We start from the raw sequence: 56,553 nt of genomic DNA on the forward strand, positions 1-56,553 counted from the left end.
GCCGCTCGCAGCAAATTCGAGGAACTGGTCCGTGCCGGCAAGCCGCGCAAGCTCGCCGTGACCGCCGTGATGAGAAAGCTCGTCGTCTTGGCGAACGCTTTGATCAGAGACGGCAGGAAATGGGCTCCAGAACCCGCTTGATCATCACGGATACTCGGGACATTGCTGCGCAATGCACTGCCGGGCAATGGACAAGCGTCGCTACCGCCGACGGAACCGCCCCTCTCGTGACATTGCTGCACAATGCACTGCCGGGCAGTGATGCGAGATCCTGTTCGGCCGACTGAAGGACTGGCGGCGGGTCGCAACACGCTACGACAGAAACCCGGTCATCGTCCTCTCGGCCATCGTCTTGGCTGCCATCGCCATCTTCTGGCTATAGGAGTCCTGAGCCAAGCTTGGCCTCGGGCACCGCGATCCTTGCGTGGCAGGCCATCGCCAGCTCCAACCCGCCGCCAAGCGTCAGCCCGCCCAAAGCCGCGACCCATGGTGCCGGGGAGTCGGCAATCGCCGCCAGCCCATCGGGCAGGAACGGCGCGACGGGCGTCTGGCCCAACTCGCGAATGTCCGCACCGGCAACGAAGGCCCGGCCAGCGCCGGTCAGCACCACAGCCCGCACGTCACTGCCTCGAAGCTGCGCCACCGGATCCAGCACTCCCTGCCGGACCGCGCGCCCGATGGCATTCACCGGAGGATTGTCGATGGTGACCCAGCCCAGCCCGTCCTTGATCTCGACAGGTACGATTGCCAGGCGTGCCCCCTTCTTTGCAAATACCGCCACGCGGCGTTTTTCGGATGTATACTGTGCAGCGGGTTTGCCGTGACCAAACCATTGGTTGGGTTCAGGCCAGCCCCGGATTAAGTATGCTGTCAGCATGTAACCGCTTCGGAACTGGCCGCTGGACGGATACTGGCCATACAAAAGGACACAGCACCATGAGTGGCTCAGACCAACCGCCAACCGGCAACCCGACCATTCGCACCATAGCCATGCCAGCCGACACGAACCCGGCAGGCGATATATTCGGCGGCTGGTTGATGAGCCAGATGGACCTGGCTGCGAGAACAGTTGCTGCGTTTACCTCGGCTGGACGCAGTGCCACGATCGCGGTCGATGGCATGATCTTTCACAGGCCGGTCAAGGTCGGCGACGAAGTCTCGCTTTACGCGTCCTTGATCAAGGTCGGAAAGACCTCCATGACGATCCATGTGGATGCCTGGCGGCGCCCCCGCGAGGCGCGTTTCAGCGAAAAGGTGACAGAGGCGAACTTTGTCTTCGTAGCCCTCGGCCCTGCTGGCCAACCCATTCCGGTCCAGAGCCTGCCGAACACGGCATAGCCCTCCGCGATCCTGCCAACCAGTCCGGGCCGCCGTGTTCTGATGGCCCGCTCCGCTCACGCCCGTATCAACCACCCCCGGAACTCCAAGAACTTTCCCGTGTCGCCGCGCATCAAGATCCTGCTTTCCCTCTCGGCCCTGTACCTTGCGACCGCATGCGCCGGTTGGACCTTTGCCTGGCTCGGCATCCCGTTGCCCTGGATGATCGGGCCCCTGGTCCTGTCGGCGGCGCTGTCGATCTCGGGGCTGCTCAGGATCACGGTCCCGGTCATCCTTGCCCAGACCACGCGCATCGCGGCTGTGGTGATCCTGGTGCCGATCGCGGTGTTCGCGCTGGATGGCTGGCCGGATCGGTCCGGCATGATCCGTGGCGGCGGTTTCGACCCGGTGGCAACGGCTTCCTCGCGCTGCTTGCCATCACTGGAGCGCTGTTGTTCAAACGTGTCGGGCTGTCCAACCCGTATTTCCTGGGGCCACTGACCTTTTCGGCGGCGGCCAGCGCCATCGGCCTGCACCCGTCGGCCTTTCCGTCGGAAGTCCTGTCCTTTGCGCAGATCGTGCTCGGAACATGGCTGGGCAGCACCTTCCGGCACGACCTGTTCGTGAACCAGAAACGCCAACTGGTTGCGATCATTGTCAGCACGCTGGTGCTGCTGGGCCTCGTGTCCGGCATCGCGGTGTCGATTGCCTGAGTCGCGGGTCAGCCGTCGGAGGTTCTGGTTCTGGGGGCCGCGCCGGGCGGTGTCACGGAAATGGCGTTGACGGCCAAGTTCCTGGGGATCGACCTCGCGCTGGTGACCGCCTTTCAGCTGACGCGGATCTTCCTGTTCATGCCGAACATCCCTTGGATCATCCGCATGATCGACGCCTATGAACAGCGCAAGGCGGCGCGCCGGTAGTCCGGCATGCCCGATCCCGTTTGCGCGTCCATCAGATGCCTGATACCAGCACCAGCGCCGAGGGTCGGCCCATCACCACCAACGTGCCTTGGGCGATGGAAGCCGAGGCGAGGCTCCTGTCCCAACGATAAGATGCATCGCTCTCTATGGCGTCATGCACCGGCCTCAACTCGGCGGGCATTCGTCAGGCAGGCGATTTCCAACGGGCGTTTACGGCGGACTTGACGCTGAGACTGCAGTCCGCGAGGTAACTGTCGCATTCATCGCGCGCCAAACGGCCGCTGAGATAGTTGCAGGTTTCGCCGATGTGCGAGATCGGGCTTGTGAGTTGCAGGTGTGACCGCCCGCTTTTCTGGCTCTACTCAACACGTCAGGGTCCATCACAAGACTTCCCAACGATCAATTCCGACACCGCGTTCAGCGAAAAATGCCTTCGAAGTACGCCGAGGTCATCCGTCTGCAGCGTTGAATGCGCTCCATTTTTCTGGCCCGGGGAGCGCGCACCCTCCAGAAAAAAGAGCGGTATCCCGTCAGTCCCGCTTTGGAGCAATGAAGGCTGTTGCCTCGATTTCAACCAGGGCATCATCCTCGATCAACTCCTTGATCACGAGCATCGACATGGCTGGGAAATGGCGGTCAAAAATACGGCGATACGCCTGTCCCACTTCTTTTTGGTGGGCAATGTATTCCTCTTTGCTTTTGACAAACCAGGTCAGCCGCCCAATATCCGCGACCTGCCCACCCGCGGCTTCGACAATCTCGCGAATATTGGACAAAGCCTGTTCCATCTGGGGGATAAACCCTCCGGGCCGCATGACCTTGTCCTTGTCCCAGCCGATCTGCCCGCCGATGTGCAAAGTGCCGTCGGCCATCAGCATCCCGTTTGCATAGCCCAGTGCCGGAGCCCAGCCTTCCGGGTGGATCGTTTTTCCACTCATCCTTGTTCTCCGAACAGTTTTTCAGTGCGCGCGCGCACCGTGTCTGGCCACGGTGTCGGACGCCCGTCAGATGCGATACAGACGAGTGTCTGTACGGTTTCAAATCTTGGATCTTCGTCGACTTTGCCTGTCGTCTTGAGTGTCAGGCTTGTCCGCCCGATCGCGGTTGGTTCGATCCACAGCACCAGCTGTTCGCCGAGGCGACATGGCGCATTGAAACGGGTTGAAATTTCAACGGTCGGAACAGCCCTGTCCGGGTGAATGTCATGGAAAGGCCAGCCCAATTCGCGCTCGAAAAAGTTCTCGACAGCGTCGTTGACCAATTCCAGCATACGCGGGAAAAACATGATCCGTGCGGGATCACAATGGCGAAAAAGGACGGTTTGCGGGTAGCGGAAGACGGCCATCTCAAACCGACCTTACGTGACACGTGATTTGTGTTGATACTTGGGGTCGCGCCAAATCTCTTCGTTCACTATCTTTGCCATGATTTGGGCCGCCCGGGAGATATCACCAGCATCCAGATAGAGCGGCGTGAACCCGAACCGCATGACATTTGGTGCCCTGAAATCCCCAATGACACCGTGATCAATCAGCGCCTGCATCGCCGCATATCCGTGTTCGAATGCAAAGGACACCTGACTGCCACGCTCAGCGCTGTCGCGCGGAGAGATGAGATCCAGCGTTGGGCAAGCGGCGGATACGTCCTTGATGAACTGCTCCGACAGCGCGACAGACGCCGCCCGCAATGCGTTCATATCGACATCGTCCCACGAATCCAACGCCGCATCGAGCGTTGCCAGTTGCAAGATCGGCGGCGTGCCGACGCGCATGCGTTCCGTGGACATGGCGGGGCGATAGTTCAGATCGAAATCGAAGGGCGCATCATGGCCCAACCACCCCGAGAGCGCCGGACGTGTCTCTTCAACCAGATCAGGCCGGATATAGATGAACGCCGGCGCACCGGGGCCGCCGTTGAGGTATTTATAGGTGCAACCCACCGCAAACTCGGCCTGCGATGCAGCCATGTCAACAGGCACAGCGCCCGCGCTATGGGCCAGATCCCACAGCATGATCGCGCCCGCATCCTGTGCAGCCTTGGTGACTTTGGCCATGTCGTGCATCCGGCCCGTGCGGTAATCGACCTGGGTCAACATGACGACGGCGACATCTTCGTTGATGTGATCCAGCACATTTTCCGGTGCGGGCGTTCGCAGTTCGTGGTGCTTGTCGATCGTCCCGATAAGACCTTCGGCGATATAAAGATCCGATGGAAAATTACCGTTATCAGACAGGATCACCTTGCGATCGGGGCGCATTTTCAATGCCGCCGCCAGTGCCTGAAACACTTTGATCGACAATGTATCGCCCATGGCGACCGATCCTTGGGGCGCACCGATGAGCCGTGCAACACGGTCACCAACCTTGCGCGGCAAGTCCATCCATCCGGCCGTGTTCCATGCCCGAATGAGCGCAATGCCCCATTCTTCCTCAATCACCTTTTGCGCGCGGGCGGACGCCCCCTTGGGCAATGGGCCCAGGGAGTTTCCATCCAGATAGATCACCCCTTCGGGCAACAGAAATTGATCTTTCTTCGGCAGCATCACAAAGCCCCCCTGACATTCCAAAGTTCCGGGAACAGCTCGACGCTGAGCATCCTGCGCAAATATGCGACCCCGGAAGTGCCGCCCGTTCCGCGTTTAAAGCCGATCACCCGTTCCACGGTCGTGACGTGATTGAAACGCCAGCGACGAAAGTAATCTTCGATATCCATCAGCTTCTCGGCAAGTTCGTAGAGCGCCCAGTGGGTATCGATATCCTCATAGACAATCTGCCACCTGTTCTGAATTTCATCGCGCGCCTCGTGGGGTGTCGCAAGCTGCGGGTCGGGCATCGCATCGGTATTCCCATCAAGCGTTTGGAAAAGATGCCGCACCACTTCGTCGTAGAAGCTTGGGATGTTCATTTCCTTTTCAAGTTCCGCCTTCACTGCGGGAACATGCTCATGTGGTTTGAGCATGTTCGCATTGCGGTTCCCCAGAACGAATTCGATCATGCGGTATTGATGGGACTGGAAACCGGATGACGGCCCAAGCGCATCGCGAAATTGGGTGTAGTCAGCCGGGGTCATCGTCCGCAGTACGTCCCACTGGTTGTTCAGCTGTTCGAAAATGCGGCTGACGCGCGCCAACATCTTGGACATGCCCGACAGGTTGCCGGATTTCAAGGCGACGCGCGCCGAAGAGAGTTCATGCAACACCAACTTCATCCACAACTCGGATGTCTGGTGCTGGATGATGAACAGTAATTCGTCATGCGCATCCGAACGCAGCTTCTGAATCGAAAGCAACTGATCCGCGCACAGGTAGTCTCCGTAGGACATCGCATCTTGGAAATCCATCTTGGCGCCGTCGCTCTTTGGATCATACGGGCAGGACATCATGACGTCTCCTTGAGGCGGAATCTTTGGATCTTGCCTGTTGTGGTCTTTGGAAGCTCGGATTGAAAAACGATGCTGCGCGGGTATTTGTACGGCGCAATTTTCGCCTTTACGTGATCCTGCAACGCCTTGGTTGTCGCGTCATTTCTGGCCGCGTCCGCCTGCAGCACCACATGCGCCTGCACGATATGGCCACGCTCGGGATCCGGCACACCGATCACCGCACATTCGACAACATCCGGATGGCTCAGAAGCGCGGCTTCGACCTCTGGGCCGGCGATATTGTACCCGGAGGAGATGATCATGTCGTCATTGCGAGCGGCAAAATGAAAATAGCCGTCCTCATCTTTGACAAAGCTATCACCCGTGATGTTCCAACCACCATCGACATAGCTGTCCTGGCGGTCCCCTTTCAAATAGCGGCAGCCGGTTGGTCCGCGCACCGCAAGGCGGCCGACCTCGCCCGCATCGGCCTCTGATCCATCCTCGCGCAGCACCTTTGCCTCGTAGCCAGTCACCGGTTTCCCCGTGCAAGCAGGTCGGTGGTCATCAAAACGGTTCGAGATGAAGATATGCAGCATCTCTGTCGCGCCGATCCCGTCCAGCATAGGCTTGCCGGTCTTGTCGATCCATTCCTGATAGACCGGTTCCGGCAGTGTCTCGCCCGCGGAAACCGCCGCCCGCAGGCTGGACAGATCGGCCCCGTCATCCATGGCGCGCAACATGACCCGATACGCGGTCGGTGCCGTAAAGCACACGGTCGCTTTGTATTTCTGGATGATCTCGATCATGTTGGGTGGCGTCGCCTGCTCAAGCAGCGTAGCCGTCGCGCCAAATCGCAGCGGAAAAACCGCCAAGCCGCCAAGGCCGAACGTGAATGCCAAGGGCGGAGAGCCGACAAACACATCATCCGATGTAACGCCCAGAACCTCTTTGGCATATCCATCGGCGATGATCATAATATCCCGATGGTAGTGCATCGTGGCCTTGGGCGTGCCTGTCGACCCGGACGTGAAACCCAACAAGGCCACCTCATCGGATCGCGTGCGCGTGCCCTTGAACCGGACCGGCTTTTCCAAGGCCATGCGGTCCAATTCAGCGTCATGATTGGATGTGCCATCAAAACCTACGATGGTTTTCAGGAACTTGCTGGTCTTCGCACAAATCTCAAGCTCCTCCATCAGGCGCGTGTCACACAACGCGAATTCGACCTCGGCAAGATCAACATATTTTTCGAGCTCGGCGGCCCGCATCATTGGCATCGTGTTCACCACAACCGCGCCCACCTTGGTCGCGGCCAGCCAACAGGCAAGCATCGCAGGATTATTGGCCGATCTGATCAAGACGCGATTGCCCGGTTTGACGCCAAGGTCCTCGACCAACGCATTGGCCAACCGGTTAGTCCAGTCCGTCAGCTCTTTGTACGTGCGCAGACGCCCGTTCCCGATGAGGGCCGTGTGATCGCCGAACCCTTTTTCGACCATTGCGTCGGTCAACTCGTAACCAGCGTTCAGAAATTCGGGATAATCAAACCCATCCAAAAGGAAGTCCGGCATTTGGTCTTCCGGCGGCAGATTGTCCCGCGCAAAGCTGTCGTGTTGAGCCGTGGTCTGCATCAGGTATCTCCTTTTGCGCGGTCAAGCGCTTGGCGGGCGATGATGATCTTTTGCACGTCCGATGCGCCCTCATAGATGCGCAATGCCCGGATTTCGCGGTAGAGCGATTCGACGACAGTGCCCGAACGCACGCCATCACCGCCAAAAAGCTGCACCGCCTTGTCGATCACAAGCTGCGCATGATCCGTCGCAAAAAGTTTGGCCATTGCGGCCTCGCGCGTGACGCGCGCAGCTCCGCTGTCCTTGGCCCAGGCCGCGCGGTAGACCAACAGCGCACTCGCATCCACATCCAGCGCCATATCGGCGATATGGCCCTGGACCATTTGCAGATCGAACAGGGCAGCGCCCTGTATTTGCCGCGTCGTTACGCGGGCGATGGCCTCCTCCAGGGCCCGTCGCGCAAACCCAAGCGCTGCGGCCGCCACGGTTGTGCGGAACACATCAAGCACCGACATCGCGATCTTGAACCCTTGTCCCGGCGTGCCAAGCATTGCCGAGGCGGGCACACGGCACTCTGTGAATTCCAGCGTGGCCAAAGGGTGCGGCGCGATCGTCTCAAGCCGCTCCTTGATGGCAAAACCCGGCAGGTCCGGCGTCACGATAAAGGCAGAAAGCCCCTTCGCGCCGGGCGCTTCTTCGCTGCGGGCAAACAGGGTATAAACATCCGCAATACCCCCATTTGAAATCCACGTCTTTTCGCCGTTCAGAACATAATGATCACCGTCTTTCGTGGCGGTCATCGTCGAGTTCGCGACGTCAGAGCCCGATGCGGGTTCCGTGAGCGCAAATGCAGAAATCGCGCGGCCAGATCGTGTCAGGGGCAACCACTGCTCCTTCTGGTCCTGCGTGCCAAAAAGCGAAATGGCACCCGTGCCCAGCCCCTGCATCGCGAATGAAAAATCCGCCAATCCATCGTGCCGCGCCAGTGTTTCGCGCAGGATGCACAGGCTGCGCACGTCCAGGACGCCGTCCGCACTTGCCGAATGCTGAAGAAAGCCGGCCTGCCCCAGGATCCGCACCAAATGGCGACATGTCTCGTCCGTATCCGCATGGTCCAGATCTTTGAGGTTGGCTTCGCACCACGCCTCCAATGCCTCCGACAATGCGCGATGGCGAACCTCAAGGAAGGGCCAGTTCAGAAAGCTCTTATCCGCCATCAGTCGCCCTCGAACACGGGTTTTTCTTTGGCGACAAACGCATGGTACGCCCGGTGAAAGTCCTGTCCCTGCATACAGATCGCCTGTGCCTGCGCTTCTGCTTCGATGGCTTGGTCAATCGACATCGACCATTCCTGGGCGAGCATGGTTTTGGTCATCATGTTCGCAAAATTAGGCCCATCAGCAATGCGTTTGGCCATTGCGATGGCTGCATCAAGCAGCGCGTCATGGTCCACGACCTGATTGTAAAAACCCCAGGCATGGCCTTCCGCCGCGCTCATGGAACGACCCAGATACAACAGCTCTGCCGCGCGGCCCTGTCCGATGATCCGTGGCAGGATCGCGCAGGCCCCCATATCGCATCCGCCCAATCCGACGCGGTTGAACAGGAACGCCGTCTTCGCCCGGTCCGATGCAATCCGCAGGTCGGATGCCATGGCGATGATTGCACCGGCACCGGCGCACACGCCGTCGATCGCGGCGATGATCGGCGTGCCGCAATGCACCATCGCCTTGACCAGATCGCCGGTCATGCGTGTGAAGGTCAGCAGCTCTTTCATGGTCATCTTGGTCAATGGACCGATGATGTCATGAACATCGCCGCCGGAACTGAAATTGCCGCCGTTCGATGCAAAAACAACGGCCTTGATCGTGTCATCGCTGCTCAGGTCGCGAAACCAGTCTCGTAGCTCGCCATAGCTGTCAAAGGTCAGCGGGTTCTTGCGATCCGGACGGTTCAGCCGGATGATTGCGACATTGTCTTCAATCTCGCACAGGAAATGAACGGGTGTGGGCATCTATTTGTCCTCAAGTGAGGTTGTCAGGTGGTCCAAACGCCGGATCATGCCTTCGACATCATCCAGATCCAGACCTCCCAGAATATCGTCAATCCAGCTTTCGTGGGCCGTTGCCAGTTCCGCGAACGCGGCTTTGCCCCTCTCGGTCAAACAGACCTGATGTGCGCGCCGGTCACCGGGAACGGACACGCGCAGCGCAAAGCCGTCTTCGGTCAGTTTGTCGACGATCCCGGTGATATTGCCGTTGGACACGCGCAAGAGCTTCGAAATCTCGCTCATTTTGAGGCCCTCGGGCGCACGCGACAGCGCAGACATGACATCAAATCGCGGCAGCGTAGACGCATGTTGCGCACGCAGTCGGCGGCGAAGCTCTTCTTCGACAAGCTTGCTGGCCTTCAACAGCTTCAACCAAAGGCGAAGCCGTTCTTTGGACAGGGGATCCTCTGAGCCTTCCGTGGCAGGGTTGATGTTCATATCTCTCCTCCGGAAATCGAGATGGCTTGCCCGTTCACCGAACGCGCGGCGTCCGTTAAGAGCCATTCAACCGCTCCTGCGATTTCGTCGGTTTGAATAAAGCGCTTTTGCGGGTTGCCAGCGCAAAGTGACGTTCGCGCGTCTTCCTCGCTCATCCCGGTCTTTTCGACGATCGTCGCGACCGAGCGGTCCAGCATCGGCGTGTCGATAAAGCCGGGACAAATCGCGTTTACGGTGATCCCCGTCGACGCCAGTTCCAATGCCAATGCACGGGTCAGGCCCACAACGCCATGTTTGGCCGCACAATAGGCCGCGACATACGGAAACCCTTTCAGGCCCGCAGTCGAGGCAATCGCGATCATCCGCCCGCCGCCCGCGGCCTTCATGTCCGGCAGGGCGGCCTGCCAAACCGTGCTGACCCCCACAAGGTTCACCGCAAGCATCGCATTCAGCATCTCGGCCGACATTTTGGCAAAAGGCACGCTTTCGGCCGCTCCCGCGTTGGCAATCACACCCGCAATCGGCCCGTAAGTGCCTCGCGCCTGCGCAAACGCCTCCTCTACGCTGTCGGGTCTCGTCACATCACATAGCCCATAAGAAAGGCCCTGCTCTGCAAGCGTTTCTTTCGTGCGACCCAGGATCGTTACGTCGTATTCTTTGGCGGCCAGCGTATGCGCGATCTTCGCCCCGACGCCGGTCCCGCCACCCGTCACGATGATGTGTTTTCCTGTCATGGTCATACGCGAATTGCCTCTGCTTCGCGTTCCGCCAAACGCCAGGCCTGATCCCGGCCCGCCAGATAGGGCAGCGGCCAGGTGGCCTGCCTGTCGGCAATCCTGGCGCCCTCATGCAGCGTCCAGTAGGGGTCAGCCAGATGGGGCCGCCCGACGGCCACCAGGTCAGCCCGCCCCGCCATAAGGATCGAGTTCGCATGATCCGCTTCATAGATGTTTCCGACAGCCATCGTCTTGATGCCGGCCTCGTTGCGAATGCGATCGCTGAACGGCGTCTGGAACATACGCCCATAGACGGGTTTTGCCTCCGTGGTGGTTTGCCCGGCGGAAACGTCGATCAGATCAGCACCGACAGCCGTGAACGCCTTGGCGATCTCAACAGCGTCTCCCGGCGTGATGCCTGCGTCCCCGATCCAATCATTGGCCGAGATACGGACCGACATCGGCTTTTCCGAGGGCCAGACCGCACGCATCGCGGCAAAGACTTCCAGCGGATAGCGCAGCCGGTTTTCCAGACTGCCGCCATAGTCATCCATGCGCGCATTTGAAACGGGAGAGATAAACGAAGACAGGAAATAGCCGTGTGCCGCGTGCAGTTCGATCATGTCGAAACCGGCCGCATCCGCCATTTTGGCCGACGCGACAAACTGGGCTTTGATCGCGTCCATGTCCGCCTGAGTCGCGGCGCGGGGGGTGGCATTGGTGTTCGACCACGCGATGGCGGACGCGGACACCAACTCCCAATTGCCCGACACCAATGGCCTGTCCATGCCTTCCCAGCCGATCCGCGTTGATCCTTTGCGCCCCGAGTGGCCGATCTGACAGCAGATCCTGGCATCCGTTTCCTTATGCACGAAATCCGTCAAACGCCGCCATGCCGCCTCGTGTTCGGGCGCGTAAAGCCCCGGACATCCCGGCGTGATCCGCCCGGTGTCGCTGACGCAGGTCATTTCCGTAATGACCAGCCCCGCCCCGCCCTTGGCCCGTTCACCATAGTGGATCAGATGCCAATCCGTGGGGCAGCCATCCTGTGCCTTGTACTGCGCCATTGGCGAAACGACGATCCGGTTCTTCAGACGCATGTCGCGCAAGGCAAATGGTGCAAACATCGGCGCGCGCAGCGGCTCGGACGCCGGGACACCCGATTGGCTCAGGAACCAGCGCTCTGCACTCTCCAACCAGGTCTTGTCCCGCACCCGTAGGTTTTCATGGCTGATGCGCTGGCTGCGCGTCAGCATGGAATAGTTCAACTGGACCGGATCAAGGCCAAGATAGCGTTCGACGTCCTCGAACCATTCGAGCGAATTGCGCGCAGCCGATTGCAGGCGCAACACCTCAAGACGTCGTTCATCCTGATAGCGTTTGAATGCCTCCTCATAGCTGTCCTCGCTATGAATAAACTCCGCCAGCGCAATCGCGCTTTCCAGCGCAAGCTTGGTGCCCGATCCGATGGAAAAATGCGCCGAGGCCGAGGCATCTCCCAAGAGCACGACATTCTCATGATGCCATGTTTCACACAGGACACGCGGGAAACGGATCCACGCCGAGCCGCGAATATGGTTGGCATTGGTGATCAGTGCGTGACCATCCAGATGATCTTTGAAGATCTCTTCGCAAACCGCGATGCTCTCCTTTTGCGACATGTCAGCAAAGCCAAATTTGTCAAACGTCTCCTGAGAACATTCGACGATGAACGTCGCGGTTTCGTCGTCGAATTGGTAGGCATGCGCCCAGACCCAGCCGTGTTTGGTCTCTTCAAAAATAAACGTGAAGGCATCGGAGAACCGTTGTTTCGTTCCAAGCCAAACGAACTGGCAAAGACGTTCATCAATTTCCGGCTTGAACCTGTCGGCATAGAGTGTGCGGGTCCGCGAGTTCAGACCGTCCGCCGCCACCACGATGTCAAAGTCTTCGCGGTAGTCCTGCGCGCTTTTCGCTTCGGTTTCGAAGTGGATTTCCACGCCAAGTTCCCGAGCGCGCTCTTGCAGCAGGAGCAGCAGCTTTTTGCGACCGATGCCGCAGAACCCATGGCCGGAGGAAACGTGCGTCTCGCCCCTGTAATGCAGCGCGATATCATCCCAATAGGCAAAGTTATCCCCGATTGCCTTGGCGCTCTTGGGGTCATTCGCCATAAGATTGCCGAGTGTCTCATCCGACAGCACGACACCCCACCCAAAGGTGTCATCAAAACGGTTCCGCTCGAAGACGACGACGTCAGTCGACGGATCGCGCAGCTTCATAGAAATCCCGAAGTACAGCCCGGCAGGACCGCCACCCAGACACGCAATACGCATTCCATTTCTCCAGCAGAGCCATCGTCATGAAGCACGGTAGCTGCACTGCAATTTTATTTCAAGTATGAAGTTTTATGTTTGAAATACCTGCCGTGGGTGAAACTGAACAGGGTAAGGCCGGGATGCATCGACCCGGCGGAACGCGGTGGTCGCGCCAGACGTGCGCCCGGCTTGCGGAAGGCCGCACTGATAAGATTGCCCGAGTTCCCTGCCCCGAGCTGCCCGCAAATCAGCGCAACAAAGCTCAAATTGGGACTGATGTTCGGTCAGAGCGATCAAGCATCATCACCGCTTCGTCTCAACCCCCGCAATCCGCGCGGTATTCTTAATGTGCGCACGCATGGCCTGTGCGGCAGCGGCGCCATCACGACGACGCAGGGCTGACAGGATTGCGCGATGCTCTTCCATCGAGGCCTGCATCCGCGAGACGTGCGTGCGGGGAATCGGTGCGCGCTGGCTTTCTGTCAGGATCTCATTGATCGACTGGTAGAAGCCGTGCAGCATACGGTTGGGACAGGCATCGGCGATCTGGGCATGAAAGGCCAGATCCGCTTCAACATGCGCGACAAGATCGCCCCTGTGCCACGTCGTCTCGAACGTCTGGCAGGCCGCGTCGAGGACCGAAAGGTCTGCGTCGGTCATGACCGGAGCCGCCATCCGACAGAGTTCCGCTTCGACCAGAATGCGCGTCTCGAACACGTCCTGAAGCGAGAAACTTCCGCCAAACCGCCATGCAACCGGTTGCTTTGAATCCGTCTTGGCGGCGTCCACAACAAATGTTCCACGCGCGGGCAGCGTGCGCAGCAGGCCCAACGTTTCAAGCGTCATCAAGGCTTCCCGCAGCGAGGCGCGGGATACACCGAGCTGCTCGGCGAGGATCCGTTGAGAAGGCAGTTTCGTATCGGGAGGGAAGTCACCTTTGCGGATCATGTCCTGAATCTGGCGCGTGACGACTTCGGTCACGGGCAATTTTCCAAAATCTTTCTGCATGCAAAATGACCAATCCAACGATGCCTGTCTCCGATCCGACGGCATTTCCGAAATTAGTCATTGCATACGATGCCGACTCGTACCAGCTTGATCCTACCGGTCTGACTGGTCTGACCAATTTCGACCGACCATAACAGGGGCTCAGCCCCACAGCGCAAACCTGCGCGGCATCACAGGGAGATACTCAATGAAGACCACCATACGCCTCGCCGTTCTTGCGACCGCCTTTGCCGCGGTCTCTGCACAGGCTCAGGAGGTGCTGGAAGTTGGCGCCAATATCGGCAACGTTCCTTGGGAGTTTCAGGATGAAAGCGGCGCTTTCGTCGGATTCGAAGTGGATCTGGCAAATGCAGTCGCGGAAAAGCTCGGCCGCGACGTCGAGATCGTGAACATCCCGTTCAATGGCCTGTTTTCGGCCGTCCAATCGGGGCGGATCGACATGGCGATGTCGTCGATCACGATCACCGATGAGCGCCTGAAGTCCGTCAGTTTCGCCCAGCCGTACTACGACAGCGATCAGTCTCTCACGGTCGCCGCAGGTGGCCCCGCGTCGCTCGATGAGATGAACGGCAAGGTGGTCGGCGTGGACACCGGATCGACCGGTGACATGTGGGCGACGGATCACGCAGCCGAATACGGCTTTGCGGATATTCGCCGCTACGAAGGTCTGGCTCCTGCCATGCTTGATCTGCAGGCGGGCCGCATCGACGGGTATATCTCCGATATTCCGGCGCTGCAGTATTACGTCAAGGACAAGCCCGCCCTGCAGGTTGTGCAGCGCATCACCACCGGCGAAAAATACTCTTTCATGTTTGCCAAGGATGCAGAGCTTGCAAGCGACGTGAACGAGATTCTCTCCGGTCTGAAGCAGGACGGCACCGTCCCGGCCCTGCATGAAAAATGGTTCGGCGCCGCGCCTGAAGCCGAGACATCCACGGCCACCGTTCTCGACATGCCCGCCGCGAAATAACGCTAAAGCAATGATCGGACCCGGGCCTTGCGCCGGGGTCCGGCAAGGGGATGTACATGGATCTGATCGACACATTCTTCAATATCGAAGTGCTGCAACGCAGCTGGCCGATGCTGCTCAAAGGACTGTGGCTTACGCTCAAACTGGGTGTGGCGAGCATCGTGGCCGGGCTGGTGCTTGGGCTGTTCCTCTGCTTGCTGCGCCTTTACAGCGTTGCACCGGTGCGCGTTCTGACCCGGCTCTATATCGATGTCTTTCGCTCGCTGCCGCTCCTGGTGCTGCTGATCATCGTGTACTATGCGCTGCCCTTCGTTGGCATTCGCCTGTCTCCTTTTGCATCGGCGATGACGGCGCTGACGATGGTATCCGGTGCCTACACCGCCGAGATCTTCCGCGCAGGGATCGAAGCCGTGCCAAAAGGACAGTTCGAGGCTTCCGCCGCGCTTGGTCTGAACCAGCGTCAGACCATGACGGATATCATCCTGCCGCAATCGATCCGGATGGTTATTCCACCACTGACGAACAATTCGATCAACGTGATCAAGGATACTGCGCTGGCCTCTGTTGTTGCCATGCCGGACCTGCTGAAACAGGCCACGCAGGCGCAGGCCTTGTCCGCCAATCCCAGTCCGCTCATCGGCGCGGCGCTGATCTATCTGGCATTCCTGCTGCCAGCTGTGCTGCTGGTGTCACGGCTTGAGACGCATCTGAACAGGGGGCGCACATGACCGGAGATTACATCAGCATTCGCAATCTGCATAAGCACTACGGCACCTTTCATGCACTGACCGGTATTGATCTGGATATCGCGCGCGGAGAAGTCGTCTGCGTGATCGGTCCCTCCGGATCGGGCAAATCCACCCTGATCCGCTGTATCAACCGGCTGGAGCCATTCTCGAAAGACAGCGCCATCCACGTCGACGGCGTCCCCGTCTTGCCGGGAGCCAATCTGGCCAAGGTGCGCGCCGAAGTCGGCATGGTCTTTCAGAGCTTCAACCTCTTTCCCCACCTGACCGTGCGCGAGAATGTCATGCTTGCGCCACGCCGGGTGCGCCGAACCTCGCGGGGTGACGCCGCAGTTCAGGCAGATCGGCTTCTGGCGCGCGTCGGCCTGCAGGACCACGCCGACAAATACCCAAGCGGCCTGTCCGGCGGCCAGCAGCAACGCGTGGCCATTGCCCGCGCCCTCGCCATGGAGCCCCAGGTCTTGCTTTTCGATGAGCCGACCTCAGCGCTCGATCCTGAAATGGTCGGCGAAGTGCTGGACGTGATGCGCGATCTTGCCCGGACCGGGGTTACGATGATCGTGGTGACCCATGAAATGGGGTTCGCCCGGCAGGTGGCGGATCGGGTCATCTTCATGGACGGCGGCGCGGTCGTCGAAAGCGGAAAGCCCGAGGATATATTCAACGCGCCGACAGAGGCGCGCACCCGAAACTTCCTGCACGCCGTGCTGGACCACTGAACGACAAGAAGGACAACCAGATGTCTCGGTATCTCGATCAACTCGACATGGCGCAGGTGCGCGGGCATTTTCCCGCGCTGGCCAAGGAATGGGCCTTTTTCGACAATGCGGGCGGCTCGCAAACGGTACAGGGCGCGATTGATCGCATCGTCGAATTCCTGACCCACCGCGACGTACAGATCGGCGGCAGCTACGAAATCTCGCTTGCCGCTGCAGAGGCGTTGATGAAGGGGCGCAAGGCCGCGCAGGTCTTGACCAACGCCGCCCGGCCGGAGGAGATCGTCTTTGGTCCCTCGACCACGGTGCTTGCACAGACACTCGCCGCCGCGATGCGCAGCCAGTTCAGCCCCGGCGACGAAATCATCGTCACCCATGCAGACCATGAATCCAATATCGGCCCATGGGAGCGGTTGCGCGAATTTGGTGTGGTGATCAAGGTCTGGCCGTTCGATCCGGCGACGGGTCAACTTTCACTGGACACGCTTGGCCCGCTTATGACCACGCGGACAAAACTGGTCTGTGTGCACCATGTCTCCAACATCCTCGGCCAGATCAATCCCATCCCGGAAATCACCGAGTATGTCCACGCGCGCGGAGCAAAAATCTGTGTCGACGGCGTGGCTTACGCTCCGCACCGCGCCATTGATGTGACGGCGTGGGACGTCGATTACTATATCTTCAGCCTGTACAAATGTTATGGTCCGCATACCGCGATCATGTATGGAAAATACGATCTTCTTGCGGAACTGGACGGTCTTTACCACTATTTCTACGGCAAGGACAAAGTCCCCGGCAAGCTGGAGCCGGGAAATCCGAACTATGAACTCGCTTACTCGACAACAGCCATTGTCGCCTACCTGCAGGAGTTGGGCGGCGGGGATGACCGTGCCGCCCTGGAGGCGGGTTTCAGCGCCATCGCAAGGCAAGAACAAACACTGACCGACAAGCTGCTGGCGTGGCTGAATGCGCGCAATGACTGCCGAGTGATCGGCCCGTCGACGAACGTGGACAATACCCGCGTGCCGACCATTGCCTTTCGCTTCGATGGCGTAAATTCCGGCGATGTGGCCCGCGCGATGGATGCATACAAGGTCGCGATCCGGTTTGGCGATTTCCATTCGCGGCGCCTGGCCGAAGGTCTGGGCGAAACGCATGACGGCGGTGTGTTGCGTGTGTCCATGGTGCATTACAACACCGTGGCAGAGATTGATCGCCTGACCACCGGTTTGGACCACGTTTTGCGGGAGCTGCGTGCCGAGGTAACAGCATGAGCGCGCCCGATCTTGTTATCCGCGGCGGCACGATTTGCACCGCCTCTGACCGTTTCGTCGCGGATCTGGCCGTCAAGGATGGCAAGATTACACAGATCGCAGCCCACATCGACGGCGCGCGTGATGTCATCGACGCCGCGGGCCTGCTTGTCCTGCCCGGTGGCATCGACGCCCATGTGCACATCGCTCAGGAACAGGGCGACGGCACAGTGATGGCCGATGATTTCGCCTCGGGAACCCGGTCGGCCGTGGCCGGGGGTAACACGACCGTTATGCCCTTTGCATTGCAAAAACGGGGCGAATCCCTTCGCGAGGCTGTGCGCAACTATCATACGCTGGCAGAGGGTCAGAGCTGGTGCGATGTGTCGTTTCACATGATCATCACCGATCCCACACCGCAGGTTCTGGGGCAGGAATTGCCCGCTTTGGTCCAGGACGGCTATACCTCGTTCAAGGTGTTCATGACCTACGACGACATGGTGCTGAACGACGCCGAACTGCTGGATGTCTTTGACGTGGCGCGGCGCGAGAAGGCCCTGGTTATGGTCCATGCCGAAGGCCATGACGCGATCAAATACATGACCCGCAAACTGGAGGAGCAGGGCAAGACCGCCCCCTACTATCACGCAGAGGCCCATGCCCAGATTGCCGAACGCGAGGCCACGCACCGTGCCATTGCCCATGCGCAGCTTGTCGATGTGCCCATCGTGATCGTTCATGTGTCGGGCCGCGACCCGATGGAGCAGATCCAGTGGGCGCGGTCGCGTGGACTGAAGGTCTTTGCCGAAACCTGCCCGCAATACATCGCCATGACCGCCGAGGACCTGAAGGGTCTGAACATGGATTTCGAGGGGGCGAAATATGTTTGCTCCCCGCCACCACGCGACTTCGACAGCCAAAAGGCCATTTGGCAGGGGCTGCGGGATGGCACGTTCGACATCTTTTCATCCGATCATTGCCCGTTCTATTTCGAAGGGGAGAATGATACCGGCAAGAACAACCCGCGCGCCCGGACCTCGTTCAAATGGGTGCCAAATGGCATTCCCGGGGTCGAAACGCGCCTGCCGATCCTGTTTTCCGAAGGTGTCAGCAAAGGGCGCATCACCTTGGAACGGTTCGTGGCGCTGACGTCGACCAATCCGGCAAAACTCTATGGCATGTATCCACAAAAAGGCACGCTGGCCATTGGCGCGGACGCGGATATTACCCTTTGGGATGCCAACCGCCGTGCTCCGATCCGGCAGGCCGATCTGCATCACGGCCCCGATTACACGCCCTACGAGGGGATGGAAATCACTGGCTGGCCGGTGCGCACGATCCTTGGGGGCAAAACCGTGTTCGCCGATGGTGCAATGACTGCAGAAGCGCCACAGGGGCGCTACCTCTCCCGGGGGTTCTCTCCGGATCAGATCTGACGATGAACAGTCCGGCCGGGCGCCATGCGCGCGGCCGGACCATGATCAGACGACCTCCGCCACCAGATGCCCCTGCCCCGCATCGCGCAGCGGGGTGCGCTCAGGCGGATCGCCAATCACGCGGATCGGCGAGGGCATATCGCCCACCGGGCGGGCGTGCGGGCGGCCCTTGCGCGCGGGATCCGGGATCGGAACCGCATCCAGCAGCCGCTGGGTGTAGGGATGCAGCGGATTGCCGAACACCTGATCACGCGTACCCATCTCCACGATCTGGCCCAGATACATCACCGCCAGGCGATCGACCACGTTCTCGACAACCGCCATGTCATGGCTGATAAACAGGTAGGACACATCGGTTTCGCGCTGCAATTCTTCCAGCAACTCAAGCACCTGCGCCTGAACGGAGACATCGAGCGCTGAAACGCTTTCATCGCAGATGATCAGCTTCGGCCGGAGCGCAAGCGCACGCGCCACGCAGATCCGCTGTCGCTGACCGCCGGAAAACTCATGCGGATAACGCGTCATCTGCTCAGGTGTCAGACCAACCCGGAGAAACAACTCCGCCGCGCGGGCGCGCCGCTCTTGGGCGCTGCCAATACCATGGATCAGCAAGGGTTCGGCCACGGCGTCCCCGACGGGCATGCGCGGATCAAGCGCGGCCATCGGGTCCTGAAACACCATCTGAACATCCCGGCACATATCGCGCCGTCCCTGTGCCGTCAGGCTGGACAGCGCCTTTCCGGCCACCTCGATGTGGCCCTGATGCGGAACCAGACCGGCCAGCGCCTTGGCAATCGTCGATTTTCCACAGCCGCTTTCCCCGACAAGGCCGAATGTCTCTCCCGGACGGATGTCAAACGTCACGCCCTCGACAGCATGGACACGGTGCGTGGGCCGGCCAAAGAAGTTCGCGCCAATATCGAAATGCACCTGCGTATCGACCAGCCGGGCCACCGGGACCGGGACCGCCGGCGGCAAGGGCTTGGCCCGCGCGGCGCCAGTGCCAAGCCGCGGCACTGCCTTCAGCAACGCACGGGTATAGGGCGCGCCCGGTGCCGCGAAAATATCCTCGACCGTACCGCTTTCGACCATGCGTCCCGCCTTCATCACAACCACGCGGTCGGCGCATTCGGCCACAACGCCCATGTCATGGGTAATCAGAATGATCGCGGTGCCGGTTGTTTCCTGCAACTCGCGCAACAGCTCCAGCACCTCGCGCTGCACCGTGACATCAAGCGCTGTGGTCGGCTCATCCGCGATCAGCAGCGCCGGGTTCATGGCCAGCGCCATGGCAATCATCACGCGCTGTCGCATCCCACCGGAAAGCTCGTGCGGGTATTGTGTCATCCGGCGCGCGGGCTCGGAGATGCGGACCTTGCGCAGTGCCTCGATGGCCGCCGCATTGGCGGCCCCCTGAGACAGCGCCTCATGTGCGCGGATTGCTTCGGTCATCTGGCTGCCGATGGTGTGCACCGGGTTGAGCGAAGTCATCGGCTCCTGGAAGATCATCGCGACTCGTGCGCCGCGCACCGACCGCATCTGCGGCTCCGGCAGGGATGGCAGATCTGTGCCGTCCAGCAGCGCCTGACCGGAGGAAACGGTCACATTGTTGGGCAAGAGACCCATGAGCGCCAGAGAGGTGATCGACTTGCCCGATCCGCTTTCGCCCGCAATGGCCAGGGTTTCACCGGCACGCAGATCAAAGCTGAGACCCGCCACCAGCGGACGCACGACGCCGCGATCCCGGACCGACACGGTCAGATCGCGCACCGAAAGCAACGGCTGTTTGACCGCCCCGGCATCGGGGGCGGTCAAAGTTTGTGCGGCGGCACTCATTCGAGCACCATCCGGGGGAAGTAGAAGGACACCACCCAGTTCGGCATGTCGACGATTTCCGAAATCCGCAAATCGCCGCATGTCGATACCAGCATATAGGCATCCACCGCCGACATGCCGTAACGCGCCGTCAGCAGGTCCACCATTCCGGCGACAGCGTCCTTTGCTCCGCTCATCAGGTCGGGACCGATGCCGGTGGTCACCTCATACCCCTTTGCATCCAGATGTCGCGTCACCGGGCCCGGCGTGGTGAAGCGCGGCATCCTGAGATCGGCCCCTTTCACCAGATCAAGCGTCAGCGTAACATCCATCGGGCTCTCGATGGCGGTGCCACACACCTCGCCGTCACCCTGTGCCGCATGGGTATCCCCTACGGAGAACAAAGCCCCCGCGACCTCGACCGGCAGGTAGATTTCCGTTCCGGTCGAGAGATCGCGGATGTCAAGGTTGCCGCCTGTCCGCCGGGGCGGCACGATCGAATGCAACCCCGGTTCCGCCAGCGCGACGCCAATAGTGCCAGTGAAGGGCTTCAGCGGAACACGGCCATGATCGCCCCACAGTGCCGGCTCCATGGTCGTCGCGTCATATTTCCAGATGGTCAGCGCCGGATCGGTGAATTGATCCGCCAGCAGGCCAAAACCCGGAATATTCGCGGTCCAGCCCCAGGCAGAGCCTTCGCGTTCGCGCGGGGCAAAGCCTTCGATGGTGACTTTCAGCGCATCGCCGGGTTCTGCCCCGTCGATGTAGACCGGACCGGAAACCGGATTGATCTTGCCGAAGTCCAGCGCCACCACATCGGCAACGGTGCTCGACGGGCCAAGCTGGCCCGCCGAAGAATCCATGCAATTGAACAGGATGGTCGATCCGGGCGCGACCGTCTCGACCGGGGCAATGGAATTGTCCCAGCCGAAATGATGCTGCGCGCCATGGATCGTATAGTCACACGCTTTGCACATGGGCTTACTCGGTCACAAAGACATAGTCATAGTTCACCGGGATCGACACCGGATCGACATACAGCGCATCCGCACCGCCCATGCGCGGCGATTTCATGGTGTAGCGCTGTTCGTTGAACACCGGCACCCACGGCGCCTGCTCCATCACCTTCATGTAGACGTCGGACCACATCTCCATGCGCTCGGGGGCGGACGGATCGGTCATGCTGTCGGCGGCGGTTGCCATGGCGTCGATCTCTTCGTTGCAGAACTTGGACCAGTTCCAGCCGCCATCCCCTGCACCGGCACAGCCAAGGATCGGGCCATAGAAGTTGGAGGGATCCGGGAAATCCGCAATCCACGCCATGCCGCCGGACCAGATCATCGGGGCTTCACCGGCCCCGCCGGCTTCGATCACGTTGGCCTGCGCCAGCGAGCGGATTTCCACGTCGACGCCGATGGCTTTCAGATCCTGCTGGATCGCCTGGGCGATGCGCGGGTTCGGGTCCGTGTTCATCACGAACAGTTCGGTCGAGAAACCATCTGCCAGACCCGCTTCGGCCAGCTTGGCCTTGGCAGCCTCGATGTCGAAGGCATAGCCGTCGTAACCCTCGGTATACCCCGGCATGGTCGGCGGCAGCGGCTGGGTCGCTGGGACGGCGCGGCCATTGATGATCTGCGTGATGCGCTCCTTGTTGATCGCCATATTGATGGCTTCCCGCACAGGCAGCTTGTCCAGCGGCGGAGTGCCGACATTCAGCGTGATATAGCCGGTGTGCAACTGACCGCCTTCGACAACGCGGGCCGCCTGCTGGGGATCCCCCATGACTTCCTGGAACTTGGCGGGTGGAATGCCGTCACCGGGCACATCCACTTCCCCTTGCTGCAGCCGCAGCAACGCAACGATGGGCTCCTGACCGACTTCGAAGGTCACGCCGTCGAGATAGGGCACGCCCGCGCGCCAGTAATCTGCGTTTTTCTCGAACACCAGACGCTGACCAATGGTCCATTCGCCCAGTTTGAAAGCGCCCGTTCCGACAGGATGCTTGCCGAAATCGGTGCCATATTCGTCCACCGCTTCCTTCGGCACGATCGACGCAAAATTCAGCGCCATGACATGCAGGAAGGTGGCGTCGGGGCGCGACAGGGTGATCTTGACCGTCTTGGGGTCGAGCACCTCGACACCGGACAGCGTGTCCGCCTCGCCCGAGGTGATCGCGTCAAAACCCGCGATGGAGGCAAAGAAGCCCGCGCCCGGAGATTGCGTTTCCGGCGTGGTCACGCGGTCGAGCGAGTATTTCACGTCCTCCGCGGTCATCTCACGGCCGTTGTGGAAGGTCACCCCATCGCGCAGCGTGAAGGTAAAGACAGTGCCGTCTTCGCTGATCTCATAGCTTTCGGCCAGACCGGGGCGCAGCTCGGTCGTGCCGGGGACGTAATCCATCAGCCCGTCGAACAGCGATTTGATCATCGACCAGTTCTGCCAGTCATACCCGATTGCGGGATCGAGCGTGGCCACGTCGTCCTTGTAGGTGATGGTGATCATGCCGCCCGGCTTGGCATTCGGATCGGGCGTGTACTCCTGGGCCTGGCCCGGCAGGGCCGAAGCAATCAGGATCGCGGTGGATGCAAGCAGTCTCTTCATAGTACTCTCCTTGTCGGTTTGGTTTTTGTTGTGATCCCGCGAACGCGCCGCGAGACCGGTTGGCATGAAGGATCAGCGCAGCTTGATGCGCGGATCTATCAGGGGGGTCACGAGGTCGGCCAGCAGGTTGCCGATCACGATGGCCGCGGCGGACACCATGGTGACGCCCATGATGATGGGGATGTCGACGCGCTGGATCGCCTGCCAGGCCAGTTGCCCGATCCCGGGCCAGCCAAAGACGCTCTCGACCACGACGATGCCGCCCATGAAGATGCCGATATCAATGCCGATCATTGCGATGATGGGCAGGATGGCATTGGGCAGCGCATGGCGGATCAGGATGCGCGCGCGGGTCAACCCCTTGGCGCGGGCGGTGCGGATATAGTCTTGGCGCAGCACCTCGACCATCGAGGAGCGCATCATGCGGCTGTACCACCCCGAACCCATGATCCCGAGCGTGACAGCGGGCAAAACGAGATGCGCCGCCGTGCCATAACCGCCGATCGGAAACCAGCCGAGCTGCACCGCAAAGACATAAAGCAGCAGCAGCCCAACCACGAATTGCGGGGCAGAGACGGCGACAAAGCTCGTCACCATCAGCGCCTGATCCAGCGGACGACCGCGAAACACCGCCGCGATAACGCCAAGCGTCAGCCCGATCAAAAGCTCGCAGGCAATACCCCCCGCCATCAACAGCAGCGACGCAGGCAGACGCGACGCAATGAGCGTGGAAACTTCGGTCTTTTGCAGATAGCTGCGCCCCATGTCGCCCTGCACCAAGCCGGTCAGATAGCGCCAGTACTGCACCATCATCGGCTGATCGAGGCCAAGCTGCTGGCGGATGTTCTCCACCGTCTGCGCCGTCGCGGACCGTCCGGCGATCTGGCGCACGGGGTCTGCGGGCAACACGAACAACAAAACAAAGGTGATAAAGCTAACCCCCAGAAGGATCAGCGCGGATTGGATGAGGCGGCGCGCCAGGTAACCGGGCATCAGTCATTCCCCCGCTGCGTCGGGTCGAGCACGTCGCGCAGCGCGTCGCCCACAAGGTTGAAGGCCAGCGCCAGCAAAAGGATCGCGGCGCCCGGAATGAACACCAGCCACGGCGCGGCCTGAAAATAGGTCTGGTTCTCGAAGATGATATTGCCCCAGGACGGCGTCGGCGGCTGCACTCCGACCCCCAGGAACGACAATGTCGCCTCAAGCAGCACGGTAACGGAAATCCCCAAAGTGCCCCAGACAATCAGCGTCGGGATCAGGTGCGGCAGAATATGCCGGAACAGGATGCGACTGCGGGACGCGCCGAGCGTCTTTTCCGCAGCGATGAATTCGCGCTCCGCAAGCGACGTGGTTTCGGTATAGACGACGCGCGCAGTCTGCACCCAGTTCACCAGCGCAATCACCATGGCCACAATCCACAGCGATGGCTGAAAGATCGCCGCGAGACAGATCGCCAGAAGCAGCGCCGGAAAGGCCATCATCAAATCGGTAAACCGCATCAGCACCGCCCCGACCCAGCCGCGCACGAACCCGGCCAGGACCCCCACCAGCGTGCCGATGATGAGTGCAACACCATTGGCCACCACCCCGATGATCAGCGATGTCTGCGCGCCATAGAGCATTCGGGTGAACAGGTCGCGCCCGAGCAGATCCGTGCCCATCAGGAAATCGCCCCCCGGAGGCATCGGCTCTCCGAACAGGGTCAGCCCCTCGAAAAGCTGCTCGTCCGGCGCATAGGGCGCAATCCACGGCGCAAGCACCGCGCCGCCGACAACAAAAACGATGATCGCCAGCCCGAACAACGCGAGTTTACGGCGCAGCAACCGGCGCAGCGCGCCTGCGGGAGCGGCGGGCGAAGAGATGTCAGACATGCTCACAGCCTCCTTCTGATGATGTGTTGGCAGAGCCGACAATCCGGGCGGCGGCCTCTTCAAAGCTCACACGCCAGGCCATCGCCATGCCGCGCAATTGTTCATAAGCCTCGTCTTCCGACTTTCCCCGCGCCGCCAGCAGGGCAACGGCCTGAACCACCGTCTGCCTCTGGCCAAGCCTGCGGCGCAGGCTGTCGATCTCGCCGGTCAGACCCATGCGGGCGTCAAACGTCGCCCGCGCGATGAGCAGCGCGGAATAGACGCCATTGTCCCCCACCGGTTTCAGGATCTGGGCATCCACCCCGAAATTCATCAGCCATTCGATGCGCCCGGGTGCTTCAGAGCCAATCAGCGCGATGGTCGGCATCGGGGCCTCGCCCGGCTGCCAGGGGAATTGATCGTCGTAGGCTGTATCCACGTCGATAAAGAGGTAATCCACCGCCCGCGCCGAGGCAGGCAGATCCGGCCAGTGGCAGTCGACCTCAAGTCCGACCGCCTGCAGCTGACGAACGAGCGCCGTGACGTTGGCATGCGGACGATGCAGGATCGCCGCACGCGCGCCGCCAAGGTTCGGGATGCTCAGGCGCCGCCTCATATGACCCCCCGAAGCCTGGGGCCTGCCGGTTGTCGGCTTCTCGACAGATAGGGATCGCCCTCGACCGGCGTGTCGGTCCAGAGCGGACGGAACGCGCCGCCCTGTACCTGCGCGATCGCCACAGGCAGCGTGACGTGGTGCGTGCGGGCGCTGATCCCGACCTGTTCTGCGCGCGGCTGCGCCAGAAGATCTGGCAGCGACAGCGTCTCTGCCCCCGGATTATCAGCAAGCAACCGCGCCAGCATCATCACCGAAGCATGTGCGGCTGCCTCAAAGGACGAGCCAAAATCCGCGCGCCCCTCGTTTCCGGGCAACGTCGGGGTCATCCCCTTGAACCATGGCCCCGCCGCGATAACCCCTTCAGCCGATGCGCCAAGAGTGGGCAGTTCGCATTCCGTCAGGTTGCAGGACAGAACCGGGCAGTGCCCCGCGCCAAAGAACGGATCGGTTTTCCGCAGGGCCGCGATGGCGTCAAGAAAGGCGTATTGTGACGGCCCGATCAACTGGTTCAGCACGAAATCCGGCTTCAGCTCGGCAATCTCTTCGACGATCCGCGTGATATCCGTCGAGCCAATCGGAAGATAGCGTTCCCCCAGCACCGTGCCCTCGCCGCGCAGGGTGATTTCGCGGGCAAGGCGGTTCATCTCCCAGCCCCAGATATAGTTGGAGCCGGTCAGATAGCTGCTGCGCCCGAAATGGGCGAAAGAGTAATCCAGAAGCGGCAGCAGATGCTGGTTCGGACAGGCATGGGCATAGACCACCCGATCCGACGCCTCGAAGCCCTCGTAGGGGGTCGGATACCACAGCACGCCGCCCGTGCGCTCAAGGCTGGGAATGACCTCCTTGCGGCTCCACGATGTCGTGCAGCCAATCACATGCCGCGCGCCGCTGGACCTCAGGATATCTTCGCACAGGGGCGCGTAGGCGTCGATATTGCCGCCGGGATCGCGCGCGACCGGCATGAATGCGACATCCAGCGCAGCGTCTGCATTGACCTGCTCTACCGCCTTCATCACCCCGCTTTGGCTGGCCTGACCAAGCAGCTGGTAGGGGCCGGAGGTAGAGAACAGAATTCCGAGGTCGATAGTACGTTTCACGCCAGGCTCCAAAAGAAAAAGCGCCCCGCGAGTCCCGTCGTCCGGTGGACGAAACAGGGTCGCGAGGCGCTTTTGCCAACTATGTTAATGCCGAAATTGCGCGGGTCGGCCCGGCTTGTCAACGACCTCTCGCCCGCATCCCATCACGATGGCGCGTCAGCCAAGGGGTGTGCCTAATTATTGGGCGAGAGCGGGGCTGCCCGAGTCCCGGGTCTCGCCCAGGGTAGGATCAAAAGCCGATCCAATGCGCGGCGGCCTGTCTTCTTCTTGTTTCGCTAAGTCGGATCAGGCGCAAAGATCTGCGGATACAGCGACCGCATGGCCACTTCATCGAACTCTTCCTTGAAGGCGTGATGATCCTTCAACGCCTGCGCTCGCTGCGCGGCGGGACGAGCATCAATCGCCTTCATCAGGCGGTCAAGGTTCGGAAACTTTTCCATGATGGCATCATCACCCAGCATATAGGTCAGCCGAGATCCCCAGCCCCAAACCGCCATGTCCACGACGCTGTACTCCTCGCCCATCATCCATGGACCCTGGCTCAGGCGATCTTCGATAATCTGCCAATGGCGGCGCGCTTCAAAATCATATCGCTTGACCGCGTAGGGGGGTTTGTCCGGAGCGAAGTTGCGAAAATGCACGGCTTGTCCCGAAAACGGTCCAAGCCCGGAGGCAATGAACATCATCCACGACAAAAGTGCGCCGCGCTGCTCCGGCGGCGGCATGAACTGGCCAGTCTTTTCACCCAGATAGAGAAGGATGGCGTTGCTGTCGAACACCACCGTTTCGCCATCGGTCAGCACCGGCAACTTGGCATTGGGGTTGAGCGCCCTGAACGTCTCGGAGTGCTGTTCAGCCTTGCGGGTGTCGATGGGCACGGGCTCATACGTCAGACCCGCCTCTTCGAGAAACAGCGCCACCTTCATCGGGTTGGGCGCCATGTTATAGAAAAACCGGATCATCATCCGCTCCTGTCATATAGGAAAAGGTGACGCCCGCGTGGGACGCCGCCGGGACTGCCGTCAGGACGCCAGCTTGAGGTAGAAGGCATAGAGCTTTGGCAGGATGGACGCCGGCTCCGGGTGCCCCAACGCCTGTGCGGCATGGAAGGGCCAGACCGGATCGCGCAGCATCCCACGCGCCAGAGCCACAAGATCGGCCTTGCCCTCGGCGACAATGGCATTCGCCATTTCAGCCTCGGTGATCATGCCGACGGCGGCGGTGGCAAGGCCCGTCTCCGCCTTGATGCGCGCGGCATAGGGCACCTGAAAGCCCGGAACCGGCTTTTGCTGCGCAAGACGCATGCCTGCCGGAATGCCGCCCCCGGAGGCGTCGATCATGTCGACACCCTCCGCCTTCAAGGCATGGGACAAGGCGACCGTATCGTCCAGCGTCAGGCTGCCGCCTTCGCCGTCCACGCAAGAGGCGCGGTAGAGAAGCGGCGCGTTCTGCGGCAACACCGCGCGCACGGCGCGGGCCACTTCGACAGGCAGGCGCATCCGGTTCTCGACCAGCCCGCCGTAGGCATCGGCGCGTTTGTTGGAGAACGGTGACATGAACTCATGCAGCAGATAGCCGTGAGCGCCATGGATTTCGACACCGTCAAAGCCCGCATCCATGGCCCGCTCCGCCGCGCGGGCAAAGTCGCTGACGATGGCGGCGATCTCCTCGACCTCCAAGGCTTGCGGTATGTGCCAACCCTCACGGGCGGCGATCTCGGACGGGGCGACAGTTTGCCAGGGCGGCTCGCTGCTGCCAGGTTCGAGCGGGCCGCCGCCATCCCAAGGCCGCATGGTGGACGCTTTCGCGCCAGCGTGGTTGAGCTGTACGAAGACAGGAATGCCCTGTGCGCGATACAGATCCGTGATCTCGCGCCACGCGGCCACCTGTTCGTCATTGTACAAACCACAGCAGCCGGGGCTGATCCGCCCTTCTGCACTGATGCCTGTCGCCTCTACCACGACGGACCCCACACCGGAGGTCGCGTACCGTCCGTGATGTGCGCGATGCCAGTCGTTCGGAACGCCATCAACGGCCTGATACTGGCACATGGGCGCCAGCATGATCCGATTTGGGAACGTCACGCCCCGCAGTGTGAACGGAGTAAAAAGAGGGATGTCGCTCATGCCGCCTTGCTTTCCAGTTCGTCCATCAGACGGTCCAGCTCATCCATGATACCCTTGAGCCGCTCCGCCTTGGCCAGATCCTCTTCGCCCAACGAAGCGAAGGTGGTCAATGGCGGACGAACATCGCCCACGGGATAACCCGCCTTGGCCGCCAGCGCCTTGGAATAGCATTGATGCCCATAGGTCGGATGTCCCTCGGCGATCACATGTTCGATCACCGTGATGTGACGCTGGATGCGCTTGGCGTCTTCGATCCGGCCTGCTTCGAGCAGGTCCCAAATGCGGGTCGAGGCGCGCGGGATGTAATTGCCGAAGGGGTTCACATATCCGACCGCCCCCAGAAGGAAACTCTCGACGATCCGTTCACCGGCAAAAACGTTCATCACGCCCTCGGTTTCTTCGATGATGTCATAGACCCGGGCGACGTCCATTGACGCTTCCTTGATATAGCGCACTGTATCGAACGCCCGCGTCAATCGTCCGACCAGCTTGGCGGACATGTCAACATTCGACGTGACAGGGTTGTTATACAGCATGATCGGCAGATCGCAGGTTGCGGTGATCGTATCGTAGTAGCCCATGATCTCATCTTCGGTGGGCGTGTAATAATAGGGCGGGATGATCATGAGCCCCTGCGCGCCGGCCTCCTGCGCCTCGCGCGCATAGCGGGCGGCCGTGGGCGAATGCGCATTGGCAGCCCCGACCAGCACGTCAATCCGGCCGTTCACATGCGCGACGGTGTCTTCGATATAGCGCCGCCGCTCATCATCGGTCACCGTCAGGAATTCGCCCGAGGTGCCAAGGATAATGATCCCCGGAACGCCCTGTGCGATTTGCCAATCGATGAAGCGGCGATTCGCGGCGAGGTCGATATCGCCGCCATCTTCGGTGAAGGGCGTCACATTGACGGAATAGCTTCCGCGAAACTCTTTCATGGTCATCTCCGGGATTTAAAGTGCGGCCCAGCCGTGGTCGGCCAGGATTGCATGGGATTTGCGAATGTCGCCCTCGGGATCGGCGGCAGGATCGTTGGCGTCGGCGATGATTTCGAGCACGGTCATCTTGTCGTAGCCGATGTCCTGCAACGCCTGCATCGCTTCACCCGGATCCACGATTCCCGTCCCCAGTGCCTCATGCTTGAAGACATCCGCCGGACTGTCGGAGATGTGCACGTTCTCGATCAGATCGCCAAGCATACGGATCGCGGCGCCGACGTCCTCTTTGATGTAAGCGCTGTTGCAGATGTCGAGATTCACGCCGATGTCGCCGATCCTGTCGCACAGCTCCTTCATGTCCTGCGCGGTGGGGCGATGGGTGAAGGGCACGTTTTCCAGCAAGATACGGATGCCTGCCGATTTCGCGTGTTCGACCACCTTTTGCGCACTTTCGACGAACCAGTCGTCCAGCCACGGTTTCGGCGGGTCGATCAGCCCGCCATAGGCGCCGGGAATCATTACCACGTAAGGACACGACAGCTCTGCGGACAGATCAATCGCCTCGCGATAGCGGTCGATCGTATACTCCCGCATCAAACGGTCCGGCGCGTTCGGATTATTGTCGATCAGCGGATAGCAGAACGAGGTGATCGCCGCGCCTTCGCCATCCAGCCAGGCTTTGTATTCCTTTATATCCGCATCCGTGAGCTCCGACGGCCAGCAATGCGGTGGAAAGATCATCAGTTCGAACTTGCTGTATCCCAAGCCTTTCAGCTGGCGCAGGGAGTCGAGTCCGGTTCTTGAGTACAGGTAGGGAAAAGTGCTGGCTGCGACTTCGAGTGCCATAAGGGAACCTCCGTATCGGCGCATTCTTCTGTTCATTATGCGTACAAAAGTTAGTATATCGAACATTAGTCATGGTTCAACGGGGATTTTTCAAACATGCGCTACGATCTCGCAATCATCGGCGGCGGCCTTGCCGGGGCGGCCACCGCCTACTACGCCGCAAAGGCCGGCGCGCGCGTGATCCTGCTGGAGAAACGTGATGTGAACCTGGGCGCATCAGGGTCGAATGCCGGGTCTATCCATGCCCAGATCCCATTTGATCCATTTCGGAATCTGGGCCCGGAATGGGCCCGAAAATACTCCGAGGTTCTGCCGCTCTTCATGGCCTCCATTGACATTTGGTCGAATCTGGAACGCACGCTCGGCGGCCCGCTTGGCTTTGTCTCGAAAGGTGGCCTCATGGTCGCAGGCTCCGCCGAAGAAATGGAGATGCTGCGCGTTAAATCTGCAATCGAACGGGCACAGGGGCTGCCAATCGATATGTGGACTGCGGCGGACCTGCAGGAGCGGGCGCCCTTCCTGACGCCTGGGTTTCCCGGCGGCGCTTTTTGCCCGATCGAGGGCAAGGCAGACCCCTTCAAGGTGGCGCCCCTCTTTGCCCGCCGCGCCTCCGAGCTGGGAGCTATCATTCGAAGAAACTGCCCTGTAGAAACGATTTCCATGCATTCCGGGGGGTTCACGATCTTCGCAGGCCGGGACACCGTTCAGGCGCGGCGTGTTGTCAATGCAGCGGGTGCGGATGCCGCATCAATCGCGCAAATGGTGGGCGTACATGTCCCGATTGAGGGTCACGCCATCCAGGTCAGCGTGACCGAAAAGCGCCCTTCACTCCTGCCGTGGCTCTTGTACTTCACTTCGGAAAAACTGACCTTGAAACAGGCTGCCGAAGGTGGGTTCCTGATCGGTGGCGGCTGGCCCGCTCGACTGCGCGGGGGGCCGGTCGTCGACCATCGATCCGTGCTGCGCAATCTCGCTTTGGCACAGCGCCTGGTGCCCGGTCTCGGAGATGTTCAAATCGTGCGCAGCTGGGCCGCGGTGGTCAACGGCACCGCCGACTGGCGCCCGGTTCTTGGCGAATCGTCCCTGGTCCCGGGGTTCTTTCTCAATCTCTTTCCATGGATGGGTTTTACTGCCGGTCCGGTGGTGTCGAAGACTATCGCAGCCTTGGCTTTGGGAGAGACGCCCGAGGTGGATCTGGCACCATTCTCCCTATGACAGGCGCGCGCTCTGCGAACATCTGTTGCCAAATCCGCCAACTGTACGCTATACGAACTTTTGTACGATAATGGCAGACAAAGGGAGAAAGCCATGACGGATTTGCTTCGGGAGGCCAACCTGATTGGCGGCGACTGGGTCGGGGCGGATGACGGTGGCACGATCGACGTGACCAATCCGGCCGATGGCGCTCTCATCGGGACGATTCCCAAAAGCGGCGCGGCCGAGACCCGCCGTGCAATCGACGCGGCTTATGCGGCATTTCCCGCCTATGCCGCGAAGACAGTGACCGAACGCGCGGCTCTTCTGCGGGCTCTGGCCGCTGAAATCACGGACAATGCTGATGAACTCGCCCGCATTTTGACACTTGAACAGGGCAAGCCGCTTGCCGAGGCGCGCGGCGAAGTGCTCTCTTCTGCGGCTTATATCCAGTGGTTTGCAGAAGAAGCGCGCCGCACCCGGGGCGAGGTGATCCCGTCCCCATGGCCGAACCGCCGTTTGATGACGACAAAACACCCGGTTGGCGTGGTCGCTGCCATCACGCCCTGGAATTTCCCGTCTTCCATGCTGGCCCGCAAAATCGGCCCTGCGTTGGCTGCGGGATGCCCGGTGGTGGTGAAACCGGCCACGGCCACCCCTTATAGCGGCCTCGCCTGGGGTGTTCTGGCCGAGCGCGCCGGATTCCCCAAGGGCGTCGTCAATGTGCTGACCGGCTCTGCACGGGCCATTGCCGGCGAAATCATGGACAACCCGAAAGTTCGCAAGGTGACGTTCACCGGCTCGACCGAGATCGGCAAGGAGCTGCTGCGCGGCGCCGCCGGCACAGTCAAGAAAGTCAGCATGGAACTGGGCGGCAATGCGCCGTTCATCGTGTTTGACGACGCCGACATCGACCGTGCCATCGACGGCGCGATGATCGCAAAGTTCCGCAATGCGGGACAGACATGCATCTGCTCCAACAGGGTCTATGTGCAGGCGGGCATTTATCCCGCTTTCGTCGAGCGGCTGGCCGAACGGGCCAAGGCCCTCAAGGTTGCGCCCGGTCTTGAAGAGGGCGCGGAACAAGGCCCGCTTGTTGATGCCCCGGCTTTGGAGAAGATCAGCGAGCTGGTGCAGGACGCCATCGACAAGGGCGGAAAAATCCTTGCGGGCGGCGCGCCGCACGCGCGCGGCGGATTGTTCTACGCGCCGACCGTCATCGCCGACGCGACGCCGGACATGCGTGTGACACAGGAAGAGATCTTTGGCCCGGTGGCGCCGGTTTATCGGTTCGAAACCGAGGAAGAAGTGATCCGCATGGCCAATGATACGGTCTACGGACTGGCGGCCTATGCCTATACCGCTGACCTTGGGCGCGCGTTCCGCCTGCAGGATGGGCTTGAATACGGGCTGATCGGGATCAACGAAGTTCTGATTGTCACGCCGGAGATACCGTTTGGCGGTCTCAAGGAGTCGGGTATGGGCAAGGAAGGCGGCTGGCAGGGTCTCGATGATTACCTTGAGACCCGCTACACATGCCTCGGCGGATTGTGAACGAAAGTTCGTCCAGTGAAATTTTCTGGACCGAATCGCCAATGTGTATTAAAAAAGTTTTACAAGAGTGAACGGATTTAACCGTTCCGCGTAAAAGGCGCCGCGCCCGTGGCGTCTTCACCCGACAAGGAGAAGATCCATGAACCAATGGATGTCCGGCGCGCTCTGCGCCGCAATGATCACGGCTGCCCCGGTGTGGGCGCAGGAGGTGCTGACAATCGGCGTGCGCTCCGAAGCCAGCTCGCTCGACCCGCATTGGACCCAGCTTTCGGCCGATGTTCAGGTACACGAGCATATTTTTGAGAAACTCGTGGCCCTGGACAGCGCCTCGCAGCCGATCCCCGGACTTGCCGTGTCCTGGCAAGCGCTGGATGACACCACGTGGGAGTTCAAGCTGCGCGATGGTGTCAAATGGCACGATGGCGAGGACTTTACTGCCGATGACGTCATCTTTACGTTTGACCGACTGAAGGGCGGCATTTCCGGCGCGCCCGCCTCCCCGGCATTTCAGCTCGACAAGGGCTCGAAACAGTGGACGAAGGTGGATGACCTGACGGTTCATATCACCACCGATGGCCCCTACCCGACCGTGGCCGAAGACCTCGCCATGCTGCCCATCGTGGCAGAACATGCCGCGACCGGCGCGACAGAATCCGTCGACTTCAACTCCGGCAAGGCGACTGTTGGCACCGGACCCTTCAAATACGACAGCTTCAATCCCGGCGACAGCGTCACAGTCGTCAAGAATGACACCTGGTGGGGTGGTGACGTGGAATGGGACCAGGTGGTTTTCAAACCCGTAACCCAGGATGCTTCGCGTCTGGCAGCCCTGCTCAATGGCGATGTCGATCTCATCGACTATCCACCCACTGTGGATCTGCCGCAACTTCAGGAAAACCCGGACTTCAACGTCTCGACAATCCCGTCGGACCGGCTGATCTATCTGATGCCGGGCTACAAACATGTGGAGCGCTTTGTCACCGACAATGACGGCAACGTCATGGTGCCCAACCCGCTGCGCGACTGGCGTGTGCGCAAGGCATTGAGCCTGGCCGTCAACCGCGAGGCCATCAAGGAGCGCATCATGGGCGGCGCGTCCCTGCCCGCCAAGAACATCGTGCCGCCGGGCTTCTTTGGCTATGTCGATGGGCTTGAGGCGGACCCCTACGATCCCGCCGCCGCGCAGGCGCTGCTCGAAGAGGCTGGCTACGGGAATGGATTCCGCATCACGCTGCACGGCCCGAACGATCGTTATATCAATGATGCCCGCATCCTCGAAGCGGTTGCACAGATGTGGTCCCGCGTGGGTGTCATCACCGAAGTCGATGCCATGCCGCGCAACATCTTCTTCTCGCGCCTCATTCGCGGCGACGCGCTGTCGATGCCCGGTTTTGATGTTCCCGAGTTTTCCATGTCGCTGACCGGCTGGGGCACTGTTGCGGGCGAGGCGACCTATACGGTGTCCGGCACGCTGGAAACTTACAATGCGGCCACCGGCGGCGGAAACGGCAACTTCGGCCGCTATTCGAACCCCGAGGTCGACGCACGCTCCGTTCTGGCCAAGCGCACCATCGACAACGATACGCGCCGCACGATCCTGCAGGAGGCGATCACCATTGGCATGGAGGACTACGCGTATATCCCCCTGCATTTCCAGGTGAACAGCTGGGCTATGCGGGCCGGTCTTGAGCATGAGCCGCGCACGAACGAGCGTACCCTCGCGACCGAAATCCATCGCGTCGATTGACCCTGAACCCGGACGAGGCGAGCCGATATGGCCGAATACATCACCCGCCGTCTACTGCAGGCGCTGCTCGTGCTGATCGTGATGACGTTGCTTGTCTTCTTTGGCGTCAACGTGATCGGCAACCCGGTCTATATCTTCGCCTCGTCCGAATGTGATCAGGCCTGCCTGTCCGCGATCATCGCCGATCTCGGCCTCGATCAGCCGATCTGGCGGCAATATCTGACCTTTGTCGGCAACCTGATGCAGGGGGACATGGGCAAAAGCTTCACCCACGGGGTGCCAGCCCTGCATCTGATCTTCGAACGCCTGCCCGCCACGCTGGAACTCGCGTTTGCCGCTCTTGTCATGGCGCTGGTCCTTGGTTTGCCAATGGGCGTCTATGCCGGGCTGCGTCCCGAAGGCTGGGGTGCCAGGCTCATCATGGGCTTTTCCATGGTCGCGTTTTCCTTGCCGGTGTTCTGGATCGGGATCATCATGATCCTGACCTTCTCCGTGCAGCTGGGTTGGATGCCCTCAGTCGGACGCGGTGACACCGTCGATCTGGGGTTTGTCGAGACCAGCGTGCTCACCCTCGACGGGCTGCACCACCTGTTCATGCCGGCCTTCACCCTGTCCCTGATCATGATGGCCATGGTCATTCGTCTGGCCCGTGCCGGCATGCGCGAGGTCATGTTCACCGACTACATCAAATTCGCCCGCGCCAATGGCGTGCCGGAGCGCCGGGTGCTCGGCGTCCACGCGCTCAAGAACATCCTGATCCCGATTGTGACGGTTCTCGGGATGGAGTTCGGCGGTGTCATCGCTTTTGCCGTGGTGGTTGAGTCGATCTTCTCATGGCCGGGCGTCGGCAAGATGCTGATCGACGCGATTGCGGTGCTCGATCGCCCACTGATCGTGGCCTATCTCATCTGCGTGGTCTTCATGTTCGTAACTTTGAACCTCCTGGTTGATATCCTTTATTCATTGCTCGATCCGCGCATTCGTCTCGGCGGAGGCAAACCATGAGCGCAGGTGCCCCCATCGCCGGATCGGCGCGCGATCTGAGCCGCCGTTTCCTCTCCGATCCCGGAGCCGTTCTTGCTCTTGTGATCTTCGTTGCCTTCTGTGTGGCAGGCTTTGGCGCGCCATGGATCGCACCGCAAAACCCCTACGATCTGCGACAGGTCGATATCCTCGACAGCCTGATGCCCCCCGGCTCCCAAAGTTTCACCGGCATGACCTACTGGCTGGGAACCGACGGACAGGGGCGCGACATGCTGTCCGCAATGCTCTACGGCATTCGCATATCTTTGGTGGTCGGGCTGGTCTCCGGGCTGCTTGCACTGGCCTTTGGCACAGGTGTCGGGTTGATCGCCGCGTATCGGCGCGGCTGGGTGGATACGCTGCTGATGCGTATCGTCGACCTGCAACTCAGTTTTCCGACAATCCTCGTGGCGCTTATCCTGCTGGTGATCCTCGGGCGCGGCGTGGACAAGATCATCTTTGCTCTTGTCGTGGTGCAATGGGCCTATTTCGCCCGCACCGTGCGCGGTGTCGCCCTCGTCGAAGGAGCGAGGGATTACGTGGAGGCCGCACGCGGCCTGCGCCTTGGCGGGATTCGTATCCTGCTCGGGCATATCCTGCCCAATTGCCTGCCGACAATGCTTGTGGTTGCGACGATGCAAATGGCCATGGCGATTTCCCTTGAGGCAACGCTGTCCTTTCTTGGCCTCGGCCTGCCCCCAACCCGCCCATCACTCGGCCTGCTGATCGCCAATGGATTTGATTACCTGCAATCCGGCCGCTACTGGATCAGCGTTCTGCCGGGGCTCGTTCTTCTGGCGATCATCATCAGCGTCAATCTGCTGGGTGACCGCCTCCGCGACGTGCTGAACCCAAGACTATGAGGCCCATCATGACCCCTGTTCTGGAGCTTCAAGGCCTTCAAACCAGCTTTGTCACGCCAAAATCGACGATCCATGCCCTAAGCGATTTGTCGCTCCGGGTCGGGCGCGGCGAAATTCTTGGTCTGGTCGGGGAAAGCGGCTCTGGCAAATCTCTGACCGGTTTTTCGATCAACCGCCTGATCAGTCCCCCCGGGCGTGTGACTCACGGGGAAGTCCGGCTGCATGGTCAGAACATCCTGACCCTCCCGGAAAAAGAGATGCGCCGTCTGAGAGGCCGAAAAATCGCCATGATCTTTCAGGATCCGATGATGACCCTGAACCCGGTGCTCCGCATTGGAAATCAGATCCGCGACGCTCTGCTGGCCCATGAAACCCTCAATGCGCCCGAAGTCCGCGCGCGCGCCATCGCCGCGTTGGATGAGGTCGGCATCCCCGCGCCCGAAGAGCGCCTTACGGCCTATCCACATCAGCTGTCGGGCGGGATGCGGCAGCGGGTCGCCATCGCCATCGCGCTTCTGCACGAGCCGGATCTGATTATCGCGGACGAGCCGACAACGGCATTGGACGTCACCATTCAAGGCCAAATTCTCGCGCTCGTGCAGAGGCTCTGCCGCGAGCGCGGCACGGCCCTCGTCTGGATCAGCCACGATCTTGCCGTGGTCGCCGGCCTCGCGGACCGGATTGCCGTCATGTACGCGGGCCGGATTGTGGAAGAGGGTCCCGTTGATGACATTCTCGACACGCCAGCCCATCCTTACACCCGTGGGCTGATTGCCTCTGTTCCGGTTCCGGGCCGGCGCGGTGGGCGGTTGCAGCAGATCCCGGGACGGATGCCGGCCTTGACCGATCTTCCGCCCGGTTGCGCCTTTGCCCCGCGCTGCGCTGTAGCGACCCCGGCCTGCGCCGAAATGCCCGCGCTCGGCGCGCTCCGACCCAACCGCGCCGTCCGCTGCCATCACCCGTTGATCGAAGGGGCCGCACCATGAAAAAACCGTTGCTGTCCGTGCGTGATCTTGGCCGTCGGTTCGGCTCGGAGGGAGATGCGGTCACGCGCGTCCTGCGGCGCATCGGCCTTGCGTCACCTGCCGCAATCGTACGCGCCGTCGAAGACGTCAGTTTCGATCTGTACCCCGGCGAGATCCTTGGCGTGGTCGGGGAATCCGGCTGTGGCAAGTCCACGCTCGGACGCATGGTCGCGGGCCTGCTCGATCCAACCTCCGGAACGATCACACGGCCCCGGACACCCGGCAAGGCGCTGCCCACGCAAATGATCTTTCAGGATCCGTTTTCCTCCCTGAACCCGCGCAAACGGGTCAAAAGCCTGATCGGAGAAGCGCCCCGCATTCACCGCATTGCCGGTCCCGGCGAAATCGAACGCTATGTCGCGGACATGATGGAGCGCTGCGGCATCGATCCAAGCTATGCAGACCGTTTCCCACACGCCTTTTCCGGCGGTCAGCGTCAGCGCGTCGGCATTGCGCGGGCGCTCGCCGTCAAACCCGAAATCCTCGTCTGCGACGAAGCGGTCTCGGCTCTGGACGTTTCGATCCAAGCGCAGATCGTCAATCTTTTCATGGACCTGCGGGACGAATTTGACCTCACATACCTGTTCATCAGCCACGACCTTGGCATCGTCGAACATATCTCCGACCGCGTCATGGTCATGTACCTTGGCCGCGTTGTCGAAATCGGGCCGGTGGATGCGATCTTCGATGCGCCCGCACACCCCTACACCCGTGCGCTGATCGACGGTGTTCCGCGACTTGATCGCCGCCGCAAGGTCTATGCCCCGATCAAGGGTGACATTCCCTCGCCCCTCGATCCGCCTTCGGGCTGCGCCTTTCATCCGCGCTGCCCCCTGGCAACCGAGCTGTGCCGCACCACCCGACCCGCGGCCAGAGACGTCGACACCGGCCATCAGGCCGCATGCCATCACATGGATGCAACGACCAAAGAAGGAGAGCCCAAGTGGCCAGCTACTCTGACCGGATGACCCGGTTCCGCAACAGCATCGACGGCGCCGCCGATTTGATCTTTTTTCCCATCGGGACCGACCTGGATTACCTGACCGGCATCCACCGCGATATTCCAAATTACGGGCGCAATCTGCATCCCGGCCATTGGATCGAAGGTATGTGGATCGCCCCCGGACGCGACCCGATCCTGACCCTGCCGCGCATGACTGCCGAATTTGGCAGCGCGGGCGGTGTCAAAGGTGTCGACCTGCGCGTTCTGGGCGATTGGGACGACCCCGTCGAGATGGCGCGCGGCATCCTCACGGATCTGGGCATCGGCGCTGGCGCAACCGTTGCCGTCTCCGAAGACGGCGAAGCCGAAACCCTAATGCAGCTTCAGGCGCTGGTGCCCGGCGTGACATTCGCCAACGGCACGGCATTGTTGCGGCCAATCAGGGTGATCAAGGATCAGGACGAGATCGACCTGCTGCGCCGTGCGGGTGAGATCACCGAAAAGGCTTTTGCCGCTACGGTCAAAAACCTGAAAATGGGCATGACCGAGCTCGAGATCAGCGCAGAGATCGACTACCAGATGAAGGCGCATGGCTCGCTCGGGCCGTCCTTCACCACCTCCCTTTACAACTCCGGTCCGGATCATCCGCTGATCTTCGGAGACAAGCTGAAGACCTGGCCGCGCAAGTTGGACCGGCCAGTCTCGGTCAATTTCGACTTTGGCGCGATCCTTGATGGCATGTGCTACGACTTTGGCCGCACCGTGGCCTTCGGCGCCCCGACCGACGAACAGCGGCTGGTGCACAGGTTGGTCATGGAAAGTCAGGCCGCGGGGATTGCTGCGCTCAAAGCCGGCGCGGTGACCTGCGAGCAAGTCGACAAGGCGGCGCGCGACGTCATCGAAGATGCTGGCTTCGGCAAGGATTTCCGTCACCGTCTTGGTCACGGTATCGGCTGGGACGTACACGAACCGCCTTTCCTGACCAAGGGTGACACCACCGAGGTGCGCGAAGGCATGATCTTTACTATCGAGCCGTCGATCTTCCGGGACATGGATTTCAGCGCCCGTGTCGAGGATTGCATCGTGGCGCGTCCGGCAGGCGGCGAGCCGCTCACTTCCGGCTTTCAGGATCTGATCGTCATCGAATGATCGACAGCGCGCCGCTGCCCTTGTGGCGAGGGCGCGCGTATAAAGGAGGCGACATGATCGACCTGACCGGAAAGACGGCGCTTGTGACCGGCGGTGCGCGCGGATTGGGGCGCGCCATCGCGCAGACCCTGTCCAAGGCCGGAGCCGCTGTCTGCGTGCTTGACCTGCCAGAGACACTTGACGGCAGCGATATTCCTGCAGACTGGAATACAATCGCGCTCGACTTGACGGCGCCGGATTCCGAGGACGTTTTCCGCAGCGGCTTGGCGCGGCTCGGGCGGCTCGACATTCTGGTTGCCAACGCCGGGCGGGTTCCGCCCTGGCGCAGGATCGACGCACTTGATCTGGATGAATGGGATGCTGTTTGTACGCTGAATATACGCGGCGTGGCGCTCAGCCTGAAGTGCGCTGCACCGTGGCTGGCGCAGACGCGGGGCGCCGCAGTTCTGATGGCCTCAATCAATGGCTATACCGCCCATCCCGATCAGGCGCTTTACACGGCAAGCAAACATGCGGTTCTGGGGCTCGCGCGCGCGGCGGCGCTGGACATGGGGCGCGACGGTGTGCGGGTCAATGCGCTGGCCCCCGGTCCGATCCTGACCGATGCTCTGCTTGACCGGATCGAAGCGCGCGCCGGCCAGGGCGGCATGCCGGTGGATCAGGCCATCGAAACGCTGCAATCGCAGACCGCGCTTGGTCGACTTGCGACCGAAGAGGACGTCGCCAATGCGGCTTGCTTTCTCGTCTCACCTCTTGCGGCGGCAATCACCGGAATCTGCCTCCCCGTTGAGGCCGGTCTGGGCTGAGCGCGCCACCCGGCACCGGCCAAAGGGGCCGATGCCTTTCCGGTCCTGACGACATCCCCGCTATTCAGCGAGATGACAGGCCACCCGCGCTCCGCCGATCCGGCGCAGCTCGGGCCGCGTCGTTTTGCACACGTCCTGCGCAATCGGGCAGCGCGGATGAAAGGCGCAACCGGGTGGCGGGTTGATCGGATCCGGAATCTCGCCTTCAGGCGGGGCAACTTCACGGCCGAACCCATCCATCTGCGGTGCCGCTTCCAGCAACATCTGAGTGTAGGGATGCTTGGGCGTCTGGAACAGGTCCTCCGGCGCCGCTTCCTCGACCAACCGGCCAAGATAGAGCACACCAATACGGTCGGCCATATGGCGCACAACGGTCAGATCGTGGCTGATAAAGACATAGGTGAGGCCGAACTCGTCCTTCAGATCGCTCATCAGATTCAGCACCTGCGCCTGCACCGAGACATCAAGCGCCGAAGTCGGCTCGTCACAGACGATCAAACGCGGGTCAGAGGCCAACGCCCGGGCAATACAGATCCGCTGCCGCTGACCGCCGGAGAACTCATGCGGAAACTTGCCCGCATCCTTGACCGACAATCCCACCTGCTCCAGCAGTTTTTCGGCCAATCCTTCGGTTTCGCCGCCGCGCGCCGCAACGGGTTCCACGATGATATCCCTGACCCGCCAGCGCGGGTTCAAGGAGGCGAAAGGGTCCTGAAAAATCATCTGGATATCGGCGCGGATTGCATCGACCTTGGCCGCATCCCGTTCGTTCGCCAGATCGACACCGTCAATTTCGACCGTACCGGCCGTGGGGCGCAGCAGTCCGACCAACATCTTTCCGATCGTGGATTTGCCCGATCCGGACTCGCCGACCAACGCATAGGTCGAGCGTTCCTCGACCTCGAAAGAGACTTCCGACACGGCGGTCAGATATGCCTTTTCCCTCCGTTCGATCACTCTGTTCAACCACGGCTTGGATACGTCGAAGACGCGGCTGAGGTTCTCGATCTTGACCAGCGTCATCAACGGGCCTCCTGAACGGTTTCCAGACCAAGCGGATGCCAGCAGGCGGCCTTGCCGTCTTCCACGCGCGGCGACGGCGGCTGACGGCACAGATCGGTCGCGCGCGGGCAGCGCGGGTTGAAGGCACAGCCATCGGGAACGGAATCCAGCCGCGGCATGGCGCCGGGGATCTGGTGCAGGCGATCCTTGCCCGCCGATGCAAGCGGCGTCGACGCCATCAGGCCGTGCGTATAGGGATGCTGCGGCCGGGTCAGAACGTCCCGAACCGGCCCCAACTCGGCCAGACGTCCGGCATACATCACCGCTACACGATCCGTCGCCTCGGCGATCACGCCCATATCGTGGGTGATCAGCATCACCGCCGTGCCGCGTTCGCGGCAGAGCCGCTTGAGCAGAGCAATGATCTGCGCCTGGACGGACACGTCCAGCGCCGTGGTCGGCTCATCGGCAATGATCAGCGATGGCTCCGCACACAGGGCGAGCGCGATCACGACGCGTTGCCGCATGCCTCCCGAAAACTCGTGCGGATAGCTGTTCACACGCTGCGCCGCACCGGGAATGCCCACCTCTTCGAGCGCACGCACCGCGCGGGCTTCGGCCTCGGTCTGGCTGATCTTCAGGTGCGTCAGCATCGTCTCGACCAGCTGATCACCGATCCGCAGCAACGGATTGAGCGACGTAAGCGGATCCTGGAACACCATCCCGATCTGCTTGCCACGCAGACGGCGCATCGCTTCGCCCCGCAGCTGATCTATGCGCTGGCCATTGAGCCAGATCTCGCCCGAGGAGACATGAGCCGGAGGATTGAGCAACCCGATCACCGCGTTGCCCGCCATGGATTTGCCCGCTCCGGATTCGCCAACAACACCAAGGATCTCACCCTGGGCAATGTCATAGCTCACCGTGTCCACCGGACGCAGGAGGCCGTGCCGGGTGGGAATTTCCACCGTAAGATCACGGATCGACAGAACGGTTTTGCTCATCAGCGCAGCCTCGGGTTCAATGCGTCGCGCAGCCAGTCACCAAGCAGGTTGACCGACAGGGCCAGGGCCAGAAGCGTGCAGGCCGGGAAAAACAGGATCCACCACTCGCCGGAGAAGAGAAAACCCTGCCCGATGCGGATCAATGTGCCCAGCGATGGCTGCGTCGGCGGCGCGCCCACGCCAAGAAAGGAGAGCGTTGCCTCGGCGATGATCGCCAGTGCCAGCGAAATGGTGGCAATCACCAGAACTGGAGAGAGCACGTTGGGCAGGATATGCCTCAGCATGATCGCCCCCGGCCTGCGCCCGATCAGCCGGGCGGCGGCGACATATTCCTTGTTCTTTTCCACCAACGTCGCCCCGCGCACCACACGGGCAAACTGCACCCAATCCGACAGGCCGATGGCCAGGATCAACACCCAGATCGCCATCTGATCGCGGTATTCGACCGGCGTCACCCCCTTGGCAACGCCGAAGATCAGCATCGCGACAAGGATCGACGGGAACGTCAGCTGAACGTCAGCGATCCGCATGATCACGGTTTCGACCCAGCCGCCGACATAGCCGGAAACAAGCCCCAGCGTGATGCCGAGCACCATGGCAAACCCAACCGCGGCAACGCCCACGAAAAGCGAGATACGCATGCCATAGAGAATGGTCGAAAACACATCCCGCCCCTGGTCATCCGTCCCCATCAGGAAGGTATCGCCGGTAAAGGCGTTGGGCGATGAGGGCGGCGTGAAACCGTTCATCAGGTTGAGCGACGCGGGATCGAACGGATTGGTCGGGGCGATCCACGGGGCGAAGAGGGCCGACAGGACAAGAATGAGAACCACCACGGCCGACGCGACCGCCACGGGCGAGCGCCGGAACGTATAGACCACGTCGCTCTCAAGGGCGATGCGCAGGCGAGATTTCGGCGGCGGTGCGGTTGGTGTGTCGGTCATCAGTGGCCTCGCGAACGATCGGCGCGCAGGCGCGGATCAATGAAGAAGTAGAGTATGTCCACAAGAAGATTGATCCCCACGAACATCACGGAAATCAGCATGAGGTAGGCCGCCATGACCGGAATATCGACGAACTGGATCGCATTGATGAAGAGCAGCCCGACGCCCGGCCACTGGAACACCGTCTCGGTGATGATGGCAAAGGCGATGATCGCACCGAGCTGCAAGCCGATAACCGTGATCACCGGAACCATCGTATTCTTGAGCGCATGACGGAAGTTGACCGCGCGGCTGCGCAGCCCCCGGGCGCGGGCAAACCGGATGTAATCCTGCCGAAGCACTTCGAGCATTTCGGACCGGACCAGCCGCATGATCAATGTCATCTGGTAAAGCCCCAGCGTGATGGAGGGCAGAATTAGCGCGCGCAGCCCGCTTTCTGTCAGAAAGCCGGTCTTCCAGCCGCCAATCTCCACCACCTCGCCGCGTCCGAAACTGGGCAGCCAGCCGAGCTCGACAGAGAAAACGTAAATCAGCAGGATACCGATCAGGAAGGTCGGCAGGGAGACCCCGATCAACGAGGCAGACATGATGGCATTCGCCAGCACGCCATTGCGGCGAATGGCCGTGAACACCCCCAACGCGATGCCAAAGACAATCGCCAGCACACTGGACACCAAGGCCAGCTCCAGCGTGGCCGGCGCGCGTTCGAGCAAGATGTCGGTCACCGGGCGGCCCTGGCGATAGCTGATGCCGAAGTTGCCCTGCACCGCCTCCTGCAGAAATTTGAAGTATTGAACGACAAAGGGCTGATCGAGGCCGAGTTGCTCGCGGAGACGTGCGATATCCTCGGCGGTCCGCTCCTGCCCGAGCATATTGTCGATCGGATCGCCGACGAAAGTGAACATCGAGAAGGCGACAAGCCCCACGATCAACAGCACGAGAATGGATTGCGCGACGCGCCGGATGATGAATGCTAGCATTGCGCCTCCGTTGGTTTGGATCGGGACGGCGCACCGCCGCCCCGGCCTGTCTTCAGTTCACACGCACCCACCGCAGGATAAAGAAGTTATCCGGGCGCTGCGTCAGTTCGATATTGGAGCGGGTCCCCCAGATCAGGGGCTGGACATAGAGCGGAACATAGGCCTGCTCGTCCGTCATGATCTGTGCGACCTCATCAAGCATGGCCTGGCGTTTTCCCGCGTCGATTTCCGATTGGATCATCGGCAACAGTTCATCGATGCGCGCGTTGGAGTATCCGCCGAAGTTCCAGCTTCCGAGCTTCTTTTCTTCATCGGGCGTCGCAACAAGAAACCGGATCGGATGCTCCGCATCGAAGGTTCCGGGGGACCAGCCGAGCAAATACATGTCGAAGTTATCCGCCCGCAACTCGGGCCAGTAGTTGTTGACCGGCATGGCCTCCAACGTCGCGTCGAGCCCGACCTGCGCCAGCATTCCCGTCACCGCCTGACAGACGGCTTCGTCATTCAGGTAACGATTGTTGGTGCATTTCAAACCGAAGGAAAAACCATCGGGATATCCCGCCTCGGTCAGCAGGTCCCGCGCCTTTTGCTGATCAAAGCCCGGCGCGTCGGCGAGGGCTTCGGAATACCCGCTCATCGCAGCGCTGACCAGTTGGTTCACCGGCTCGGCATTGCCACGCATGATCGTTTGCAGGATCGCGGGCACGTTGATCGCATGCGCCACGGCCCGGCGCACACGCGCATCGGCGAAGGGGTTGGCCTCTAAGGTCTCGGCGGAATACTTCAGCGCGCCCGCCTCATGCGGAAAGCCCAGCATGATGACCCGCGCCTCGATCCCTTGAACAACGCTCACATCCGGATTCCCCTGAAGCCGGGCCACATCCTGCACCGGCACGGGATTGATGAAATCCACATCGCCCGAGAGCAGCGCCGCAAGAGCGGTGGCCGGGTTCTGGATCGGTGTCAGCTCCGCGCGGGTGATGTTGTGCTCAACCTCGCCCCACCATCCGTCGAAGGGTTCAAGGACCGTCCGTAGACCCGGTTCTCGGGCCGTTACAGTGAACGCCCCGGTGCCATTGGCATTCAAAGTCGCATAGTTTCCGGCTTCCTTGTCGGGTCTTATCGCGTTGTTGGCCTCGGCCCAGCCGCTGTCCATGATCATCCAGTTGGCGATCGAGGACGGGAACAGGGGGTTGGGCGCGGTCGTCATGAAATCGACCGTATAGTCGTCCACCACCTTCACCTCCGACACCGGTGCGAACCAGCTTGCCGTATCGGACTCTGGGCTGGAGGCCCGCTGATAGGAGAACATCACATCTTCTGCATCGAACGCGCTGCCGTCATGGAAGCGCACCCCTTCGCGCAGCGTAAATCGCCAGCCTTCACCCTCGCCGATCGGTTCCCACGATGTCGCCAGCGACGGCTCCACGCTCATATCCTTGCCACGCCGTACGAGGCCTTCGTAGATATTATTGAGAAATCCCAGCACCGGCGTCGAGTTGACAGCATGCGGGTCCATGGTCTGCGGATCGGTGGTCACCGCCCATCTGAATTCTTCGGCCTGCGCGCCACCGGCACACCAAGCGACCAGCGTGGCCGCCATGATCAGATCCTTCATGGCATTTCCTTCCTGAAATCGGGGAGAGCCGGGCTGAGGTCAAAGGCCCATGCTGACAAGACAGGCAACCCCGCGCGCGGACAGAAGGCGCACGCGGGGGCGAGGTTCAGTTCATCGTGAAGTATTTGACCTTCGGCTGATCCTCGGGATCAACCTCGATGCCGACAGTTTCCGCCATACCCCAGTTCAGCACCTGGTGGTGAATGGGAATGTAGAGCTGCTCGTCCTGAACGACGCGCCAGATCTCGGCAATGTCCGCATTGCGGGCTTCCAGATCGGTGTTCGACGCCAGAGACTCGATCTTGGCATCAAGTTCGTCGTTGTCGTAGCCGGTGCCGTTCCAGGTGCCAATATCGGATTCCCGGCCGTGCACGAGGAAGTTGAAGACGTACTCTGAATCATAGGTCGGAACGCCCCAACCCAGCATGTAGAAATCCGTCTTTCCATCGGTGATGAGCGGGAAATGCTGCGCCTTGGGTTTGGCGTCGAGGTTCACCGTTATGCCAATCTGGCCCAGCATACCAACGGCCGCCTGACAGATCGCTTCGTCGTTGATGTAGCGGTCATTCGGGCAGTCCAGACGGATCGAGAACCCATCGGCATATCCTGCCTCGGCCAGCAGCGCCTTGGCCGCGTCGATGTCGGTGCTGGATTCCGCGTCCATCTCTTCGGTCCATCCGTTGACGAACGGCGGTGCGATCATGCCGGCCGGGATAGACTGGCCCCGCATCACGACCTGCTGGATGGCATCACGGTTGATCGCCATCGACATCGCCTTGCGCACACGCACATCGGCCAAGGGGTTCTTGCCGTCGACGTCATCCCCTTCGATATCGTCCGCACCCATATTCAGGCCAAAGAAGATCACCCGGTTCTGCGGCGCCTGCTTGACCATCAGCCCATCGGCATTGTTCACGCGGTCCAGATCCTGCACCGGCATGTCCTGCAGGAAATCGATTTCGCCGGACAGCATTGCGGCGACGCGGGTCGCGGCGTTCTGGATCGGCGTGTAAACGATCTCCGTGACCTCCATCGGGAATTGGTCGATACCCCAATAATTGTCGTTGCGCACCATGACGGTCTTCACATCCGGTTCGCGGCTTTGCAGCATGTAGGGACCGGTGCCATTCGCGTTCGTCGTGGCATAAGTGATCTCGCCACCTTCGAAATCCTGCACGTTGACGGTGTTGTTCGCCTCGGCCCACCCCTTGTCCAGAATGAAAAGATTGGTCAGGTTCGACGGCAGGATCGGGTTCGGTCCGTCGGTCACCATCTCGACCGTGTAATCGTCGACGGCGCGCACTTCGGTGATCGACCCAATCAGCTCTTTCATGTCAGAGTTGGGCTGCTTGGCCCGCTCGAAGCTGAAGACCACATCTTCGGCCGTGAAATCGGCGCCATCGTGGAACGTCACGCCTTCACGCAGCTTAAAGACCCAAACGTTCGGATCGTCGGCTTTCGGGCCCCACTCGGTCGCAAGAGCCGGCTCGAAGGCGCCGGTCACATCGCGAATGATCAACGGTTCATACATTTGGTGCCGAATGGTATGCGTCGGACCTTCGTTCTGCGAATGCGGGTCGAGCGTCAGCGCATCACCGGCGCGCGCCCACCGCAGGGTTTCAGCGCTTAATGGGACGGTCGTCGCCATGAGTGCGCCAATCAGCGAAAGAGCAAATGTCGATTTCATCGGGTTCCCCTGTTTATCGTTTCTTTGTGTTCGTTCGTGATCGTGATTTTTGACACTGCCTTGCATAATGGCAAGCGCGCTGCCGACCATCTGGCACTGATCCGGCTGACATTAATTTTATTTGACTCGAAGACCCTCGCCACAGGGTAGGCAGACGTCCTGCGGCGAGGGTATCACATTATTCGGCCGTGAAGTACTTTACCTTCACCTGATCATCGGCGTCCACGGCGGCCCCGACACCGGTTTTCATCGCCCAGTTCAGCACCTGGTGATGAATCGGCAGGTAGACCACATCGGCCTTCGCCATCGCCCACATCTCGGCAATCATGCCATCACGCTTTTCAAGGTCGACCTCGGCCGCGATCGCCTTGGTCATCTCGTCCAGCTTCGGGTTGGAATAGCGTGTGCCGTTCCACGTGCCGTAGAGATCCTCCTTGGTGTGGTAGAGGAAGTTGAAGATGTACTCGGAGTCATAGGACGGCACGCCCCAGCCCAGCATATAGAAATCCGACGTCAGCCCGTTGACCAACGGAAAGTGCTGCGCCTTCGGCTGTGCGTTCAGGTTCACCGTCACGCCGATCTGCGCCAGCATGCCGACCGTCGCCTGACAGATCGCCTCGTCATTGATGTAGCGATCATTCGGACAATCGAGCTGAACGGAAAACCCATCGGCGAAACCGGCGTCCGCCAGCTTGGCCCTGGCCGCGTCCAGATCCATGGCCGGTACGGCATTCAGCTCTTCATTCCAGCCGTTGACGAAAGGCGGCATGATCACACCCGCCGGGATCGACTGGCCCCGCATCACGACCTGCCGGATCGCATCGCGATTGATCGCCATGTTCATCGCCTCGCGGACACGCAGGTCGGCCATGGGGTTCGGACCATCCATCGTCTCGTTGACCAGAGCGTCGCTGGTGTTGAGACCGAAGAAGATCACCCGGTTCTGCGGCGAGGACATGATCTTGAGCGCGGGATCAGCCTCGACCCGCTGCAAATCCTGCACCGGAACATCCTGAATGAAATCCACCTCTCCGGACAGCAGTGCCGCCATACGGGTCGAGGGGTTCTGGATCGGCGTGTAAATGATGTCGGTGTAATCGAGCGGGAAGGTGCCTGCGCCCCAATACCCGTCATGGGCCGTCAGCACCGTCTGGGCATCCGACTCACGGCTGACCAACTTGTACGGCCCCGTTCCGTTGACGTTCTGGGAGGCAAACGTCTCCTCACCGCTTTCGACGTCCTGCACGCGGACCGCGCCATTGGTTTCGGCCCAGTCCTTGTCGATGACAAGGATGTTCGGCAAGGCCGCCGGCAACAACGGGTTCGGCCCTTTTGTCGTGATCTCAACCGTGTGATCGTCCACGGCCTCAACCGAGGCAATCGAGGAAATCAGCCCCTTCATGTCGCTGTTCTCGCTCAGCGCACGCTCGAAAGAGAACACGACATCTTCGGCGGTGAAGGCCGCCCCATCGTGAAAGGTCACGCCCTGTCGCAGCGTGAACGTCCAGACATCGGGATTGTCCGGGCTGACAGACCAGTCCGTCGCAAGCGCCCCTTCCAGCGCGCCTGCGGGATTGCGCAGGACAAGCGGCTCCATCATTTGCTGCATCAACGCCAGCGTCGGACCTTCGTTCTGCGCGTGCGGATCAAGCGTCAGCGCATCCCCCGCGCGCGCCCATCGCAGCGTTTCCGCCTGCGCCGCGCTCATGGTCAGTGTCATGGCCGTTGCGGCCAATAGCAAATGCCTTGTCATTGTCAGTCTCCCTGTTTTTATGAAGTTATCCTTGGGGTTGCCGGCTCAGGTGCCGGCAATCACCACGTCGCGCGACAGGCCGGACAGCCGTTCGACACCGTTCGCGCCGAGAATGACGATATCCTCAAGGCGGATGCCGAACCGGCCCGGAATGTAGATCCCCGGCTCAATGGAAAAGACCATGCCTTCCTTCAGGATCGTCTCAGACGAGGAGGTCAGGTAAGGCGGCTCATGCACTTCGAGACCAAGGCCATGTCCCGTGCGATGCACGAAATACGCGCCATAGCCCGCATCGGAAATGACCTTGCGCGCCGCGTCATCGACAACATGCGCCGCCACGCCCGGCTTTGCGGCCGCCGCCGCTGCCTGCCAGGCCGCCTCCACGACCGCATGGACCGCGTCATATCCTTCGGGCACCCGGCCAACCGCCGCCATGCGCGTGATGTCACTCGGATAGCCGCCAAAGCCTGCGCCGATGTCAAAAACGATGGCGTCGCCCTCTTCCAGGACGCGCTCCCCGGTGGAATGATGGGGAAACGCACCATTCGGCCCACTCGCGCAGAGGGTGAAGGCAACCTGCGCCCCGGCGCTTGCGAAACTGTCGCGCATGGCCTGCGCCACCTGCGTTTCGGTCAACCCCGGCCGGATGGCGGCAAAGCCAGCCTGCATGGCCTGATCCGCCACGGCCGCGCTTGCCTTCAGCTTTGCCAGCTCCTCGGTGTCCTTGATCATGCGCAAGGCGCCGACAAGCTGATCGGCAAAGACCGGCTCCGCGCCGTTGAACACATCGATGAGCGGGAGCGAGAAATCCGTCCGCATCGTCTCGTCCAACACCAGCCGCGTTGCCTGCCCGATCTTCTGGGCGAGACTCAGCAGCGCGCCCCCGGGTCCATCCTCGTCCTTCCATGTGATCAGCGGCAGGCCCGCGTGCGCGCCGGCCTGTTCGGCATTGACCGAAGGAACAACGAAATACGCGCTGTCCTGCCCGATCGCCAGCAGCGTCAGGCGTTCGTCCGGATGCGGATGCCAGCCCAGAACCCAGTGCATATGCGCGCCAGGGCCAAGCGCCACAAGGTCGACGCCCTGCTCCGCCATCGCTTCGCGAATTGCGGAAAGCTTTTCAGTCATACGGCTCATGTCATCTCCTCACGCTGCGCGCGGACGGGCGTCCGGGGTCAGCGGGCTTTGATAGGGGGTCTTGCCTGTGCGGTCGGTGAAATCGGCGCGCGCTTCAGCCAGCAGCGCAGGTTTGCTCAGAAGGTCCGCCGCCGCACCCGCCAGCGCCTTGGAAACCTGCACCATGGCCTTGTGAGCGGCGGGCGCCTTGCCCTGCGCGGTGATCTGCCAGGTGTGGCCCGGCGTTCCGATGGCATAGGTCGCCCCGGCGAGCTGGGCAAACGGCACCGTCCAGCTGATATCGCCCAGATCGGTGGAGCCGAGCATCGGCACGCCGCGTGTCTCGTAGGGCACGACGAAATCGCAGATCGGCGTATCGCGCGGATCAAGCCCGGCAGCCAGATAGGCGGCTTCGATATCGGCCTCGGTCAACGTGCCCTGCATCCGGCTGGCATACTCCAGATCCGCAGCATCGAACTGCGCCGGACCAACTGCTTCCATGTGGCGCTGCAGCAGCTTGTAGAGCGGCGGATTGTCCAGCATTTCGGACATTGCGGAGATGAAATCCACCTCCACCGAGGTATCCGTCATCAGCGCCGCGCCCTTGGCAACATTGGTCACCCGCTCCACCAGCGACTGCATGTCCTTGCGCTTGAGGGAGCGCACCGAATAGCGGACCGTCGCGCGCTCCTGCACGATGTTGGGCGCGATCCCGCCCGAATCCGTCACCGCATAATGGATACGACTGTCCTGCGGCACGTGTTCACGCAGGTAGTTCACGCCCACGTTCATCAACTCGACTGCGTCCAGCGCGCTGCGTCCCAGATGCGGGGACACCGCGGCATGTGAGGTCCGGCCCTTGAAGTGGAAATCCACCATCGCCACGGCCAGCGTCAGCGGCGGGATGATCCCGTTGAAGCTCATCGGATGCCAGGACAACGCCGCATCCACGTCGTCGAAAACACCGTCGCGCACCATGAATGTCTTGGCCGCGCCGCCCTCTTCCGCGGGGCAACCATAATACCGCACGCGGCCCGGCACGCCGTTCGCCTCAAGCCAACCCTTCACCGCCGTTGCAGCCAGAAGCGCACCAGCGCCCAGAAGGTTATGCCCGCAGCCGTGGCCGCTTCCGCCATCCGTGACCGGCGCGTGGTAATCCACGCCGGCCTGCTGACTGAGACCCGGAAGGGCATCATACTCTCCGAGGATCGCAATGACCGGGCCACCCTGCCCCGCCTCGCCCATCACGGCGGTTTCGATCCCCGCCACGCCCGCGGTGACGCGAAACCCCTCTGCCTCCAGCATCTCGCGATGCGCGGCGGCGGACTGATGCTCCTTGTACAAAAGCTCGGGCGTGTCCCAGACGCGGTCAGCCAAGGCGCAGAAACTGTCCTTCTTGGCCTCGACATGGGACCACAGGGCGTTCTCGTTGCTCATGCGTTCCTCTTTCTCGTGTTAAAAAAGTTTTACTTCGGACATCTGTTCGCTTTGCGAACGATCTGTCAAGAACCGCAATGTGACAGCGCCACACTCAGTCCAGCTCTGCCTCTGCTTCGATCTCAACCGCGTAATCGCCAATCAATTCCTTGACCACGATCAGCGTATTGGCCGGGCGGATCTCTCCGAAATAGCGGGCGTGTATGGCGGACACCGCCTGCCAGTCCGCCTCATTCGTAAGGTAGATCCGCGTTCGCAGGACATCCTCAAGCGTGCCGCCCAGGGCGGCAACCGCGCCGGCAATTTTGTCGAGGATATAGACCGCCTGACCGGCGGCATCGCCTGGGCAGACGTCCGTACCATGCGGATCGGTCGCCGTTGTTCCGCTGACCAGGATACGCTTGCCTTTGCGCACCGCACGGGCAAACCCGGCCTTTTCCTCCCAGATCGAACCGCTCTCGGCCCGTTGCCGTCCGGGTCGCGGCTCGGACACCGTCATAACGGGCGGCAGCGCGTCGAGATGATGCGACAGATCACCAGAGGCCGTCAGGAACGGCGGCTTGCGGTATTCGTCGCCACAATCACCGGGAATCGGGTCAAGGCCAGACACCGCCTCGGCGATTGCCGCGTGGTCCTGCTGATCCAGCGCAAATCCCAGCATCCGGCGATTGTCATCGCGATGCGCGTTCTCGTTCAGTCGCACGCCAACAATGACACCCGCTGTCGCGCCCTGCTCCAGTACCCACCGGCTTGCGACATTTGACACCGAAACACCATGCCGCGCCGCCACGGCCTGCATCCCCTTCAGGAGCGCCTGGTACGGCGCCCAGCCACCGGCGGCGTCGATGAACCGTTTGTATTTCATCCGGCTCCAGTCAGCGATGTCGTCCGGTTCCGCCGCACCCAGCCAACGGTCCGACAAGAAGCCACCACACAACGTGCCGAATCCCAAAAGACCGACCCCGTTTTCTTCCGCGACACGGGTCAGCTCGCCTGCAGCTCGCCGGTCGATGACCGAAAAACACACCTGGTTGGTTGCGATTTCGATCCCCTGCTTCAAGACCATGCGCAGATGTGCCGCATCGAAATTCGTCAGACCGATGTGACCGATCAGCCCCTCTTCCCGCAGCCGCATCAATTCCGCCAGCGCATCAAGATACTCGGGCGATTGATACTGCCACCAATGCAACTGCATGACATCGACCCGGTCCATTCCAAGCCGGTCGAGCGCGGTCTCCACACCCTTACGCACAACGCCTGCATCCATCGGACCGGGCTCGGGGCACCATTTAGTCAAGATGGTGGGCGCCGCGCCCCCTTCCGCAGCGAGCAGGCGGGCCGCGCGCCCAGCGACGATTTCGGCGCTCCCATAATGGTCCGCCATGTCAAAGGTCGTGAACCCCGCGCGCGCATAATCGGCCAGCGCCTCCGCCGCTGCATCGAGGTCGATCGTCTTTCCGTCCCGCTCCTGATCGGCCATCTGCCAAAGGCCGGTGACAATGCGCGACAGCCGCAACCCCGACGGCAGTGTCATTTGGTCCAGAGACTCAGTCATTTTGCGCACCTTTCGGACATGTGTTCGTTTATCGGGCAGATTGGCGTGGCCACAGCGAAAGGTCAACGGGTTACTAAGAAATTCGGAAGATTCTCCTAAATCACTATAATTATTACATATAAAACATCCAGCCCCGCGAAACCACGCAATACACACCCACGCGTGAAAAAATCATTGACCCGCTCTTCGTGTGCTGCCAGTCTATTTATCGGACATTTGTCCGTATAGCGAACAAATAAAAATTCCCAACAGGAGGCCATCATGAAAAACTGGATCATCGCAGGCGCAACAGCGCTTGGTCTTTGCTTCACTGCCGCTGCCCCGGCAGAGGCAAAACCGCTCGAAGAGATTTTATCCGACGGCACCATCCGCATCGGCATCAACCCCAACTTTCCGAACATGAGCACCCGCAACGCCGACGGCGAATGGGAAGGCTTCGACATCGAAATCGGCTCGATGATCGCAGAAAAGCTCGGCGTCGAAGTCGAGTGGGTGCCCACCGAGACCGCGCAGCGTGTACCGTTCCTTGTCTCCGATCGCATCGACGTGTCCATGGGCGCCCTGACCCGCAATTCCGAACGCGCCAAGCTCATTGATTACACTGCCCCGCTGCACACCGAGGTTCTCGCCGTGCTCGCCACCGACAAGATCGAGGGCGACAGCTGGCAGGACTTCAACAAGGCGGGCGTAACGCTGGCCAACATGCGCGGCAACTGGACCGTGGGCTGGATTGAAGAAAACATGCCAGAGGTCGAGATGGAGCTGACGGATTCCATCGCAGACACCGTGCGCCTCGTGGCGCAGGGCCGCGCCGATGCCATCGTCGAAAATATCGACTTCTTCATGGGCTTCACCGAAAACCACGAGAACGTCGGCTGGCGCGTCGTGTCGGAACCGATTTTCGTGGCCTATTGCGCGCTCGGCGTGAGCCAGGGCAACGACACGCTGTCCGAAGTGCTGAACATCATTCTCTTCGATCTGCACACCTCCGGCACCGTCAAAGCCGTCTGGGAAGAGAATTACGGCGCGCCGATGCTGCGCGAAGTTCCCGTAACACCCTGGTTCTAAACCCCTTCCGCGCGCAGGATTCGTCTTGCGCGCGCCTGAACGGTGGACATCCGCATGAACTACAACTTTCAATTCAACGTGGTCTGGCGCAATTTCGATGCCCTGCTCGAAGGTGCGTGGCTGACCTTGCAACTCGGTGTCTTTGCGTTCTCGGTGGGCTGTCTGATCGGCCTGATCGGCGCGGCCTGCCTCAGCTTTGCGCCGCGCCCGGTGCGCTGGCTCGTCATGGCTTTCGTCATCTTCATCACCAACACGCCCGCGCTGATCCAGATCTATTTCCTCTATTACGGATTGCCTGAATTCGGCATCCGCTGGTCCAATGAGGCCTGTGTGCTGATCGGCCTTACGCTGAACGCCGGGGCCTATCTGACCATGATCCTGCGCGCCGGCTTTCTATCCGTTCGGCAAACCGAAATGGAAGCGGGCGAAACCCTTGGCATGTCCCTAGTGCAACGCGTGCGCTATATCGTCGTGCCGCATATCGCCAAGTCAATCTATCCCGCGCTGGCCAACTTCTTCATTGTCGTGCTGGTCATGGGCACCTCTGTCGGTGCAATCATCGGCGTCGACGAACTGACCGGACAGGCCATCAACCTGTCGACGGTGAACTATCGCTGGCTTGAATACTTCACTGTTGTCGCGCTCATGTACGTCGTTCTGACCTTCATCGCGTCGATCGGGCTGGCGCTCATCGGACGGTGGGCCTTCCGCGTCAAGGCGAGGATCTTCTGATGGATCGCATCCTTGAACAACTCCCCGCCTTCTTTGCCTGGAAAAACATCGTCCTTCTCGCGGAGTCCACCGCGCTGACCCTGTCGATGACGGTTCTCGGATGCGTGATCGGCTTTGGTCTCGCGCTTGTGCTGGTCTACCTGCGGACAACGCCGGGACGGTGGGCCATGCCGTTGCGGGCGCTGTGTATCGCCTATGTCGAGGTGTTCCGCCGCATCCCCTTTCTCGTGGTCATTTATCTGGTGCTTTTCTTCATCCAGACCGTGGCGCAGGATGTATCGCTCTTCACCATCGCGGTGATCTCGATCTGCATCTATGCGATTGCCTATACCGCCGACATCATCCGGGGCGGCATCGAAAGCGTCCCGCAAACACAGATCGAAGCGGCGCAGACCATGAATCTGAGCCGGTTTCAAACCATGCGTCTGTGTGTTCTGCCGCAGGCCCTGCCGGTGATCCTGCCCCCGGCCATCGCCTTTGCCGTCAGCTTTATCAAGGACACCGCGTTGGTCAGTCAGATCGGCGTCTTCGAGCTCACCTTCCGAGGCAAGGAACTCAACAATCAGGGCTATTCCGGGGTGCTCGTCTTCGGAACCATCGCCTTTTGCTACTTCCTCATGTCATTCCCGCTCAGCCTTTTCGGCCAATACCTGGAGAAACGCCTTGCCA

The 56,553-nt window shown here is 61.0% G+C and carries 53 protein-coding genes and 3 pseudogenes (2 of these 56 cut by a window edge); 23 read left to right on the plus strand and 33 right to left on the minus strand.

The window, feature by feature from the left end:
* Window positions 1-141, plus strand: a pseudogene (locus tag ACN2XU_RS13395) (IS110 family transposase); the annotation flags it as partial.
* A gap of 49 nt (window positions 142-190) precedes the next feature.
* Window positions 191-382, plus strand: a pseudogene (locus ACN2XU_RS13400) (hypothetical protein); the annotation flags it as partial.
* Here ACN2XU_RS13400 and ACN2XU_RS13405 read toward each other — a convergent pair.
* A complete protein-coding gene (locus ACN2XU_RS13405; RefSeq protein ID WP_419410960.1) occupies window positions 377-781 on the minus strand; it encodes an enoyl-CoA hydratase/isomerase family protein in 405 nt (134 codons plus the stop codon). The pseudogene ACN2XU_RS13400 and the gene ACN2XU_RS13405 overlap by 6 nt on opposite strands.
* Before the next feature lie 155 nt (window positions 782-936).
* Here ACN2XU_RS13405 and ACN2XU_RS13410 point away from each other — a divergent pair, with 155 nt between their 5' ends.
* From ACN2XU_RS13410 to ACN2XU_RS13420, 3 genes and pseudogenes are all read left to right on the plus strand, one after another.
* Window positions 937-1,338 carry an acyl-CoA thioesterase gene (locus tag ACN2XU_RS13410; RefSeq protein ID WP_419410961.1) on the plus strand — a complete coding sequence of 134 codons (402 nt, stop codon included), beginning with the start codon at window positions 937-939 and terminating at the stop codon, window positions 1,336-1,338.
* A gap of 99 nt (window positions 1,339-1,437) precedes the next feature.
* Complete coding sequence (locus ACN2XU_RS13415; protein WP_419410962.1) at window positions 1,438-1,818, plus strand: hypothetical protein; 381 nt, start codon at window positions 1,438-1,440, stop codon at window positions 1,816-1,818.
* A pseudogene (locus tag ACN2XU_RS13420) lies at window positions 1,770-2,237 on the plus strand (AbrB family transcriptional regulator). The gene ACN2XU_RS13415 and the pseudogene ACN2XU_RS13420 overlap by 49 nt, the downstream one beginning before the upstream one ends.
* 530 nt (window positions 2,238-2,767) lie before the next feature.
* Here ACN2XU_RS13420 and ACN2XU_RS13425 read toward each other — a convergent pair.
* The 11 genes from ACN2XU_RS13425 to ACN2XU_RS13475 form a co-directional block, all read right to left on the minus strand.
* On the minus strand, window positions 2,768-3,175 hold the full coding sequence (locus ACN2XU_RS13425; protein ID WP_419410963.1) for a RidA family protein: 408 nt from the start codon (window positions 3,173-3,175) through the stop codon (window positions 2,768-2,770).
* Entirely contained in the window at window positions 3,172-3,582 is a 411-nt protein-coding gene (locus ACN2XU_RS13430; RefSeq protein ID WP_419410964.1) for an acyl-CoA thioesterase, read from the minus strand. Before ACN2XU_RS13430 ends, ACN2XU_RS13425 begins: the two co-directional genes overlap by 4 nt.
* 12 nt (window positions 3,583-3,594) lie before the next feature.
* Complete coding sequence (gene kynU / locus ACN2XU_RS13435; RefSeq protein WP_419411128.1) at window positions 3,595-4,779, minus strand: kynureninase; 1,185 nt, start codon at window positions 4,777-4,779, stop codon at window positions 3,595-3,597.
* Complete coding sequence (locus tag ACN2XU_RS13440) at window positions 4,779-5,615, minus strand: tryptophan 2,3-dioxygenase (protein WP_419410965.1); 837 nt, start codon at window positions 5,613-5,615, stop codon at window positions 4,779-4,781. The genes kynU and ACN2XU_RS13440 overlap by 1 nt, the downstream gene beginning before the upstream one ends.
* Window positions 5,615-7,231, minus strand: coding sequence for an AMP-binding protein (locus tag ACN2XU_RS13445; RefSeq protein ID WP_419410966.1), 1,617 nt, complete (start codon window positions 7,229-7,231; stop codon window positions 5,615-5,617). The genes ACN2XU_RS13440 and ACN2XU_RS13445 overlap by 1 nt, the downstream gene beginning before the upstream one ends.
* Entirely contained in the window at window positions 7,231-8,388 is a 1,158-nt protein-coding gene (locus ACN2XU_RS13450) for an acyl-CoA dehydrogenase family protein (RefSeq protein WP_419410967.1), read from the minus strand. Before ACN2XU_RS13450 ends, ACN2XU_RS13445 begins: the two co-directional genes overlap by 1 nt.
* Window positions 8,388-9,185 (minus strand): enoyl-CoA hydratase family protein, encoded by a 798-nt coding sequence (locus ACN2XU_RS13455; protein ID WP_419410968.1) that lies wholly within the window; start codon window positions 9,183-9,185, stop codon window positions 8,388-8,390. Before ACN2XU_RS13455 ends, ACN2XU_RS13450 begins: the two co-directional genes overlap by 1 nt.
* A complete protein-coding gene (locus ACN2XU_RS13460) occupies window positions 9,186-9,659 on the minus strand; it encodes a MarR family winged helix-turn-helix transcriptional regulator (protein WP_419410969.1) in 474 nt (157 codons plus the stop codon). It abuts the gene before it with no gap.
* Entirely contained in the window at window positions 9,656-10,399 is a 744-nt protein-coding gene (locus tag ACN2XU_RS13465) for an SDR family NAD(P)-dependent oxidoreductase (RefSeq protein ID WP_419410970.1), read from the minus strand. The genes ACN2XU_RS13460 and ACN2XU_RS13465 overlap by 4 nt, the downstream gene beginning before the upstream one ends.
* On the minus strand, window positions 10,396-12,687 hold the full coding sequence (locus ACN2XU_RS13470; protein ID WP_419410971.1) for a bifunctional salicylyl-CoA 5-hydroxylase/oxidoreductase: 2,292 nt from the start codon (window positions 12,685-12,687) through the stop codon (window positions 10,396-10,398). Before ACN2XU_RS13470 ends, ACN2XU_RS13465 begins: the two co-directional genes overlap by 4 nt.
* A 285-nt stretch (window positions 12,688-12,972) precedes the next feature.
* Window positions 12,973-13,650, minus strand: a complete 678-nt coding sequence (locus ACN2XU_RS13475) for a FadR/GntR family transcriptional regulator (RefSeq protein ID WP_419410972.1) — start codon at window positions 13,648-13,650, stop codon at window positions 12,973-12,975.
* A 214-nt stretch (window positions 13,651-13,864) separates the two neighbouring features.
* On the opposite strand from ACN2XU_RS13475, the gene ACN2XU_RS13480 reads away from it, so the two are divergent.
* From ACN2XU_RS13480 to hydA, 5 genes are read left to right on the plus strand one after another with little or no spacing between them, the layout of a single operon-like run.
* Window positions 13,865-14,647, plus strand: coding sequence for a transporter substrate-binding domain-containing protein (locus ACN2XU_RS13480; protein ID WP_419410973.1), 783 nt, complete (start codon window positions 13,865-13,867; stop codon window positions 14,645-14,647).
* 56 nt (window positions 14,648-14,703) lie between these two features.
* Window positions 14,704-15,375: an amino acid ABC transporter permease gene (locus ACN2XU_RS13485; RefSeq protein WP_419410974.1), complete on the plus strand. Its 672-nt coding sequence runs from the start codon at window positions 14,704-14,706 to the stop codon at window positions 15,373-15,375.
* Window positions 15,372-16,112, plus strand: coding sequence for an amino acid ABC transporter ATP-binding protein (locus ACN2XU_RS13490; protein ID WP_419410975.1), 741 nt, complete (start codon window positions 15,372-15,374; stop codon window positions 16,110-16,112). The genes ACN2XU_RS13485 and ACN2XU_RS13490 overlap by 4 nt, the downstream gene beginning before the upstream one ends.
* A gap of 20 nt (window positions 16,113-16,132) precedes the next feature.
* The gene (locus ACN2XU_RS13495) at window positions 16,133-17,383 is read left to right on the plus strand and encodes a cysteine desulfurase-like protein (RefSeq protein WP_419410976.1); all 1,251 of its coding nucleotides are present in this window, start codon (window positions 16,133-16,135) and stop codon (window positions 17,381-17,383) included.
* Window positions 17,380-18,798, plus strand: coding sequence for a dihydropyrimidinase (hydA, locus tag ACN2XU_RS13500; RefSeq protein WP_419410977.1), 1,419 nt, complete (start codon window positions 17,380-17,382; stop codon window positions 18,796-18,798). The genes ACN2XU_RS13495 and hydA overlap by 4 nt, the downstream gene beginning before the upstream one ends.
* A 45-nt stretch (window positions 18,799-18,843) precedes the next feature.
* Here the strand turns inward: hydA and ACN2XU_RS13505 are convergent, their stop codons facing one another.
* The 11 genes from ACN2XU_RS13505 to ACN2XU_RS13555 all read right to left on the minus strand — a co-directional run bounded on the left by ACN2XU_RS13505 (window position 18,844) and on the right by ACN2XU_RS13555 (window position 30,684).
* Window positions 18,844-20,634 carry an ABC transporter ATP-binding protein gene (locus ACN2XU_RS13505; protein WP_419410978.1) on the minus strand — a complete coding sequence of 597 codons (1,791 nt, stop codon included), beginning with the start codon at window positions 20,632-20,634 and terminating at the stop codon, window positions 18,844-18,846.
* Window positions 20,631-21,590: an acetamidase/formamidase family protein gene (locus ACN2XU_RS13510; protein WP_419410979.1), complete on the minus strand. Its 960-nt coding sequence runs from the start codon at window positions 21,588-21,590 to the stop codon at window positions 20,631-20,633. Before ACN2XU_RS13510 ends, ACN2XU_RS13505 begins: the two co-directional genes overlap by 4 nt.
* 4 nt (window positions 21,591-21,594) lie before the next feature.
* Window positions 21,595-23,214, minus strand: coding sequence for an ABC transporter substrate-binding protein (locus ACN2XU_RS13515; RefSeq protein ID WP_419410980.1), 1,620 nt, complete (start codon window positions 23,212-23,214; stop codon window positions 21,595-21,597).
* 72 nt (window positions 23,215-23,286) lie between these two features.
* Window positions 23,287-24,207 carry an ABC transporter permease gene (locus ACN2XU_RS13520; protein WP_419410981.1) on the minus strand — a complete coding sequence of 307 codons (921 nt, stop codon included), beginning with the start codon at window positions 24,205-24,207 and terminating at the stop codon, window positions 23,287-23,289.
* Entirely contained in the window at window positions 24,207-25,085 is an 879-nt protein-coding gene (locus ACN2XU_RS13525) for an ABC transporter permease (RefSeq protein ID WP_419410982.1), read from the minus strand. The genes ACN2XU_RS13520 and ACN2XU_RS13525 overlap by 1 nt, the downstream gene beginning before the upstream one ends.
* Window positions 25,078-25,680 carry an ANTAR domain-containing response regulator gene (locus ACN2XU_RS13530; RefSeq protein WP_419410983.1) on the minus strand — a complete coding sequence of 201 codons (603 nt, stop codon included), beginning with the start codon at window positions 25,678-25,680 and terminating at the stop codon, window positions 25,078-25,080. The genes ACN2XU_RS13525 and ACN2XU_RS13530 overlap by 8 nt, the downstream gene beginning before the upstream one ends.
* The gene (locus tag ACN2XU_RS13535; RefSeq protein WP_419410984.1) at window positions 25,677-26,777 is read right to left on the minus strand and encodes a transporter substrate-binding protein; all 1,101 of its coding nucleotides are present in this window, start codon (window positions 26,775-26,777) and stop codon (window positions 25,677-25,679) included. The genes ACN2XU_RS13530 and ACN2XU_RS13535 overlap by 4 nt, the downstream gene beginning before the upstream one ends.
* 275 nt (window positions 26,778-27,052) lie before the next feature.
* On the minus strand, window positions 27,053-27,739 hold the full coding sequence (locus tag ACN2XU_RS13540; RefSeq protein WP_419410985.1) for a glutathione S-transferase family protein: 687 nt from the start codon (window positions 27,737-27,739) through the stop codon (window positions 27,053-27,055).
* A 60-nt stretch (window positions 27,740-27,799) separates the two neighbouring features.
* Complete coding sequence (locus ACN2XU_RS13545) at window positions 27,800-28,903, minus strand: NADH:flavin oxidoreductase/NADH oxidase (protein WP_419410986.1); 1,104 nt, start codon at window positions 28,901-28,903, stop codon at window positions 27,800-27,802.
* Window positions 28,900-29,838, minus strand: a complete 939-nt coding sequence (locus ACN2XU_RS13550) for a dihydrodipicolinate synthase family protein (protein WP_419410987.1) — start codon at window positions 29,836-29,838, stop codon at window positions 28,900-28,902. The genes ACN2XU_RS13545 and ACN2XU_RS13550 overlap by 4 nt, the downstream gene beginning before the upstream one ends.
* A 15-nt stretch (window positions 29,839-29,853) precedes the next feature.
* Window positions 29,854-30,684 (minus strand): sugar phosphate isomerase/epimerase family protein, encoded by an 831-nt coding sequence (locus ACN2XU_RS13555; protein WP_419410988.1) that lies wholly within the window; start codon window positions 30,682-30,684, stop codon window positions 29,854-29,856.
* 96 nt (window positions 30,685-30,780) lie between these two features.
* Here ACN2XU_RS13555 and ACN2XU_RS13560 point away from each other — a divergent pair, with 96 nt between their 5' ends.
* From ACN2XU_RS13560 to ACN2XU_RS13600, 9 genes are all read left to right on the plus strand, one after another.
* Window positions 30,781-31,899 (plus strand): NAD(P)/FAD-dependent oxidoreductase, encoded by a 1,119-nt coding sequence (locus tag ACN2XU_RS13560; RefSeq protein WP_419410989.1) that lies wholly within the window; start codon window positions 30,781-30,783, stop codon window positions 31,897-31,899.
* Between the two features lie 93 nt (window positions 31,900-31,992).
* Window positions 31,993-33,432, plus strand: coding sequence for an NAD-dependent succinate-semialdehyde dehydrogenase (locus ACN2XU_RS13565; protein WP_419410990.1), 1,440 nt, complete (start codon window positions 31,993-31,995; stop codon window positions 33,430-33,432).
* A gap of 139 nt (window positions 33,433-33,571) precedes the next feature.
* Complete coding sequence (locus tag ACN2XU_RS13570) at window positions 33,572-35,179, plus strand: ABC transporter substrate-binding protein (protein WP_419410991.1); 1,608 nt, start codon at window positions 33,572-33,574, stop codon at window positions 35,177-35,179.
* 27 nt (window positions 35,180-35,206) lie between these two features.
* Window positions 35,207-36,184: an ABC transporter permease gene (locus ACN2XU_RS13575; RefSeq protein WP_419410992.1), complete on the plus strand. Its 978-nt coding sequence runs from the start codon at window positions 35,207-35,209 to the stop codon at window positions 36,182-36,184.
* A complete protein-coding gene (locus ACN2XU_RS13580) occupies window positions 36,181-37,065 on the plus strand; it encodes an ABC transporter permease (RefSeq protein ID WP_419410993.1) in 885 nt (294 codons plus the stop codon). The genes ACN2XU_RS13575 and ACN2XU_RS13580 overlap by 4 nt, the downstream gene beginning before the upstream one ends.
* Window positions 37,066-37,073: 8 nt before the next feature.
* Complete coding sequence (locus ACN2XU_RS13585; protein ID WP_419410994.1) at window positions 37,074-38,051, plus strand: ABC transporter ATP-binding protein; 978 nt, start codon at window positions 37,074-37,076, stop codon at window positions 38,049-38,051.
* Complete coding sequence (locus tag ACN2XU_RS13590) at window positions 38,048-39,058, plus strand: ABC transporter ATP-binding protein (RefSeq protein WP_419410995.1); 1,011 nt, start codon at window positions 38,048-38,050, stop codon at window positions 39,056-39,058. The genes ACN2XU_RS13585 and ACN2XU_RS13590 overlap by 4 nt, the downstream gene beginning before the upstream one ends.
* A complete protein-coding gene (locus tag ACN2XU_RS13595; protein WP_419410996.1) occupies window positions 39,034-40,182 on the plus strand; it encodes a M24 family metallopeptidase in 1,149 nt (382 codons plus the stop codon). Before ACN2XU_RS13590 ends, ACN2XU_RS13595 begins: the two co-directional genes overlap by 25 nt.
* A 53-nt stretch (window positions 40,183-40,235) precedes the next feature.
* Window positions 40,236-40,988 carry an SDR family NAD(P)-dependent oxidoreductase gene (locus ACN2XU_RS13600; protein WP_419410997.1) on the plus strand — a complete coding sequence of 251 codons (753 nt, stop codon included), beginning with the start codon at window positions 40,236-40,238 and terminating at the stop codon, window positions 40,986-40,988.
* A gap of 60 nt (window positions 40,989-41,048) precedes the next feature.
* On the opposite strand, the gene ACN2XU_RS13605 is transcribed toward ACN2XU_RS13600, so the two are convergent.
* From ACN2XU_RS13605 to ACN2XU_RS13650, 10 genes are all read right to left on the minus strand, one after another.
* Window positions 41,049-42,011, minus strand: coding sequence for an ABC transporter ATP-binding protein (locus tag ACN2XU_RS13605; RefSeq protein ID WP_419410998.1), 963 nt, complete (start codon window positions 42,009-42,011; stop codon window positions 41,049-41,051).
* Complete coding sequence (locus tag ACN2XU_RS13610) at window positions 42,011-42,994, minus strand: ABC transporter ATP-binding protein (protein ID WP_419410999.1); 984 nt, start codon at window positions 42,992-42,994, stop codon at window positions 42,011-42,013. Before ACN2XU_RS13610 ends, ACN2XU_RS13605 begins: the two co-directional genes overlap by 1 nt.
* Entirely contained in the window at window positions 42,994-43,938 is a 945-nt protein-coding gene (locus ACN2XU_RS13615; RefSeq protein WP_419411000.1) for an ABC transporter permease, read from the minus strand. The genes ACN2XU_RS13610 and ACN2XU_RS13615 overlap by 1 nt, the downstream gene beginning before the upstream one ends.
* Entirely contained in the window at window positions 43,938-44,918 is a 981-nt protein-coding gene (locus tag ACN2XU_RS13620; protein ID WP_419411001.1) for an ABC transporter permease, read from the minus strand. The genes ACN2XU_RS13615 and ACN2XU_RS13620 overlap by 1 nt, the downstream gene beginning before the upstream one ends.
* A gap of 52 nt (window positions 44,919-44,970) precedes the next feature.
* A complete protein-coding gene (locus ACN2XU_RS13625) occupies window positions 44,971-46,536 on the minus strand; it encodes an ABC transporter substrate-binding protein (RefSeq protein ID WP_419411002.1) in 1,566 nt (521 codons plus the stop codon).
* Between the two features lie 106 nt (window positions 46,537-46,642).
* On the minus strand, window positions 46,643-48,223 hold the full coding sequence (locus ACN2XU_RS13630; protein WP_419411003.1) for an ABC transporter substrate-binding protein: 1,581 nt from the start codon (window positions 48,221-48,223) through the stop codon (window positions 46,643-46,645).
* 178 nt (window positions 48,224-48,401) lie between these two features.
* Window positions 48,402-49,976: an ABC transporter substrate-binding protein gene (locus tag ACN2XU_RS13635; RefSeq protein WP_419411004.1), complete on the minus strand. Its 1,575-nt coding sequence runs from the start codon at window positions 49,974-49,976 to the stop codon at window positions 48,402-48,404.
* 45 nt (window positions 49,977-50,021) lie between these two features.
* Window positions 50,022-51,113 (minus strand): M24 family metallopeptidase, encoded by a 1,092-nt coding sequence (locus ACN2XU_RS13640; RefSeq protein WP_419411005.1) that lies wholly within the window; start codon window positions 51,111-51,113, stop codon window positions 50,022-50,024.
* A gap of 9 nt (window positions 51,114-51,122) precedes the next feature.
* Window positions 51,123-52,529: a M20 family metallopeptidase gene (locus ACN2XU_RS13645; protein WP_419411006.1), complete on the minus strand. Its 1,407-nt coding sequence runs from the start codon at window positions 52,527-52,529 to the stop codon at window positions 51,123-51,125.
* Between the two features lie 94 nt (window positions 52,530-52,623).
* On the minus strand, window positions 52,624-54,084 hold the full coding sequence (locus ACN2XU_RS13650) for an aldo/keto reductase (protein WP_419411007.1): 1,461 nt from the start codon (window positions 54,082-54,084) through the stop codon (window positions 52,624-52,626).
* Between the two features lie 261 nt (window positions 54,085-54,345).
* Here ACN2XU_RS13650 and ACN2XU_RS13655 point away from each other — a divergent pair, with 261 nt between their 5' ends.
* Complete coding sequence (locus ACN2XU_RS13655) at window positions 54,346-55,152, plus strand: transporter substrate-binding domain-containing protein (protein WP_419411008.1); 807 nt, start codon at window positions 54,346-54,348, stop codon at window positions 55,150-55,152.
* Window positions 55,153-55,206: 54 nt separating this feature from the next.
* On the plus strand, window positions 55,207-55,884 hold the full coding sequence (locus ACN2XU_RS13660) for an amino acid ABC transporter permease (protein ID WP_419411009.1): 678 nt from the start codon (window positions 55,207-55,209) through the stop codon (window positions 55,882-55,884).
* Window positions 55,884-56,553 carry the 5' portion of an amino acid ABC transporter permease gene (locus ACN2XU_RS13665; protein WP_419411010.1) on the plus strand. Its footprint extends 29 nt past the window's final position, so 670 of the gene's 699 nt are visible here — the first part of the coding sequence; the start codon lies at window positions 55,884-55,886; the stop codon falls past the right edge of the window. The genes ACN2XU_RS13660 and ACN2XU_RS13665 overlap by 1 nt, the downstream gene beginning before the upstream one ends.
* Window positions 56,548-56,553, plus strand: partial view of an amino acid ABC transporter ATP-binding protein gene (locus ACN2XU_RS13670; RefSeq protein ID WP_419411011.1) — the start only. The gene runs 732 nt beyond the window's last position; only the first 6 of its 738 coding nucleotides appear in the window; its start codon is at window positions 56,548-56,550; its stop codon lies beyond the right edge, outside the window. The genes ACN2XU_RS13665 and ACN2XU_RS13670 overlap by 35 nt, the downstream gene beginning before the upstream one ends.

Origin of the sequence: Pacificoceanicola niger (assembly GCF_048553275.1) — a bacterium.
Taxonomy (GTDB): domain Bacteria; phylum Pseudomonadota; class Alphaproteobacteria; order Rhodobacterales; family Rhodobacteraceae; genus Pacificoceanicola.

What these genes read in the sequence shown, in the direction of transcription:
- ACN2XU_RS13410 (WP_419410961.1), top strand. Translation starts at nt 937, where the DNA reads ATGAGTGGCTCAGACCAACCGCCAACCGGCAACCCGACCATTCGCACC.
- ACN2XU_RS13425 (WP_419410963.1), bottom strand. Translation starts at nt 3,175, where the DNA reads ATGAGTGGAAAAACGATCCACCCGGAAGGCTGGGCTCCGGCACTGGGC.
- ACN2XU_RS13430 (WP_419410964.1), bottom strand. Translation starts at nt 3,582, where the DNA reads ATGGCCGTCTTCCGCTACCCGCAAACCGTCCTTTTTCGCCATTGTGAT.
- kynU (WP_419411128.1), bottom strand. Translation starts at nt 4,779, where the DNA reads ATGCTGCCGAAGAAAGATCAATTTCTGTTGCCCGAAGGGGTGATCTAT.
- ACN2XU_RS13440 (WP_419410965.1), bottom strand. Translation starts at nt 5,615, where the DNA reads ATGTCCTGCCCGTATGATCCAAAGAGCGACGGCGCCAAGATGGATTTC.
- ACN2XU_RS13445 (WP_419410966.1), bottom strand. Translation starts at nt 7,231, where the DNA reads ATGCAGACCACGGCTCAACACGACAGCTTTGCGCGGGACAATCTGCCG.
- ACN2XU_RS13450 (WP_419410967.1), bottom strand. Translation starts at nt 8,388, where the DNA reads ATGGCGGATAAGAGCTTTCTGAACTGGCCCTTCCTTGAGGTTCGCCAT.
- ACN2XU_RS13455 (WP_419410968.1), bottom strand. Translation starts at nt 9,185, where the DNA reads ATGCCCACACCCGTTCATTTCCTGTGCGAGATTGAAGACAATGTCGCA.
- ACN2XU_RS13460 (WP_419410969.1), bottom strand. Translation starts at nt 9,659, where the DNA reads ATGAACATCAACCCTGCCACGGAAGGCTCAGAGGATCCCCTGTCCAAA.
- ACN2XU_RS13465 (WP_419410970.1), bottom strand. Translation starts at nt 10,399, where the DNA reads ATGACCATGACAGGAAAACACATCATCGTGACGGGTGGCGGGACCGGC.
- ACN2XU_RS13470 (WP_419410971.1), bottom strand. Translation starts at nt 12,687, where the DNA reads ATGCGTATTGCGTGTCTGGGTGGCGGTCCTGCCGGGCTGTACTTCGGG.
- ACN2XU_RS13480 (WP_419410973.1), top strand. Translation starts at nt 13,865, where the DNA reads ATGAAGACCACCATACGCCTCGCCGTTCTTGCGACCGCCTTTGCCGCG.
- ACN2XU_RS13485 (WP_419410974.1), top strand. Translation starts at nt 14,704, where the DNA reads ATGGATCTGATCGACACATTCTTCAATATCGAAGTGCTGCAACGCAGC.
- ACN2XU_RS13490 (WP_419410975.1), top strand. Translation starts at nt 15,372, where the DNA reads ATGACCGGAGATTACATCAGCATTCGCAATCTGCATAAGCACTACGGC.
- ACN2XU_RS13495 (WP_419410976.1), top strand. Translation starts at nt 16,133, where the DNA reads ATGTCTCGGTATCTCGATCAACTCGACATGGCGCAGGTGCGCGGGCAT.
- hydA (WP_419410977.1), top strand. Translation starts at nt 17,380, where the DNA reads ATGAGCGCGCCCGATCTTGTTATCCGCGGCGGCACGATTTGCACCGCC.
- ACN2XU_RS13505 (WP_419410978.1), bottom strand. Translation starts at nt 20,634, where the DNA reads ATGAGTGCCGCCGCACAAACTTTGACCGCCCCCGATGCCGGGGCGGTC.
- ACN2XU_RS13510 (WP_419410979.1), bottom strand. Translation starts at nt 21,590, where the DNA reads ATGTGCAAAGCGTGTGACTATACGATCCATGGCGCGCAGCATCATTTC.
- ACN2XU_RS13515 (WP_419410980.1), bottom strand. Translation starts at nt 23,214, where the DNA reads ATGAAGAGACTGCTTGCATCCACCGCGATCCTGATTGCTTCGGCCCTG.
- ACN2XU_RS13520 (WP_419410981.1), bottom strand. Translation starts at nt 24,207, where the DNA reads ATGCCCGGTTACCTGGCGCGCCGCCTCATCCAATCCGCGCTGATCCTT.
- ACN2XU_RS13525 (WP_419410982.1), bottom strand. Translation starts at nt 25,085, where the DNA reads ATGTCTGACATCTCTTCGCCCGCCGCTCCCGCAGGCGCGCTGCGCCGG.
- ACN2XU_RS13530 (WP_419410983.1), bottom strand. Translation starts at nt 25,680, where the DNA reads ATGAGGCGGCGCCTGAGCATCCCGAACCTTGGCGGCGCGCGTGCGGCG.
- ACN2XU_RS13540 (WP_419410985.1), bottom strand. Translation starts at nt 27,739, where the DNA reads ATGATCCGGTTTTTCTATAACATGGCGCCCAACCCGATGAAGGTGGCG.
- ACN2XU_RS13545 (WP_419410986.1), bottom strand. Translation starts at nt 28,903, where the DNA reads ATGAGCGACATCCCTCTTTTTACTCCGTTCACACTGCGGGGCGTGACG.
- ACN2XU_RS13550 (WP_419410987.1), bottom strand. Translation starts at nt 29,838, where the DNA reads ATGAAAGAGTTTCGCGGAAGCTATTCCGTCAATGTGACGCCCTTCACC.
- ACN2XU_RS13555 (WP_419410988.1), bottom strand. Translation starts at nt 30,684, where the DNA reads ATGGCACTCGAAGTCGCAGCCAGCACTTTTCCCTACCTGTACTCAAGA.
- ACN2XU_RS13560 (WP_419410989.1), top strand. Translation starts at nt 30,781, where the DNA reads ATGCGCTACGATCTCGCAATCATCGGCGGCGGCCTTGCCGGGGCGGCC.
- ACN2XU_RS13565 (WP_419410990.1), top strand. Translation starts at nt 31,993, where the DNA reads ATGACGGATTTGCTTCGGGAGGCCAACCTGATTGGCGGCGACTGGGTC.
- ACN2XU_RS13570 (WP_419410991.1), top strand. Translation starts at nt 33,572, where the DNA reads ATGAACCAATGGATGTCCGGCGCGCTCTGCGCCGCAATGATCACGGCT.
- ACN2XU_RS13575 (WP_419410992.1), top strand. Translation starts at nt 35,207, where the DNA reads ATGGCCGAATACATCACCCGCCGTCTACTGCAGGCGCTGCTCGTGCTG.
- ACN2XU_RS13580 (WP_419410993.1), top strand. Translation starts at nt 36,181, where the DNA reads ATGAGCGCAGGTGCCCCCATCGCCGGATCGGCGCGCGATCTGAGCCGC.
- ACN2XU_RS13585 (WP_419410994.1), top strand. Translation starts at nt 37,074, where the DNA reads ATGACCCCTGTTCTGGAGCTTCAAGGCCTTCAAACCAGCTTTGTCACG.
- ACN2XU_RS13590 (WP_419410995.1), top strand. Translation starts at nt 38,048, where the DNA reads ATGAAAAAACCGTTGCTGTCCGTGCGTGATCTTGGCCGTCGGTTCGGC.
- ACN2XU_RS13600 (WP_419410997.1), top strand. Translation starts at nt 40,236, where the DNA reads ATGATCGACCTGACCGGAAAGACGGCGCTTGTGACCGGCGGTGCGCGC.
- ACN2XU_RS13605 (WP_419410998.1), bottom strand. Translation starts at nt 42,011, where the DNA reads ATGACGCTGGTCAAGATCGAGAACCTCAGCCGCGTCTTCGACGTATCC.
- ACN2XU_RS13610 (WP_419410999.1), bottom strand. Translation starts at nt 42,994, where the DNA reads ATGAGCAAAACCGTTCTGTCGATCCGTGATCTTACGGTGGAAATTCCC.
- ACN2XU_RS13615 (WP_419411000.1), bottom strand. Translation starts at nt 43,938, where the DNA reads ATGACCGACACACCAACCGCACCGCCGCCGAAATCTCGCCTGCGCATC.
- ACN2XU_RS13620 (WP_419411001.1), bottom strand. Translation starts at nt 44,918, where the DNA reads ATGCTAGCATTCATCATCCGGCGCGTCGCGCAATCCATTCTCGTGCTG.
- ACN2XU_RS13625 (WP_419411002.1), bottom strand. Translation starts at nt 46,536, where the DNA reads ATGAAGGATCTGATCATGGCGGCCACGCTGGTCGCTTGGTGTGCCGGT.
- ACN2XU_RS13630 (WP_419411003.1), bottom strand. Translation starts at nt 48,223, where the DNA reads ATGAAATCGACATTTGCTCTTTCGCTGATTGGCGCACTCATGGCGACG.
- ACN2XU_RS13635 (WP_419411004.1), bottom strand. Translation starts at nt 49,976, where the DNA reads ATGACAAGGCATTTGCTATTGGCCGCAACGGCCATGACACTGACCATG.
- ACN2XU_RS13640 (WP_419411005.1), bottom strand. Translation starts at nt 51,113, where the DNA reads ATGAGCCGTATGACTGAAAAGCTTTCCGCAATTCGCGAAGCGATGGCG.
- ACN2XU_RS13645 (WP_419411006.1), bottom strand. Translation starts at nt 52,529, where the DNA reads ATGAGCAACGAGAACGCCCTGTGGTCCCATGTCGAGGCCAAGAAGGAC.
- ACN2XU_RS13650 (WP_419411007.1), bottom strand. Translation starts at nt 54,084, where the DNA reads ATGACTGAGTCTCTGGACCAAATGACACTGCCGTCGGGGTTGCGGCTG.
- ACN2XU_RS13655 (WP_419411008.1), top strand. Translation starts at nt 54,346, where the DNA reads ATGAAAAACTGGATCATCGCAGGCGCAACAGCGCTTGGTCTTTGCTTC.
- ACN2XU_RS13660 (WP_419411009.1), top strand. Translation starts at nt 55,207, where the DNA reads ATGAACTACAACTTTCAATTCAACGTGGTCTGGCGCAATTTCGATGCC.